Here is a 55,111-nt window from a genome sequence, read left to right as displayed (position 1 = left end):
GGCCGGTGGTGGTCGTGGCGGTCATACGTCGACCCTCTCCTTCTGGCCGGACGGGTCTCCGTGGTCGGTGGCGGGTCGGTCGGTGCCCGCCGCCTCGTCCGGGACGGTCAGGTCCGCGGTCGCGGTCGGCGAGCTGTGGCGGCCGAGCTTGTCCTTCCCGGCCTTGCGCGCCTCGCGGACGCTCTTGGCCGCGGCGGGCGCGAGGCGGAGCTTCGGGTTGACGATCTCGTCGATGGCGAAGTTGACCAGCGACAGGCCGGTGCCGAACAGGGCGATCATCAGGCCGGGCGGGACGAACCACCACCAGGCGCCGCGCGTGAGCGCGCCGCCGCCCTGGGCCTCGTTGAGCATCGTGCCCCAGGTGATCGACCCGTTGGGGCCCAGGCCCAGGTACGACAGACCCGCCTCGCCGAGGATGGCGAGCACGATGGCGAACAGGAACTGCGACGCCAGCAGGGGCAGCAGGTTGGGCAGCACCTCGACGAGGATGATGCGCGGCGTCTTCTCCCCCGCGACGCGGGCGGCCGACACGTAGTCGCGCACCCGCAGCGACCGGGCCTGGGACCGCAGCACGACGGCAGGCCCCGCGAAGGCCGTGACTCCGAGGATGAGCGCCACGACCCACAGGCTGCGCACCTGCAGGTAGCTCGCGACGACGATCATCAGGGGCAGGCCGGGGATGACGAGCATGATGCCGGTGACCAGCGAGAGGAACTCGTCGGTCCAGCCGCGCAGGTACCCGGCGACGACGCCGAACAGGAGCGCGAGGACGATGGCCACGAGCCCGGCCGAGACGCCGACGATCAGAGAGCCGCGAGCACCCTCGGCGAGCTGCGCCAGCACGTCGTAGCCGAGGCTCGTGGTCCCGAGCCAGTGGCCGGGCTGGGGCGGCAGCATCGCGTCGTTGCCGGAGCTGCGCGGGTCCTGGGTGACGAGGGGGCCCACGATCGCGAACAGCACGATCGCGCCGATGAGGATGAGGCCCGCGAGGAGCTTGCCCGACATGGAGGGCATCATCTGGCGGACGCCGGACCTCGTGACCGGCGGTACGGCGGGCTTGTCCGGCGTGGCCGGCGTGGTGGGTGCGGTGGTGTCGGTGTCAGTCATGGTGGCGCGTCCTCGGGTCCAGGAAGCCGTAGATGAGGTCCATGAGGAACAGCGCTGCAAGGACCGCGAGCGTGATGACGAGGAACACGCCCTGCATCAGCGCGTAGTCGTTGTTGCGCACCGCCGTGATCATGAGCTTGCCGACGCCGGGGTAGGTGAAGACCTGCTCCATGACGAGCGACCCGGCGACGACGAAGCCGAGGGAGACACCGAATCCGGCGAGCGACGGCAGCGCGGCGTTGCGCATCGCGTAGGTGGTGAACACGCGGCGCGGACGCAGGCCCTTCGCCTCGGCGGTCGTGACGTAGTCCTCCGACAGCGTGGAGACCATCATGTTGCGCATCCCCAGCAGCCAGCCGCCGACGGACGAGATAACGATCGTCACGGCCGGGAGGAACGCGTGGTAGAGCACCGAGCCGACGAAGGCCCAGCTCCACTCGGGTCCGTTGAAGTGGAAGACGTCGTAGGCGCCGATGATGGGGAACCACTGGAGGCTCACGGCGAACACGAAGATGAGCACGAGGGCCACCCAGAAGTAGGGCAGCGACTGCAGCATCGTGGTGCTGGGCACCAGGCTGTCCACCCAGGTGCCGCGCTTCCAGCCGGCGAGTGCGCCGAGCCCGATGCCGAGCACGAACGAGATGATCGTGGCGGTGCCGACGAGGCCGAGGGTCCAGGGCAGCGCGTCGCCGATGAGCTCGGTGACGGGGGTCGGGAAGTTCGTCACGGAGACGCCGAGGTTCCCGGTGAGGACGTTCTTCCAGTACGTGAGGTACTGCTCCCACAGGGTCTGGTCCTCCGCCGCCCCGAGGAGGAGCCGGATGCTGTTCTCCGTGCCCGCCGGGATGCCCCCGGCGCGCTGCAGCTTCGCCATGAGGATCGCGAACGGGTCGCCCGGCAGCATGCGCGGGATGAGGAAGTTCAGCGAGATCGCGGCCCACAGCGTCACCGCGTAGAAGGCGATCCGCCTGGCGTAGAACTTCATGGGGTCGGGCCGCCCTTCGGTGTCGCGGGCATGCGGCTCCTCCTCGCTTCGTGCGTCACAGCGTCGTGGTGCGGGTGTGCGGGTGACCGGCGGGCTGGCGAACCAGCCCGCCGGTCACGGTCGGGGGGCGCGTTACTGGGCGCCGCCGAGCTTGCCGAGGATCACGCCGGACGACGGGCCCTGCCACGACGGCGGGAACATGTACATGTCGTCCTCCGTGGGCCAGCCGGTGAACTTCGTCGTGTTGAAGAACGTCTGCGTGCCGTTCACGACGATCGGGATGTACGGCAGGTCCTCGACGATGTGCTCCTGGACCGTGGCGTAGGCCTCCTTCTTGGCGGCCTCGTCGTTGGTCTGGGACGCGGCGTCCACGGCGGCGTTGACCTCGTCGTTGTCGTACCGGGAGATGTTCCACTCCCCCGGCTCGAGGGCGGTCCCGACCTTCTGCGTGTAGTCGCCGGTGAACCACTCGCGGTAGATCTGGAACGGGTCGGCCAACGACGTGCCGACGACGCCGCCCATGATCAGCTCGAACTCGCCGGAGACGCGGGCGTCGGCGAACTCGTTCCAGGAGATCGTGGACGCGGTGACCTTGATGCCCGCGGCCTTGGCCTGCTCCTCGATGAGCTTGGCGGCGTTGTTGAAGTCCGACCAGCCGTCGACGGAGGTCAGCGTCAGGTCGATCGGCTTGCCGTCCTTGCCGTAGAAGCCGTCGGCGTCCTTGGTGTAGCCGGCGTCCTCGAGGATCTTGCCCGCGGCCGCGGCGTCGGCGGTCTGCGGCGACTCCTTCGGCATGCCGTCCGCGATCCACTTGTCGTCGCGACCGAGCAGCGCGAACGTCGGCGAGATCGGCTTGGCGAGCCCGACGAACGCCTTCTCGGTGATCGCGGAGCGGTCGATGGCGGCGTTGAGCGCCTGCCGGACGGCGACGTCGGTCTGGGCGCCCTCGCAGCCCAGGTCCGTGCTCGAGCACGTGTAGAGCACCACCGGGTCGACGGGAGTGTTGACGTAGCCGAAGCCGCCCGTGGAGGTGACGCGGTCGGGGTCGGGCACGAACATCGTGGTCCAGTCGATCTGGCCGGTGGTGAGGAGGTCCTCGGCCGACTGGTTCTGGTCGATGCCGACGTACCGCAGCGACGCGACCTTGGGCGCGCCGCCCCAGTAGTTCGGGTTGGCCTTCGCCGTGTAGGCCGCGTTGGACGCCGTGTCGAGCATGTACGGGCCGGTGCCGACCGGCGACTCCGCGTTGTCCCAGGCCACGAGCCCGGTGAGCGCGTTGCCCTCGGCGTCCTCGCCGGAGTCCTTCTCGTGCTCGGAGAAGACGTGCTTCGGCACGATGTAGGTGCCGCCGAGGATCGCGAACTCGTTGGCGTACGCGGGCTCGTCGAAGGAGAACACCACGGTGGACTCGTCCTGCGCCACGGCGTCCTTGAGGTACACGGGCTTGGCGGTGTCGTTCGTGAACGAGTAGACGACGTCGTCGGCGGTGAACGGCTTGCCGTCGTTCCACGTCACGCCCGCACGGATCTTCACCGTGAGCTCGGTGCCGTCCTCGTTCCACTCGAACGACTCGGCGAGCATCGGCGTGGGGTCCACGTCCTGGAGCTTGTTGAACGCGAACAGCGTCTCGTAGATGCCGCCGTTGGCGAGGTGGAGGACGCCGACGGCGTAGGGGTTGAAGTTGGGGGTGATCGGGGTCTGGGAGCCGGCCCAGATCACGAGCTCCTGGTCCGTGGCCACACCCTCGGCCGCGGGGGCGTTGGTGGCGTCGCCACCCTCGTCGCCCTCGCCGGAGCCGGAGCACCCGGCGGCCAGGAGGGTCACGCTCGTCAGCGCGGCAGCGGCTGCGAGCCACCGTCCACGGATCTTCCCTCGGATCATCGTTGGTCCTTCCAGTCGGCAGCGCACCCTCACGCCGCTGCGGTCTCGCACTGCTTAGGGAAGGGACCTTAACGAATAGCCACCCGGGTGGCGCTAGACCTTGAATCGTTATAAGGCAGGAGTGTTATCAAAACGTCACCTCGGGCGGCGTCGGCGGCGAGACGCCGACCGTCACGTCTGCGCGCCCGCCGTCGTCGGTCGGACGAGGCCGGGCTCTCCACCCGGCCGAACCTCGACCCCTCCCCGTACCCGCAGGAGCGACCATGGCCACGACCCACCCCCACGAGCCCGCGATCCGGGAGCTGCTGGGATCGCTCGTCGGCGCCCTGCGCGCCAAGGACCTCGACGCGGTGCGCGAGATCTACGCGCCCGACGTCGTCTCGTTCGACGTCGAGCCTCCCCTGCAGCACGTCGGCATCGAGGCGAAGCTCGCGAACTGGGTGAAGGTCTTCGACACCTTCGCCACCGTCGACTACGAGCTGCGCGACCTCGCCCTGACCGTCGACGAGCACGTCGCCTTCGGGCGCGCCTTCGGCCGGCTCCGCGGCACCCTCGCCGACGGCACGGCCGTACCCGGGACGTGGGTGCGCGGAACCTTCGGCCTGCGTCGCGACGGCGAGCGCTGGCTGGTCGCGCACGACCAGGTCTCCGTGCCCGTGGACGTGCGCACCGGTGCGGCGGCCACCGACCTCGAACCCTGACGCCGCCGTTCCGGGGCGCTCCGCCAGGCCCCTCCGCGAGGACGCCCGGGCGGGTCACCCCAGGGTGAAGAGCACCCGTCGGTCGGGGACGGACGCCTCGGCCAGCGTCGCCCGCACGCGCTCGCCCAGCGGCAGCTCGGCGCCCTCGATCCGCGCCCGGACGGCCGGCTCCCGGAGCATGACCTCACCGCGCTGCGGACCCCCCGCGTCGCCGTCGCCCCGCACGTCGACCACGACGCCGTCGAAGACCTGTCCCTCCCGGCCGGAGAGCAGCGCGGCCTCGACGACGTCCACGCAGCCGCGCTCGAACGCGCCGGCCGTGCGCGAGGCCGCCGCCATCGTCTCGGGCAGGCCGGGCAGCGCCTCGGTCACCCACGCGGGCGGCTCCTTGCCCGCGGCGTGCGCGAGGCACACCTCGGTCGCGTAGCGGTCGGCGAGCCGCCGCAGCGGCGCCGTCACGTGCGCGTACTCGGCCGCGATCGCCGCGTGCCGGGCGTCCGCGGGCAGCGCGACCGGGGGTCCGCCGTCGGGGCCCGGCACGCCGAACGCCAGGTAGCCCGCGCCGCGGAAGAGCGACGTCGCCTCGGCGAGGAAGGCCGCGTGCGCGGGACGCCGGGACTCCAGCGTCGGCACCAGCTGTGCGTACGAGACCTCGTCGGGCCAGTCGATGCCGAGGGCCGCGGCGGTGCGGCGCAGGCGCGCGACGTCACGGTCGTCCGCCGGGGGCAGGGTGCGCAGCAGGCCGACGCCCGCCTCCCGCATCATGGCCGCCGCGACGATGCCGGTGAGGAGGGAGATCTGCGCGTTCCAGCCCTCGACCGGGAGGGTGCGGCGCAGCTCGAGCGCGAACGACCCGTCGGGCCCGGGCACGATCTCCTGCTCGGGGACCTCCAGCGACACCCCGCCGCGGTCGCGCTCGCGCTCCTGGCGCAGGCGGCCCACGTCGGCCAGCAGGGCCAGGGAGTCCGACGCCGTCCCGGCGTCGAGCTGGCCCTGCACCTCGCCGTAGGTGAGGCGGGCGCGCGACCGCACGGTCGCGCGGGTCACGGAGCTGCTGGTGATCTCGCCGTCCGCGTCCAGCCCGATCGTCCACAGGACGGCGGGCCGGTCCTCGTCGGGCAGCAGGCTGGCGGCGCCCTCCGACAGCACCGGCGGGTGCAGCGGGGTGCGCACGTCCGGGCCGTAGACGGTGGTGCCGCGACGGTGCGTCTCGGCGTCGAGCGCGCCGCCCGGGCGCACGAACGCGGCGACGTCCGCGATGGCGTACCGGACGATGTAGCCGCGGCCCGACGACGCGACGTGCACCGCCTGGTCGAGGTCCATCGACCCGGGCGGGTCGATGGTCACGAGCTCGACGTCGCGACGGTCCTGGCGTCCCTTCCTCCCCTTGCCGCCGAGGGCGGACCCGCCGTCCGCGGCGGACTGCTCCGCCTCCTCGCGCACCGGGGTGGGGAACATGGCGGGCACGCCGATCTCGGCACGGAGCGCGGCGAGGGCGTCGGCGACCTCGGCCGGGCCCGCCTGGGCGAGATGGAGCTGACGCGTCGGCACGGCTCGACCGTAGCGGCGCGCGACCCGGGCCGCGCGGCGAGGGGTCCGAGCGTGAGGCACGGCACTGGACGGCGGGCGCCGGCGTTTTCGACAGGCTCCGCCGCGGCCAGATATCTTGATGTCAAACAATCTCTCGTCCACCACTGCCCTGCCTAGGGAGCATCGCCGCATGACCACCGAGTCCCGGCCCGAGGCCGCCACGATCATCTACACCCACACCGACGAGGCGCCGCTGCTCGCGACGTACTCGTTCCTCCCGATCGTCGAGGCGTACGCCGCCCAGGCCGGGGTCACGCTCGAGACGCGCGACATCTCCCTCGCGGGCCGCATCCTCGCCCAGTTCCCGGAGCGGCTCACCGACGACCAGCGCATCGGCGACGCGCTCGCCGAGCTGGGCGAGCTGGCCACCACCCCCGGCGCCAACATCATCAAACTGCCGAACATCTCGGCGTCCGTGCCGCAGCTCAAGGCCGCCGTCGCCGAGCTGCAGGCGCAGGGTTACGACGTCCCGAGCTACCCCGAGGACCCGCAGACCGACGCCGAGAAGGACGTGCGCGCCCGGTACGACAAGGTCAAGGGCTCGGCCGTGAACCCTGTGCTGCGCGAGGGCAACTCCGACCGCCGCGCCCCCGCCTCGGTGAAGAACTACGCCAAGGCGCACCCGCACCGCATGGGCGCCTGGTCGGCCGACTCGAAGACGAACGTCGCGACGATGGGCTCCGACGACTTCTTCTCCAACGAGAAGTCCGTCGTGATCCCCGCCGACGACACCCTGACGATCCGCCTCGTCACGCCCGCCGGCACCACCGTCCTCAAGGACGGCCTGAAGGTCGAGGCCGGCGAGGTCGTCGACGGCACCTTCATGTCCGTCGCCGCGCTCAACACCTTCCTCGCCGCGCAGGTCGCCCGCGCCAAGGAGGAGGGCGTCCTGTTCTCCGCGCACCTCAAGGCCACGATGATGAAGGTCTCCGACCCGATCATCTTCGGCCACGTCGTGCAGGCCTTCTTCCCGGCGCTGTTCGAGCAGTACGGCGACCAGCTCAAGGCCGCCGGCATCTCCCCCAACGACGGCCTCGGCGGTCTCCTCGCCGCCGTCGACACGCTGCCCGACGGCGCGGCGATCAAGGCCGCCGTCGAGCAGGGTCTGGCCGACGGCCCGGCCCTCGCGATGGTCGACTCCGACAAGGGGATCACCAACCTGCACGTGCCGTCCGACGTCATCATCGACGCCTCCATGCCCGCGATGATCCGCGGCGGCGGCCACATGTGGGGCCCGGACGGCAAGGAGCACGACACGCTCGCCGTCATCCCCGACTCGTCGTACGCCGGCGTCTACCAGACCGTCATCGACGACTGCCGCGCGAACGGCGCCCTCGACCCCGCCACGATGGGCTCCGTGCCCAACGTGGGCCTCATGGCCAAGAAGGCCGAGGAGTACGGCTCGCACGACAAGACGTTCGAGATCCCGGCCGACGGCACCGTCGAGGTCGTGAACGCGGCCGGCGACGTGCTGCTGAGCCACGACGTCCAGGCCGGCGACATCTGGCGTGCCTGCACCACCAAGGACGTCGCGATCCGCGACTGGGTCAAGCTGGCCGTCAACCGCGCCCGCGCCACCGGCTCCCCCGCCGTGTTCTGGCTCGACGCGCAGCGCGGCCACGACGCGCAGCTCATCGCCAAGGTCGAGGAGTACCTGGGCGACCACGACACCGACGGCCTCGACATCCACGTGATGGCGCCGGCCGAGGCGACGGCGTTCTCCCTCGCGCGCATCCGCCAGGGCCTCGACACCATCTCCGTGACGGGCAACGTGCTGCGCGACTACAACACGGACCTGTTCCCCATCCTCGAGCTGGGGACGTCGGCCAAGATGCTGTCGGTCGTGCCGCTGATGAACGGCGGCGGGCTCTTCGAGACCGGCGCCGGCGGCTCCGCCCCGAAGCACGTGCAGCAGCTCCTCGCGGAGAACTACCTGCGCTGGGACTCGCTCGGCGAGTTCTTCGCGCTGGCCGCGTCGTTCGAGCACCTGGCCACCGTCACCGGCAACGCGCGCGCCCAGGTGCTCGCGGACACCCTCGACCGCGCCACGGGCACCTTCCTCGACCAGGACAAGTCCCCGACGCGCCGCGTGGGCGGCATCGACAACCGCGGCTCGCACTTCTACCTCGCCCTGTACTGGGCGCAGGAGCTCGCGGCGCAGTCGGACGACGCCGAGCTGGCCGCCGCGTTCGGCCCGCTCGCGGCGTCGCTCGCCGAGCAGGAGCAGACGATCGTCGACGAGCTCGTCGGCGTGCAGGGCTCGCCGGCCGACATCGGCGGCTACTACCGGCCCGACGCCACCAAGGCCGCCGCGGTGATGCGCCCGTCCGCCACGTTCAACACGGCGCTCGAGGCCCTCTGACCTCAGGCCCGCACCACGACGCCGGCCACGCCCTCGGAACCTGCCGAGGGCGTGGCCGGCGTCGTCCTACCAGGACCAGCCGCGGGCGCTGAGCTCCAGCTCCTCGCGCAGCCGCTCGGCGGACTCGGCGCGCTCGTCGGCACGCATCGGCAGGTCGACGACGCTCAGCCCGGCGAGGCGGCACGCCTCGCGCAGCAGGGCGTCGTAGGCGCCCTGCGCGGCGCGGGCGTGGTGGGCGCGCGCGTAGACCTGCGGGTCGTCGTCGATGGCCCGCAGCTCGCGCGCCAGCTCCCCCAGGCGTACCTGGACGGTGAGCGTCAGGAGCGGGTCGGCGGCGGACGCGCGACGGCGGTGCGCCCGGCGGGCGACGGCGTCACGGTGGGCGTCGGACCGCAGCCACGACCGGGCGACGGCGGTCGCGACCAGCGCGAACGCCGCCGTCAGGAGCGCCAGCTGCCACGTCATCGGAGCACCACCTCTGCACCGATTTCAGCCTATGCCGGGCGCCGGCCGCACGCGACAATCGACGGCATGCCGGCGCACCGCCCGATCCTGGCGACCCTCGTCGCGCTGGTCACCCTGCTGCTGGCGGCGTGCGGCTCGGCCGAGCTGCCGCAGGCCGAGCGGCCCCTGGTGCTCGCCGCCGCCGAGCCCCTGCCGGCCGGGGCGGTCGGGGCGGTCGACGTCGACGGCCGGCCCGTCGAGGTGCACGTGCCTCCCGGGTACGACGCCGCGCGGCCGGCTCCCCTGCTCGTCGTCCTGCACGGCTTCGGCTCCGACGCCGCACGCGTGGACGCCCTGCTCGGCCTGCGCGACGAGGCCCTGGCGCGGGGCGTCCTCTACGCCCTCCCCGAGGGCACCGAGGGGCCCGACGGACGCCGCTTCTGGAACGCGACCGACGCGTGCTGCGGCGCCGACCGGGCCGACGTCGACGACTCCTCGTACCTCGCCCAGGCGATCCGGACCCTCGCGGCCACGTACGCCGTCGACCCCCAGCGGGTCGCGGTGGTCGGGTACTCCAACGGCGGGTTCATGGCCTACCGCACGGCCTGCGAGCATGCCGACCTCGTGTCCGTCGTGGTGTCGCTCGCGGGCGCGATGCCCGCCGACGACGGCGACTGCCGCCCGGCGCGCCCGGTGACCGTGGTGCAGGCGCACGGCGCCGACGACCCCGTGATCCGCGCCGGCGGCGGCCTCCGCGACGGGCACGCCTACCCGTCCGCGGCGGAGTCCGCGGCCGCGTGGGCCCACCACGACGGGTGCGCGACGTCCCCCACGACCGCACCGGCCCGGCGCGACCTCGACCGCGCGGTCCCCGGCGCCGAGACCACCGTGACGACGTGGACGGGGTGCGCCGGCGCCGCCGTCGTCGAGCTGTGGTCGATCGCGGGTGCGGACCACGCTCCTATGCTCGGCCCCACGTTCGCGACGACGGTGCTCGACCTCCTTGCCGGCACCGTCACCGGAGCACGCTGACGGCGACGAAGGCTCGCCTGTCCTTGCTGGCGGCGGCCGGGAAGGCTCCCTAACCTGGAATGGTTCAAGAGAGCGATCGTCACCGGAAGGAAGGTTCACCCATGACCACTCCCACGATGAAGCGCAGCACCCCCCGCGCCGAGGCGTCCGACAAGCTCCGTGCCCACCTGCAGCGCGTGCTCGTCGCGCTGGTCGACCTGCACGTCCAGGGCAAGCAGGCCCACTGGAACGTCACCGGCCGCGGCTTCCGCGACCTGCACCTCCAGCTCGACGAGCTCGTCGACGTCGCCCGCGAGCACAGCGACACCGTCGCCGAGCGGCTCCGCGCCCTCCAGGCCGTGCCCGACGGCCGCACCGAGACCGTCGCCACGACCACCGATCTGTCGCCCTACCCCGCCGGGCTGGTGTCGGTCGCGGACACCGTCGACGCGATCGTCGAGCGCGTCGCGCAGACCGTCGAGGTCGCCCGCGAGGTGCACGACGACGTCGACGCCGAGGACCCGACCACCGCCGACCTGCTGCACGAGATCATCACCGACCTCGAGAAGCAGGCCTGGATGATCTCGTCGGAGAACCACGAGGTCTGAGCCGGAGCGCCGCGGGGCGCAGGCTCGGACCGGCCACGGGAACCGAGGTCTGACCGCCCCGCTCACGACGACGGCGCGGTCCCCCGCTCGGGGGCCGCGCCGTCGTCGTGCGTGTGCCGGTCGGTCAGATGACGCCGAAGGCGATCATCGCGTCGGCGACCTTGGTGAAACCGGCGACGTTGGCACCGACGACGTAGTCGCCCGGCGCCTCGTACTCCTCGGCCGTGGCGAGGCAGTTGTCGTGGATGCCGGTCATGATCTCGGCGAGGCGGGACTCGGTGTAGTCGAAGCTCCACGAGTCGCGCGACGCGTTCTGCTGCATCTCCAGCGCCGACGTCGCCACGCCGCCCGCGTTCGCGGCCTTACCCGGCCCGAACAGCACGCCGGCGTCGCGCAGGAGCGCGACCGCCTCGGGGGTGGTCGGCATGTTGGCGCCCTCGGCGACGGCACGCACGCCGTTCGCGACGAGCTGCTTGGCGTCCGCCTCGGAGAGCTCGTTCTGGGTGGCGCAGGGCAGCGCGACGTCGGTCGGGACGTCCCAGATGCTGCCGTCGGACACCAGGCGGGCGCCGGGTCGCTGGTCGACGTAGTCGGACACGCGGCCGCGCCGGACCTCCTTGACCTCCTTGAGCAGGTCCAGGTCGATGCCCGCCTCGTCGACGACGTAGCCCGACGAGTCCGAGAACGTGATGACGCGGCCGCCGAGCTGCTGCGCCTTCTCGGCCGCGTAGATCGCCACGTTGCCCGAGCCGGACACGGAGACCCGACGGCCGTCGAGGCTCTCGTCCTTGGTGCCGAGCATGCTCTGCGCGAAGAGGACGGCGCCGTAGCCCGTGGCCTCCTTGCGCACGAGCGAGCCGCCCCACGTGAGGCCCTTGCCGGTGAGCACGCCGGACTCGTAGCGGTTCGTGATCCGCTTGTACTGGCCGAACAGGTAGCCGACCTCGCGGGCGCCCACGCCGATGTCGCCGGCCGGCACGTCCGTGTACTCGCCGATGTGGCGGTACAGCTCGGTCATGAACGACTGGCAGAACCGCATGACCTCGCCGTCGGACCGGCCGCGGGGGTCGAAGTCGGAGCCGCCCTTGCCGCCGCCGATCGGCAGGCCGGTGAGCGCGTTCTTGAAGATCTGCTCGAAGCCGAGGAACTTCACGATCCCCAGGTACACCGAGGGGTGGAAGCGCAGCCCGCCCTTGTACGGGCCGAGGGCGGAGTTGTACTCGACGCGGAAGCCGCGGTTGATCCGCACGCGGCCCGTGTCGTCGACCCAGGGCACGCGGAAGATGATCTGCCGCTCGGGCTCGCAGATGCGCTCGAGCACGGCGGCCTCGACGTACTGCGGGTTCTTGCGCAGCACCGGGCCCAGCGACTCGAAGACCTCGCGTACCGCCTGGTGGAACTCCACCTCGCCGGGGTTACGACGCAGCACCTCGGCGAACACAGGCTGCAGACGGTCTTCCATGGGGGCTCCTCCCGAGGATCTGGGGAGCGCGCCCGCGGGGCCCGGAGGGCGGCACGGCACACGCACGACCATCGCAGCCTAGACGTTCCCGAGACACCGTCTCATGGCGCGAGACGTCGTCCGGGAGGCGGGCCGTCGTCCGCGTGCGCCCCTCATCCGTTCGGATGACCGCGCCCGCCCCACCCGTCCGATGCCCGGCGCCCGCGCCGCACCGCACGCTGGACGCCAGAGCCGAGACGCGGCTCGTGCACGGATGCGGAAGTCAGGAGAGCTCGATGAACAAGCGACTCGTCGCCACGATCACCGCCGCCGCGGCCCTGGGCGGCCTCGGCCTGGCAGGGGCGCAGCCCGCACTCGCCCAGCAGGACGACGGGAGCGGGCACGGAAGGCCGGCGTCGTACGCGCTCACCGGCGACCCCGAGGGCAGCCGGTTCGAGGGCATCGGTGCCGACCAGCGCCGCGGCACCTTCTACGTGAGCGAGGTCACCGGGGGCGAGATCCACCGCGGCGACGTCCGCGACGGGCAGACGGAGGAGTGGCTCCCCGCCGGCGCCGACGGCCGGACCACCGCGCGCGGCATCACCGTGGACGGCGACGGGAACGTCTACGTCGCGGGGGGCCCGAACGGCCTCACGGGCGACCGTCCCGACCTGTGGGTGTACTCCCCCGAGGGCGAGCTGCTCGCCGCGCTCCGGGTGCCCGCCGACGAGGCGTTCCTCAACGACGTCGCGATCGGTCCCGACGGCGCCGCGTACTTCACCGACTCGAACGACCCGCGCGTCTACCGCGTCGCGCAGGGTGCGGACGGCTGGGAGGCCCAGGTCTGGGCCGACGCCACCGGCACGATCGAGCGCCGGGAGGGTTTCAACCTGGGCGGCATCGTGCTGTCCTCGGACCGCAGCGCGTTCGTCGTCGCGCAGGGCAACACCGGCGACCTGTGGCGCTTCGGGTTCGACGGCTCGGTCCGCGCGATCGACACCGGCGACGCGGACCTCGGGAACGCCGACGGCCTCGTGCGCCAGGGCAACCGCCTCACCGTCGTGCGCAACTTCGACCACGCGCTGGCCACGCTGCGACTGTCGGCCGACGGCTCGCGGGCCCGCTTCCTCGGCGAGGAGGACACCGACCCCACGAAGGTCTTCACCACGGCCAAGGAGCTGCGCGGCCGCATCCTCTTCGTCGAGAGCGAGTTCGGCGACGGCCCCGCCACCCCGCCGTACCAGGTGACCACGGACCCGTTCGCCCGCTCACAGCGTTCGGCGTGGTCAGCCGAAGATGCGCGGCAGGGTGCCCTCGTGGGCCTCGCGGGCCTCGTCAAGGGCGACCGTGAAGGTCTCGCCGTCGAACCCGCCGGCCACGACCAGCTCCTCGCCGCCGGTGCGGCCGAGGCGCAGCACCGGCACGCCGGCGGCCTCGGCCACCGCGACGAGCTCGGACTCCTGCTCCGGGTCCACGGCCACCAGGGCGCGCGCGGTGGACTCGCTGAACAGGGCGACGAACGGCGTCACGCCGTCGCGGCCGGTGACGCCGTCGAGGGCGACGTCGGCGCCGACGCCGTAGCGCAGCGACGACTCGAGCAGCGCCTGGGCGAGGCCGCCCTCGGACAGGTCGTGCGCGGCGGCGACGAGGCCCTGCTCGCGGGCGGCGACGAGGGCGGAGGCCAGCGCCTTCTCGGCGGCCAGGTCCACGCGCGGCGGCAGGCCGCCGAGGTGCCCGTGCTCGACGTCGGCCCACGCGGAGCCGTCGAGCTCGTCGGCGGTGCGGCCCAGCAGCAGGATCGACAGCCCCTCGGCGCGCCAGCCCGACGGCACCGCGGTGCGCACGTCGTCGATGACGCCGAGCACGCCGACGACCGGCGTCGGGTGGATCGACGAGTCGATCTGGCCGGGCTCGCCCGTGCCGTTGTAGAGCGACACGTTGCCGCCGGTGACCGGCACGCCGAGCTCCTGGCAGGCGTCCGCGAGGCCCTCGATCGCCTCGACGAGCTGCCACATCGAGTCCGGGTGCTCGGGCGAGCCGAAGTTGAGGCAGTCCGTCACGGCGAGGGGCTTGGCGCCCGCCGTCGCGACGTTCCGGTACGCCTCCGCGAGCGCGAGCTGGGCCCCCGTGCGCGGGTCGAGCTTGCCGTAGCGGCCGTTCGCGTCGGTCGCGAGGGCGACGCCGCGACCGGTCTCCTCGTCGACGCGGACCACGCCGCCGTCGTCGGGCTGCGCCAGGGCGGTGTTGCCCTGCACGAAGCGGTCGTACTGGTTCGTGACCCACGCCTTGGAGGCGAGGTTCGGCGAGGCGAGCAGGCGCAGCGCGGTGGCGCGCAGGTCGTCGGCCGACGTCGGACGGGCCAGGCCCGCGGCGACCGTCGTGTCGGCCTGCAGGCCGTCCTGCCAGGCCGGGCGGGCGTAGGGCCGCTCGTAGACCGGACCCTCGTGCGCGACCGTCCGCGGGTCGACGTCCACGATCCGCTGGCCGTGGTGGTCGATGGTGAGGCGGCCGGAGTCGTTGACCTCGCCGATGACGGCGGTCTCGACGTCCCACTTGCCAGTGATCGCGAGGAACTCGTCGAGCTTCTCGGGCGTGACCACCGCCATCATGCGCTCCTGCGACTCCGACATGAGGATCTCGCCGGCGTTGAGCGTGGGGTCGCGCAGCAGCACGTCGTCGAGCCAGACGTGCATACCGCCGTCGCCGTTGGACGCGAGCTCGCTCGTGGCGCAGGAGATGCCGGCGGCGCCGAGGTCCTGGATGCCCTCCACGACCTGCGCGGCGTACAGCTCGAGGCAGCACTCGATGAGCACCTTCTCCATGAAGGGGTCGCCCACCTGGACGCTCGGCCGCTTGGCCGGCACGCCGTCCTCGAACGTCTCGGAGGCGAGGATCGAGGCCCCGCCGATGCCGTCGCCGCCGGTGCGGGCGCCGAACAGGACCACCTTGTTGCCCACCCCAGAAGCGTTCGCGAGGTGGATGTCCTCGTGGCGCAGCACTCCGAGGCACAGCGCGTTGACGAGCGGGTTGCCCTGGTAGGACCCGTCGAAGACGAGCTCGCCGCCGATGTTCGGCAGCCCCAGGCTGTTGCCGTAGCCGCCGACGCCGGACACGACGCCGTGCACCACGCGCGCGGTGTCCGGGTGGTCGACGGCGCCGAAGCGCAGCTGGTCCATCACGGCCACGGGGCGCGCGCCCATCGAGATGATGTCGCGGACGATGCCGCCGACGCCGGTCGCGGCACCCTGGTACGGCTCCACGAACGACGGGTGGTTGTGCGACTCGACCTTGAAGGTCACCGCCCAGCCGTCGCCGACGTCGACGACGCCCGCATTCTCGCCGATGCCGACGAGCAGGTGCTCCTTCATCTCCTCGGTGACCCGGTCACCGAACTTCTTCAGGTGCACCTTGGACGACTTGTACGAGCAGTGCTCGGACCACATCACCGAGTACATGGCGAGCTCGGCGGCCGTGGGGCGGCGCCCGAGCAGGTCGCGGATGCGCTGGTACTCGTCCGGCTTGAGGCCGAGCTCGGCGTACGGCTGGACCTCGTCGGGCGTGGACGCCGCGTTCTCGACGGTGTCCAGCTGGGGGCGGGGGGCGGACACGGCTTCAGCACGGTCGGCAGCGGCGGTCATCAACTTCCCTCGGGTCGCGCGAGTACTGCAGAGCTCAGGGCTCGGACCGGGTGATCACCGCACCGCGGGGGTGCCGGCATCCGGCGTCGGTCCGCGCCGTCGATCATGAGTGCGGGAGCGCCTCGCGGCGCGCCGCCAGTCTACCGGCGCCGGACGGCGCCCCCGACGGCGGGGCAGGATGGGCGCATGCCGATCCTGCCCACCGAGCGCGATCCCCGTCTGGTCACCGTGCGCCGGGGAGGGACGCTCACCGACTCCCACCACCGCATGCTGGCCGAGTGGGCGGTGGCCTGCGCCGACCACGTGCTGCCGCTCTTCGCGCAGGAAGCGCCGGACGACGACCGGCCGCGGCACGCCCTCGACGTCGCGCGCGGGTGGATCCGGGGCGAGGTGCCGATGCGGGAGGCGCACCGCACCGCCTTCGTGGCGAACGCCGCCGGCAAGGGACGGCCCGACCCGGCACGGTTCGCGGCGCTCGCGGCGGGCCAGGCCGTCGCCGTCGCGCACGTCGCCGCCCACGACCTGGGCGCCGCCGCCTACGCGATCCGGGCCGCGAGCGCCGCCGCCCCGGAGGCCGGGCGCGAGGCCGCCCGGCTCGCCGAGCGGGACTGGCAGCGGGAGCAGGTGCCCGCCGAGCTGCTCGACCTGGTGCTCGACGACCAGCGGGCGCGGTCCGCCCTCTGCTGGGGCGTCTTCGACGACTGACGACGCCCACCGGGCCGCGACCGCCGGGTCAGCCTTTGACCGCCCCCGACGCGAGCCCGGCCACGTAGTACCGCTGCAGCGCGACGTAGAGCACGACGCACGGGATCATCGCCACCACCGACCCGGCGGCGAGGAGCCCGAAGTCCACCTGCCCGTACGCGCCCTGCTGCAGGTTCACCAGCGACACGGGCAGCGTGTACAGCGACGAGTCGGTGAGGAACGTCAGCGCGCCGAGGAACTCCGTCCAGGAGGCGAGGAACGCGTAGAGCGCGGCGGTCGCGGCGCCGGGCAGCACGAGGGGCCGCAGCACGGACACGATCATGCGCAGGGTCCCCGCGCCGTCGACGTGCGCCGAGTCCTCGATCTCGCCGGGCACCGACTCGAACGCGTTGCGCATGACGAACACGCAGAACGGCAGGTTCACGGTCGTGTAGAAGAGCACGAGGCCGAGCAGGCTGTCCGTGAGCCGCATGGCGTTCATCTGCAGGTAGAGCGGCGTGAGGATGGCCTGGAACGGCACCATGAGCGTCACGAGCACCAGTCCGAACAGCAGGCCACGGCCGCGAAAGCCGAACTTGGCGAACCCGTACCCGGCGAGCGTCGCGAGGACCGCGGTGAGCACCGCCGTCGACACGGACACGACCACCGAGTTCACGATGCCGCGCCAGATCTCCGGCTGGTCGAGGATCAGCCGGAAGTTGACCCACGACAGGTCGAGGAAGCGCCCGTCCGGCGCGGCCACGACGACGTCGCCCGGCTGCCCGGCGCGCACCAGCGCCAGCAGCAGCGGCACCACGAAGACCAGCGCGGCGAGAGTGCCGCCGACCGCGTAGAGCGTGCGGCGGACGCGGGTGTCGCGCTCGGGGCCCGACGGCGGGCGCGCGACGCCCGGTGACGACCCGCGCCCCGGGCTCGAGCCGCGGGCGATCCTGCCCGGCTCGCCGGCCTCGGCCGTGCCCGGCGCACGTGCGGTGACGGCCATGTCAGCTCCTCTCCCGCAGCAGCCAGAACTGCGCCGCGGTGACCAGTCCGGTGATGACGACCAGGACGAGCGACATCGCCGTCGCCGCCCCCAGCTGCAGCTGCACGAACGCCCGCCGGTAGATCGCCATCACCACGGTGGTGGTGTCCGAGCCGGGGCCGCCCTGGGTCAGGATGTAGAACTGCGTGAACGCGAGCAGCGACCCGATGACCGACAGGACGACGGTCATCGCGATGGTGCGCCGCAGCATGGGGATCGTGATCGAGCGTTCCCGGACCCACCAGGACGCGCCGTCGAGCTCGGCCGACTCGTAGACCTCGCGCGGGATGCCCTGCATCCCGGACATGAGGAGCACCATCGTGAGCCCGGACACCGCCCAGATCACCATGACGCACAGCAGCCCGGTGGCGAGCGGCCCGTCGACGAGCCACGCGGTCGAGCCGTCGGTGATCCCCAGGGCCCTGAGCACCACGTTCACCATGCCGCTGTTCGGCTGGGCCTCGAGCAGCATGAGGAAGCTGAGCGTGGTGAGCCCGATGACGTACGGCACGAAGAAGATCGTGCGCAGCACGGTGGCGCCTCGGCGGTTGGACCGCACGACCACCGCGAGCGCGTAGCCGAGCGCGAGGATCGGCAGCGTCACGATCGCGGTGTACAGCAGCGTGTACCCGACGGCGCGCCAGAACGTGGGGTCCGTGAGCACGGACGCGTAGTTCTCCAGGCCGACGAACCGCCACGAGCCGATGAGCGGCAGGTTCGTGAAGGAGATCCCCACGGCGGAGACCAGCGGCACCAGGACGAACACGACGACGAACGCGACCGCCGGCGCGACGAGCAGCAGGCCGGTGCGGGCAGGGTGCGTGAGGGTGCCGTGGCGTCGCGCGGGCCGGGCGACGGCGGGGGCGCTCATGCCGTTCCTCCTTCGCGCTCGCGCTGCGGTGCCTCGCTCCGGTGCACCTCGTGCCTCGGCGCCCCTGCGCGGGGGCTCCTCGCGCTCATGCCTGGGCCTGCCGCAGGATGCGGTCGTACGTGGTCTGGGCCTCGTCCATGGCGGCGTCGACCTCCCCGTCGAAGACGGCCCGGCGGAACATGCGCAGCCAGGGACCGTCCTGCTGGTTGTAGATGAGGTTGTAGGCGAGCGTGGTGGGGGCGTAGCCCGCGTCGAGCGACTTCAGGGTGGGTGTCACGAGCGGGTGCTCGGCCTCGAACGCGGGGGTCACGACGTCCGAGCGGATGGGCGAGTAGAAGCCGTCGGGCATCCGCGCCTGCTGCTCGAGCGCGACGGCGAACCGGATAAGCTCCGTGGCGGCCTCGGGGTTCTTCCCGCCCGCGGGCATGCACAGGTTGTCGCCGCCGTCGAAGAACGCGCGGCCTCCGTCCGGCCCGGGCAGCAGCACGACGCGGCTGCGCTCGAGCAGCTCCGGCGACGCGTTCGGCGCCACGACGCCGTACCCGGCCGGGAACATGCCGAGCCGCCCCGCGACGTAGTCCGCCGACCATCGCGACGCGTCGTCGGCGAAGCACGTGGGCGGCACCAGCTGCTCCTCCCAGAGCGTCCGCTCGAGGTCGAGCGTGCGGCGCAGGGCGTCGTTGCCGGCGACGTTGCCTCGCTGGTCCCCGACGTCTCCCGCGATGAGGTCCGTGCCCGTGGCCCACACGTGCGGTTGCACGGTGAAGCCCAGCGCCCCGGACGCGTTGCCGGGGAACGACCAGGCGTACGTGTCGTCGTCGAGCGCCGCGATGGCACGGGCGGCCTCGAGGATCCCGTCGAACGACGCGGTGTGCTCGTCGACGTCCAGCCCGGCGCGGTCGAACAGCTCGGTGTTGCAGAACAGCACCGAGAAGTCGCCCAGGAACGGCACCCCGTAGTGCTTCCCGTCCTTGGTGGCGAGGGCCAGGTGCCCGGGGCTCAGGGCGTCGCCGAGGGCGAGGTCGTCGACCAGCGGCGTGAGGTCGGTGAACACGTCGCGGAACGCGAACATCGTGGAGTAGATGTCGTCGATGTCGATGACGTCGGGCACCCGCCCCCCGCGGATCGCCGTGGCGACCTTCGTGACGTACTGCCCGTTCTGGATCGGCGTCAGCCGGACCCTGATCCTGTCCTGCGCCGCATGGAACGCGTCGACCACGGCCTGCACGCCGTTGACCGTGTCCGAGCGGCACCACATCTCGACCGTCCCCCGAGCGCCGTCCCCGAACCCCGCGGAACCGACGTCGACGGCGGCGACCGGACGTGCGCACCCGGCCAGCCCCGCACCGGCGGCGGTCGCGCCGCCCACGCCGAGCAGCGCGAGCAGCTGCCGTCTGGTGAGCTCCATCGCTCTCCTCCTCCGCGCCCCCGTCGGGCGCCATGTCCTCCAGGTCCAGCCCGCGGGCGGCGATGCCCGCGGGGATCGGGGCGCCCGGCGGCCGGGCGCCCCGCCCACGGTGCTGCCGGTCAGGCCACGGGGATCCACACCCGCATGGCCTGCGGACCACGGTTGGCCCACAGGTGGTACGGGACGGCACGCAGCGTCACGGTGCCGGTCGCGGCCGGGGCGGTCGTCGTCGCCGGCCGGTACGGGCCTGACCCGTCGGTCGCCCCGGGCCGGGGTCGCACCGTCCCCGCCGCGGTCACCACGACCGTCCCTCCGAGCAGGTCGGGCCGCTCCTCCTCGCCCAGCGGCCCGGCCACGTCGATCTGGACGTCGTCCACGACGGCGCCCGCGTCCTGGTCCACCTGCTCCAGCGCGTACACGAGCGGGCCGCGCTCGATCGCCACGCAGCCGCGCACGTCGTCGACCCGAGGGTCCGCGGCCGTGAGACGCGGGACCACGGGCAGGTCCAGCACGACGGCGTCACCCGCCGCGAGCGGCCGGCCGACCGTGGCGTACGCGCCCGCCGCGACCGGGGCGCCGTCGAGCGTGGCGCCCTGAGCCCAGCCCGGCACGCGCAGCGCGAGCCCTGCACCCGCCGGCGCCTCCTCGACGTGGAGCGACACGCGGCCGGTATACGGGTACCCCGTCTCGACCCGGACGCGCAGCGCGCCACCCTGCAGGTCGGCGACGATCTCGCCGGGTGCGTACTGGTGCACCTGGAGCGCGTCGTCGGTGACCGTGGCGAGGTAGCCCTCGAGGCTGGACAGCGTCCGCATGATGTTGGGCGGGCAGCAGGCGCACCCGAACCAGGGCTGCCGGCCGGCGGCGGGGTTGCGCTCCTCCTCCGCGTGCGCGCCGGTGCGCACCTGCAGGGGGTTGACGTAGAAGTACTCGGTGCCGCTCAGCGACAGGCCCGAGAGGAATCCGTTGAGGAGCATCCGCTCGATCTGGTCGGCGTACCGCACGTCGCCGGTCGCGAGCAGCAGACGCCACGCCCACTGCACCCCTCCGATGGCGGCGCAGGTCTCCGCGTAGGCCCGGTCGTTCGGCAGCTCGTGCGGGTCGCCGAACGACTCGCCGTCCCACCGGGAGCCGAGCCCGCCCGTGAGGTACTGCTTGCCGTCGACCATCGCCGCGTACTGGGCCTCGAGCGCCGCGAGGAGCTCGCGGTCGCCCGTCTCGACGGCGACGTCGGTGGCGCCCGCGCCCAGGTAGACGGCGCGCACGGCGTGTCCCTCGACGGTCGTGGCCTCGCGGACCCGCACGCGGTCGGAGAAATAGGTGGGCTGCTTGCCGTGGGCGGCGATGATCCCCGTGCCGCGCGCCTCGACGAACCACGACGCCAGGTCCAGGTACGCGCGCGTGCCGGTCTCGCGGTAGAGCTCGACGAGCGCGGTCTCGACCACGGGGTGACCGTCGACCTCGCGCAGCTGCCCGTCGCCGTCGCCGAACGTCTCGACGAGGTGGTCGGCCAGCCGGACGGCGACGTCGAGCAGGTCGCGCCGTCCCGTCGCCCGCACCTGCGCCACCGCCGCCTGCATCAGATGGCCCGCGCAGTAGTGCTCGTGGCTCCACGGCAGGTCGGAGTAGCGCTCCACCCCACGCAGCTGCGGCACGGAGTCGAGGTAGCCGTCGGGCGCCTGGGCGCCCGCGACGGCGCGCGTGACCTCGAGGATGTCGGCCAGCAGCGCGTCGTCGGGCGCACGTCCGTACTCCCAGGCCGCGGCCTCGAGCCACTTGTGCACGTCGGAGTCCGCGAAGATCGGCCCCCGCGCCTCGCCCTCGGCCAGCCCGGCGGCGATCTCGAGGTTGCGCAGGTTCCCGTACTCGCGCAGGTGACCCAGCCCCTCGGGCACGGACGCCTCGCGGTTGACCCGGACCCGGTGGCCCCACAGCCCGCCGTCGAGGGTGGTGCTGCCCGGCGGCAGCGGCCGCAGCGTGGTGATCGCCGAAGCGGTGGGCTCGGCGGGCCCGCGGACGGTCCGGAACGTCGTCGTCGTCATGCACCTCTCCCTCGAGGAAGGAAACTAGGAATCCGTTTTCCTCACCGTAGGGAGCGACTGCCGAATCGTCAACCACCATTTGCAGCGGCGATATCGCGTACCATCGGCAGCGCCGGCCGTCACCCCGCGGAACGGCAGGAAACTGGAGGAGGGCTCATGGCGGAGGCTCCGGGCGTCGTGCGGATCACCGACGTGGCCGCGCTGGCGGGGGTGTCCCCCAGCACCGTGTCGAAGGCGCTCAACGACACCGGCTCGCTGCGACCCGCCACCCGAGCCCGCGTCCGTGAGGCGGCGGAGCGACTGGGATTCGTGCCCGACGCGCAGGCCCGGTCGCTGTCGGCGCGGCGCAGCTTCACCGTCGGGCTGCTGAGCACGGACTCGGCGGGCCGGTTCTCGCTGCCGGTGGTGCTCGGCGCCGAGAACGCGCTCGTCGGCGGGCAGATCTCCGCCCTGCTGGCCACGGCCCGGCACGACCCGGTCCGCGAGCAGCACCACGTCCGGAGCCTGGTCGCGCGCCGGGTGGACGGCATCATCGTCACGGGACGCACCACCGACCCCCGGACGCCCATCCGTGTGCCGATGCCGGTGGTCTACGCGTTCGCGCCGTCGCAGGACCCGGGCGACGCGTCCGTCGTGCCCGACGACGCCGCGGGGATGGCCGCCGTCGCGGACCACCTGCTCTCCCTCGGCCGCACCCGGATCGCCTACGTCGGCGGCCGGGGTGACCAGGCGGCCTCCGTGCAACGGCACGCGGCCCTGGTCGCCGCGCTGGAGGCGCGCGGCGCCGCGCTCGTCGGAGAACCGCAGTTCGGCGAGTGGTCCGAGCGCTGGGGCCGGCTCGCGGTCGACCTCGTGCTCGGCGACCACCGGGCCGGCGACCCCCCGCCGGTCGACGCCCTGGTGTTCGCGTCCGACCAGCTCGCCCGCGGCGGCTGCGACCGGCTCCGCGACCGGGGCGTGCGCGTCCCGGAGGACGTGGCCGTCACCGGGTACGACGACTGGGACGTCATGGCGCTCGCCAGCCGGCCACCCCTGACCACCGTGGACCCCCAGCTCGACCGGCTGGGGCAGCGCGCCGCCGAGCTGCTGCTCGCCGCGATCGAGGGCCGCCCGGCGCAGGGCACGGAGCTCTCGCCACCGCGGCTCGTGGTGCGCGGCTCGACGGCCGGCGACTCCTGACCCGGCACACGGCGCCGTGGCGACTGGACGACAGACCGATGAGCGTCAGGCCGCGGGCGACTCGTCGCCGGTCCTGGCCGCGGCGGACGGGTCGAGCGCCGTGGCCGCAGCCGCGAGGACCCCGAGGATCAACCCGACCCGCGTGTGGGGCAGCCGCCGTCCCTGCGCGCGCCACCTCTCGCCGCGTCGGTAGGCAAGCTTCTCCGTCGCCACCGCGACGGCGACGCCGAGGGCTATCGCCCCGGCCGTCACCGAGCCGGCGACGACCGGGTCCGGGAGCGGGTCCGCACCGGCGAGCGCCACGTCGGCCGCCAGCACGTTGTCGTCGCGGTCGTCAGGCCCGTCGGCCGGCTCGGCGCCGCCGCGCCCCTCCTCCGCGGCCTCGCCGGCGGCGTGGCGCAGGTCGCGCACCTCCTCGCGCACCTCGCGCATCCCCTCGACGGCGGACCGGCCCTCGGCGGTGACGGCGAGGCCCAGCCCGAGCCCGCCGGCCAGCACCCCCGCCTTGGCCACGGCGCGCACCCAGCGCGGCCCGACGACGTCGGGCACCGCGTACCAGGCGAGCGTCGTGAGTCCGGTGATCGCGACGCTCGTGGCGTCGACACGCCTGCGCGCGGCGGGCGTCTCCATGGGTCCACCTCCGGGTCGGGGGCTCGTGCGGGTGGCGGCACCGAGGTCCTCCGGCCGCCCGTGAGACAACGGGCGGCAGCCGACCGGAGTTCCGATCCCGCGGCCCCGCGCGAGCCCCACCAGCACGGATGACCTGTTCTTGACCCTCGTCCCCAGATTCTTGACCGAGATGACGAACAGGTGACGATTCTCCGTGAGCGGCGCCACGCGCAGCCCCGCTGGAACAGGGGGTTTCGTCTTTTACCACAAGGTGGTTTGATGCGCACGTGGAACTGCTCAGAACCTTCGCTCCCGGCGCGTTCGCGTACGGGCTGGCGTCGTGGTCGTGGCTGGGGGTCCACGGCAAGACGCCCCGCTTCACGACGGTCTTCGGCGACGTCTTCCTCGAGTCCCTGGAGGGCTGGTGGTTCCTCGACACGATCGAGGGGTCGCTCGAGCTCCGCTGGTCCACCGCCGTCGAGATGTACACGGAGCTCGACTCGGCGGACGGGCGCGCGGACCTCCTCCTGGAGGACCTCTGCCGCGAGGTGCTCGACGCCGGCACGCGGCCCCGCCCGGACGAGGTGCTCGCCTTCTCCCCGCACCCCGCGATCGGCGGCCGGCTGCACGCGGACCACGTCGCACCGCTCCGCTTCGAGCTGGCGCTGCGCCTCACCGGGGAGATGCACCACCAGCTGCGCGCCACGCTGGACCCGACGCCCTCGCCCCTGCTGCTCGGGCACGTCGACCCGCCGGTGCCCGCGGCCGCCCTCTCCTGGGACCCCACGGAGCACGACCGGCGACCGTGACCCACCTGTGACCTGCACGGTCCGCCCAGCAGATGCACGACAGGCTGTCGTGTCGTCTCCTGGAAAGGCACGGATGAGGCGGACCGTGGGAGGTAGGCATGAGACGGGTGCTCGTCGTCGGGCTCGTCGTGGGGGTCGTGGACGGCGCGCTGCTGGGCGCGTCGGCGGCGCTGGGATGGACGTGGGTGGCGTGGGCCGCCCTCCTGGCCGGGCTGGGGGGTGCGGCCGCGGTGGCACTCGCCGTCCCGCCGCCGCGCGTCGCCCGACCGGCCACCGTCACGCTCGGCCTGCCGCTGCGTGACGAGCAGCCGGCCGAGGAAGCGGCTCCGGCGCCCGCCGAGGTGCCCGCCGGGGTGGGCGCCGCGACGCCGGGCACGGTCGAGAGCCCGCCCGCCGTCGTCGAGGACTACCCGCAGCCGGTGCGCGCGGCCCAGCCGACGCCCGCCGCCGCCTGACCCCGCGCACCACCCGCTCACGACGAAGGGGACGCACCGCAGCCCGTGCGGTCCGTCCCCTTCGCCTGTCGGCCACGCGTCGCGGGCAGTACGGGCAGGGGCCCGTCAGCGCTTCTGCTTCTTCAGCGCCTTCTCGCTGATCGGCGCGGTGCCGTCGGCGCGCTGCTGGGCGTAGTACGCCCGCGCCTCGTCCTGCCGCTCCGCCTCGATGCCGGACGCAATGACGGCCCGCAGGTGCTCGGGCCCGTAGCCCCACGCGTCGACGAGGTCGACGGCGTGCGGGCGGAGGCGGTCGAGCAGGCGGTCCACGTACGACGTCACGGTGCGCGCGCGCTGCGCGGACAGCCGCCCGTTGATGAGGTACCAGGCGAGGTTGCGCTCGATGAGCGTGAGGCCGAAGACGTCGCGCACCCACGTCATGACGCGGCGGGTGCCCGGGTCCTCGATCTGCTCGAGCGCGTCGGTGAAGGCCGACCAGCGCAGCAGGTCCGCGTGGGCCCGGGCGGCCTCGACGAGCTGCACCTGGTTCTCGTCGAAGATCCGCGCGGCCGTCACGGGGTCGGCCTTCTGCGCGGGTCGCAGGGCCATGGCGACGTCCTCGACGATCGTCGCGACGCGGTCGGCCAGCAGCTCGCGCTGCGTCTCGGCGTCGCGCAGGTGCCCGGCCGCGCGGCGCGGGTCGCCGACGTCGGCGAGGGCCTGGCCGGCCCGGCGCAGGCCGGTGCGGTGCAGCGCGGCGTCCGCGGCGCGGTCGACGACGAACCGCGCGATGCCCGCGGGGGTCGACGTCGCGCCCTTGAGCTCCTTGGCGTAGTCGCCCACGAGGCGCTTCGCCACGAGCTGCAGCAGCACCGTGTTGTCGCCCTCGAACGTGGCGTACACGTCCATGTCGTGGTGCAGGCTCGTGATGCGGTTCTCGGTGATGAAACCGGCGCCGCCGCAGGCGACCCGGGCCTCCTGCAGCGTCTCGAGCACGAACGTCGTCGACGTCGCCTTGAGCGCCGCCGCCATCGTCTCGAGGTCCTCGCGGTTCTCCGGGGTGTCCTTCTCGCCGGAGAAGACGTCGTCGAACAGGTCGAGCAGGCGGTCGTGCGCGAAGTGCGTCGCGTACGTCTCGGCGATGCGCGGGAACAGCCGGCGGCGGTGCGTCGCGTAGTCCAGCAGCACGGTCTCCTCGATCGGCGACGACGAGGTGAACTGGCGGCGCTCCGCGCCGTACTTCACGGCGATGGCCAGGCCCAGCTTGGACGCCGTCGACGCGGCGCCGTCCAGCGACACGCGCCCCTGCACCAGCGAGCCGAGCATGGTGAAGAAGCGGCGTCCGGGGCTGTCGATCGGCGACGAGTAGGTGCCGTCGGGGGCCACCGCGCCGTAGCGGGCGAGCAGGTCGGTGCGCGGGATGCGCACGTGGTCGAACGCGAAGCGCCCGTTGTCGACGCCGCGCAGGCCGCCCTTGAGGCCGTCGTCGTGCCCGCTGATGCCGGGCAGGAACTCCATGGTCTCCGGGTCGCGCACGGGCACGTAGAAGCAGTGCACGCCGTGGTTGACGCCGTTCGTGATCAGCTGCGCGAAGACCGTGGCCGCCGTGGCGTGCACGGCCGCGTTGCCGAGGAACTCCTTCCACGCCGCACGGAACGGCGTGTGGATCTCGAACTCCTCCGTCTCGGGGTCGTAGGTGGCCGTGGTGGCCACCGACGCGACGTCCGAGCCGTGCCCGATCTCCGTCATGGCGAAGGCGCCGGGGACGGTCAGGTCCATGGCCGCGGGCAGCAGGCGGTCCTGCTGCTCGGGCGTGCCCAGGTGCAGGATCGCCGAGGAGAACAGGCCCCACTGGACGCCCGCCTTGATCTGCAGCGACGGGTCCGCCACGACGAGCTCCTCGAAGCCCGCCAGGTTGGCGCCAGGCGAGTTCCCGCCACCGAGGCGCTCCGGGAACGCGAGCCACACCTGGTGCTTCTCGTCCTCGTTCGCGAGCAGGCGCATCTGGTCGAGCACGCGCTCGCGGTGCTCCGCCATCGAGAGCGACTCGTCCTTCCAGAAGGTCGGGTCGGTCGAGCGGGCGCGGGCGTGGCGGCGCCACTCCGGCCACCGGCCGAGCAGCTGCTCGGACAGGCCGGCGACGTCGACGCGCGGGGTCGCCTTGGGGGCGGGCGCAGCCTGCGTCGTCGCGGGACGGTCGGACGTCGTGGTCATCGGTTCTCCTGCGGTTGTGCGGGGTTGGAGGTCTCGAAGGGGTGGGAGGACCCGGCGCGGTCGAAAGGCGCCGCCTCCTCGTGGTGGAGGACGCCGACCGGGCCGGTCCACAGCCAGAGGGTCACCTTCTCGGTGAGCTCCTCCCGGGTGAGGCGGTCGTCGCCGTCCTGGTCGGTGCCGTGGCCGAGCCACCACTCGCCGGCACCGCGCACGAAGCCGACGGCGCCCGCGGCCCAGGCGGCGGCGAGCGCCGGGGGCACCTGGACGGCCTTGGCGAACGGCTCGGCCACCAGCTCGATCACGGAGTCGAGGTACGCACCCAGGGCCTCGACCTGCCCCGTCCCGGCGGCGCCGGGCGCAGGCTCGTTGCCGCCGATGGCGGTCCGGGTGACGAACCAGTAGACGTTGGGCGAGTGCTCGATCATCTCGAGGTACACCCGCACCATCGCGCGCAGGGCCGCGTGCGGGGTGGGCGCGGCCTCGGCGGCCTCGCGGAGGGCGTCGTGCATCGTCGCGACGACGTGCGAGGCCACGGCGAGGCGCAGCCCCGCCTTGTCCTCGAAGTAGCGGTAGACGATCGACTTGGACGTGCCCGCCTCCCCCGCGATCTCGTCCATCGAGACCCCGGGCCCGGCGCGGTGCACGGCCTTGCGCGCGGCGTTGACGAGCTGCGCCCGGCGCGCGGCACGATGGTCGTCCCACCGTGTAGAACGACCGTCGAGGGTCGAACGAGCGTCCGGGGTCGAACGGGCGTCGAGCTGTTCCGCGGCCCTCATCGGCCGCACCTTGTGACTCGTCTCACGGGACTGAGAGTATCAGGTACTGTGAGTCCTACCTGACCGACGGAGTGAAGGATCTATCGCTGTGGCTACACGCAAGCCGTCCGACGGCTCCCCCCGGAGCACGTCCCGGAGGAACACCCCCGCCTCGTCGCCGTCCGCCCCCGCGGGCGTGCGCGACGCCGTGATCGTGGGCGGCAACCGCATCCCGTTCTCGCGCGCGGGCAAGAAGTACGCCGACGCCTCCAACCAGGAGATGTTCACCGCCGCGCTCGAGGGCCTCGTCGCCCGCTTCGGCCTCCAGGGTGAGCGGATCGGCGAGGTCGTGGGTGGTGCCGTGCTCAAGCACTCCCGGGACTTCAACCTGGTCCGCGAGTCCGTGCTCGGTTCCTCGCTGTCCCCCCAGACGCCCGCGTTCGACCTCCAGCAGGCGTGCGCGACCGGCCTCGAGGCCGCGATCACCGTGGCGAACAAGATCCGGCTCGGCCAGATCGAGTCCGGCATCGCCGGCGGCACCGACACCATCTCCGACGCCCCCGTCGCCGTGAGCGAAGGGCTGCGCCGCGCGCTGCTCGACGCGTCGCACGCCAAGACCCTCCAGGCGCGCCTCAAGGCCTTCGCGAAGATCCGCCCGTCCGACCTCAAGCCGCTCACCCCGGCGACCGACGAGCCCCGCACCGGCCTGTCCATGGGCGAGCACCAGGCGATCACCACCGCCCGCTGGGGCATCTCCCGCGCCGCGCAGGACGAGGTCGCGCTCGCCAGCCACCAGCACCTCGCCGCCGCGTGGGACGCCGGGTTCTTCGACGACCTCGTCACGCCGTTCCGCGGCCTGACCCGCGACGACAACCTGCGCGCGGACACCTCGCTCGAGAAGCTCGCGAAGCTCAAGCCGGTGTTCGGCCGCGGCCTCGCCGAGCCCGCCGAGCCCACGATGACGGCCGGCAACTCCACGCCGCTGACCGACGGCGCCTCCGCCGTGCTGCTGTCCTCGGCCGCCTGGGCCGCCGAGCGCGACCTGCCGGTGCTCGCGCGTCTCGTCGACGCCGAGACCGCCGCCGTCGACTTCGTGCACGGCCACGACGGCCTCCTCATGGCCCCCGTGCACGCGGTGCCGCGCCTGCTGGCCCGCAACGGCCTGACGCTCGAGGACTTCGACTTCTTCGAGATCCACGAGGCGTTCGCGTCGACCGTCCTCACCACGCTCGCCGCCTGGGAGGACGCCGACTACTGCAAGACGGAGCTCGGCCTCGACGCCCCGCTCGGCAGCGTCGACCGGGAGAAGCTCAACGTCAACGGTTCGTCGCTCGCCGCCGGTCACCCGTTCGCCGCCACCGGCGGGCGCATCCTCGCCACGGCCGCCAAGCTCGTCGCCGCGAAGGCGGCCGAGACCGGCAAGCCGGCGCGCGCCCTCATCTCCATCTGCGCCGCGGGCGGCCTCGGCGCCACGGCCGTCGTCGAGTCCGTCTGAGAGAGGCACCCGTGACCGACTCCTACACCAAGGCCGTCAACTCCGGCTTCACCAAGACGCTCGCCAAGAAGCTGGGCCTGCCGCGCCCCGCGATCCTGCGCCGCTTCCGCGCGGGCGACCCGCTCACCGTCGGCCCGGTGCTCGTCGTCTCCGACGAGGCCTCCACGCGCGACGCGGACACGCTCGCCCAGGCTCTGCTCGGCTGGGGCCTCGACGTGCGGCGCCAGCCGACCGACGACGCCCGCTGGGGCGCCGTCCTGCTGGTGCTCACCGAGACGCAGCGCCCCACCGACGTCTCCGCGGCCGTCCTGGCCACGGGCTCGGTGCTGCGCCGGCTCGCCGCCAACGGGCGCGTCGTCACCGTCTCGCGCGCCGCCGCCGACGGTGACGCCCCGACCCTGGCCGCGGCCCGCAACGGCGTCGACGGCTTCCTGCGCTCCCTCGCCAAGGAGCTGCGCTCCGGCGCCACCGGCAACGGCATCGTGCTCACCGACGGCGCGGACGTCGGCTCGACCTCCGTGCTCGCGACGCTGCGGTTCTTCCTGTCCGCCCGCTCGGCGTACGTGGACGGCCAGCTGCTGCCGGTCGGCCCGGCCGACGCCGCGGCCCCCGCCGACTGGGACCGGCCGCTGGCCGGGAAGGTCGCGGTCGTCACCGGCGCGGCCCGGGGCATCGGCGCCGCGATCGCCAAGACCCTCGCGCGCGACGGCGCCACCGTCGTGTGCGTGGACGTCCCCGCCGCCGGCGAAGGCCTGGCCCGCACCGCCAACGCTGTGGGCGGCACCACCCTGCAGCTCGACGTGACGAGCGAGGACGCGGGCCGCCGCATCCTCGAGCACGCGCACACCCGGCACGGGGGCCTCGACATCGTCGTCCACAACGCCGGCATCCTGCGCGACAAGCTCCTGGCCAACATGAAGCCCGCCCAGTGGGACGCCGTCATCGCCGTCAACCTCGAGGCCCAGCTGCGGATCAACGACCAGCTGCTCGGGCTCGACGGCGGCGAGGGCGTCGACGGGCTGCGCATCGTCTCGCTCGCGTCGACTTCCGGCATCGCCGGCAACAAGGGCCAGACGAACTACGGCTACTCCAAGGCCGGCGTCATCGGGCACACCCGCGCCACGGCCCCGCTGGTCGCCGCGCGCGGCGGCACCGCGAACGCCGTCGCACCCGGCTTCATCGAGACCGACATGACGTCGTCGATCCCGTTCGCCACGCGTGAGGTGGCCCGCCGCCTCAACTCGCTGCAGCAGGGCGGCCAGCCGGTCGACGTCGCCGAGGCGATCGTCTTCCTCGCCTCGCCGGCGTCCGCCGGGGTCAACGGCCAGGTGCTGCGCGTGTGCGGCCAGAACCTGGTGGGGCGGTGACGGCGAGCGGGCCGGCCACCAGCGCCGGCGAACCGCTGCGCGTCGAGACCCTGCCCACCCTGCCGGGCCTCGGCGGCCTCTACGCGCGCGGGGCGGCCGCCTCCGGCCGCATCGCCGCCGGGCGCGCGATGCCCGGCCTGCCCGTCATCGGCCAGGGCCGGGCGGAGGGCGAGGGCGAGGCCGCTCCCCTGACCCTGCCCGACGTCGCGTACCGCGTCACGGGCGTGCCGACGGCGGAGCTCGCCCACCACCTGCACGACTACCAGCGCCTGCTGCACGAGCCGGTGACCGACGTGCTGCCCGCGGGCTACCTCCACGTGCTCGCGTTCCCCCTGGCGACGGCGGTCATGGTGCGCGGCGACTTCCCGCTGCCGCTGCTCGGCATGGTGCACCTCGCGAACGACGTCGAGCTCCGGGGCCCCGTCGTCCTGGGCGACGTGCTCGAGGTACGCGCCTGGGCCGAGCACCTGCGGCCGCACAAGCGCGGGGTGCAGGTGGACCTGGTCGCCGAGGTGCGGCGCCAGGCCGACCCGGACGGCGGGCCCGTGTGGCGGGGCGTGTCGACGTATCTCGCCAAGGGCTTCCACCTGCCGTGGTCGGCGCCCGACGCGGACGCCGGCGACGGGCACGACGGCGAGGACCGCGCCCCTGCGGGCACGTGGACCCCGCCGCTGCCCACCGGCCGGTGGGCGCTCGGGCCGGGCACCGGCCGCGCGTACGGCGCGGTCTCGGGCGACCGGAACCCGATCCACCTGTCGGCGCTGTCCGCCAAGGCGTTCGGCTTCCCGCGCGCCATCGCGCACGGCATGTACACGGCGGCGCGCGCGCTGGCCGACGTCGGGCACGCGCGCGGCGACGCCTACCGCTGGACGGTCGAGTTCGCGTCGCCCGTGCTGCTGCCCAGCACGGTCGACGTCGCGGTGACCCCGGACGACGACGACGGCTTCGCGTACGTCGGGTGGAACGGCGGCCGCGGCCGCCAGCACTTCCGCGGCACGGTCGCCCCGCTCTGACCGGGCTCCGCGCGGCCGCCGCACCGGCGGTGGACACCGTGATCGCTCTCTCGAGCGCGGTGTCCACCGCCGTTGGCGTCCTGGGCGAAAAAGCCGTGCGGGGACCGCGAGGCGGTTCGTAGGGTCGCCGGCATGTCGATCTTCATGGTGATCCGCCGTGCGCGCGTCCGGGCAGGCGCGCGCGTCACGACGCGACTGGGGATGGCACCCGCTCCGCGCTGACTGGGCCACCCGCGTCGTCGAGCAGGCTCCGGTGCGACCGGGCGACCTCGTGCTCGACCTGGGCGCCGGGGACGGCGCGCTGACCCGCCCGCTGCTGGACGCGGGCGCGCGGGTGCTCGCGGTGGAGCTGCACCCGGGCCGTGCGGCCGCGCTGCGCCGCCGGTTCGCGGACGACCCGGTGACCGTCGTGACGCACGACCTCGCCGACCTCCGCCTGCCGCGCCGGCCGTTCCGCGTCGTGTCGAGCCCGCCGTACCAGCTGTCCACCCGCCTCGTGCGGGTGCTGCTCGGCACCGATCGGCTGCTGTCCGCCGACGTCGTGCTGCAGCGCGCCACCGCGCGGAGGCTCGCCGACGCCCCGCCGGGCGCGCGCCACGCGCGCCGGTTCGTCCTCGACGTCGGGGCGCCCGTGCCGCGGCGCGCGTTCCGGCCGCCGCCGCGGGTGGACTCCGCCGTCCTGCGCGTCCGCCGCCGCTGATGCGGACTACCTCGCGCGCTCCCGAACCATCTCGCGCGGTCTCGGACTACCTCGGCGGGTGTCCCTGGGGCAGGATCGGCGCATGACGACCCTCGGCTGCATCCTCGCGCCCTACGGCAACCCGCCCTCGCGGTTCGTCCCGTTCGCCCGCACCGCCGAGGCCGCCGGCCTCGACGAGGTGTGGCTGTGGGAGGACTGCTTCCTCGAGTCGGGCCCGTCGGCGGCGGCCGCGATGCTCGGCGCCACGGAGCGCCTGCGGGTCGGGGTCGGCGTCATGCCGCTGCCGCTGCGCAACGTGGCCCTCACCGCGATGGAGACGGCGACGCTCGACGGCTTGTTCCCCGGTCGTTTCGTGCCGGGCGTCGGGCACGGCGTGCAGAGCTGGATGGGCCAGGTGGGCGCCCGGGTGGCGTCGCCGCTGACGCTCATGCGCGAGCAGGTCGGCGCGCTGCGCGCGCTGCTCGCCGGGGAGCGGGTCACGACGTCCGGCCGCTACGTGACGCTCGACGACGTCGTGCTCGACTGGCCGCCCGCCGTGGCGCCGCCCGTGGTGGCGGCGGCGAAGGGCCCGAAGACGATGCGGCTGGTCGGGGAGATCGCCGACGGGGTCGTCATCGACGGCGACTCGGGCGTCTCCGGGGCGCGCGAGGCGGTCGCCCTGCTCGACGAGGGGCGCGGGGCCGCCGGGCTGCCGCCCGTCGCGGAGTCCGGGCCGGGCAGCGCGCACCCCTTCCGGACGGTCGCGTTCGCGCAGGCCGCCACCGGGGCGGGCGCGGCCGACCGGCTGCGTGCGTCGCTCGCGCGGTGGGACGTCGACGCGTCGTCCGACGACGTGCTCTCCGACCACGCCAGCTGGGGCTCCGCGGAGGAGGTCGCCGACGGGCTGCGCCGGTACGTCGCGCTCGGCGTCACGACCGTCGTCGTGCAGCCCACCCTGGACGAGCCGGACCTCGACGGCTTCGCGGCGTTCCTCGGGCAGGAGGTCGCGCCCCTGCTGCGCTGACGCCTGCCGAACAGGCGGTTCAGGCGAGGCGGGCCTCGAGTCCGGCGCGGACGTCGGGCCACTCGTCGTCGACGATCGAGAAGTACGCGGTGTCGCCCACGGTGCCGTCGGCGGCGACGCGGTGCTTGCGCAGCACGCCCTCGGGCTTCGCGCCGAGGCGCTGGATGGCGGCGCACGACCGGGCGTTGCGGGAGTCCGCGCGCAGGGCCACGCGGCGCAGGCCCCACTCCTCGAACGCGTGCCGCAGCAGCAGGAGCTTGCACGCCGGGTTGGTGGTGCCGCCCCACCAGTCGCGCCCGTAGAAGGTGGCCCCGATCTCCACCCGGCCCGGCCCCGGGGCGAGGTCGTAGAAGCGGGTCGTGCCACGGACGGCGCCGTCGTCGCCCACGACGGCGAACGCCGTGGTTCCCGGCGTCGCGACGCCCGCGGCGACCCATGCCTCCAGGTCCGCGACCGACGCGGGGACGGGCGACGCCATGCCGAACCAGAGGCCGGCGTCGATCAGGGGGAACAGCGCCTCGGCGTGCTGCGGGCCGAGCGGCTCCAGGCGCACGCCGTGGCCGGCGAGGACGAGGTCGTGAGTCACGCGCCACATCCTCGCCGAACCGGTGGTCGACGTCGGAACGCGTCCAGATCTCTCGCGATCACGGCGTCGACCCCCGTTCGGCTGCCTGGGCAGAGGGGTGGGTAGCGTGCAGGTCATGGACGACGCCCTGCACGAGACGACCGCCGCCCGGCTGCGCGACCTGCTGCGCGCGGGCGAGCTCACGCCGACCGAGGTGGCCGACCACTTCCTGGCGCGGATCGGGCGCGCCAACCCCGACCTGGGAGCCTTCGTCAGCGTCACGCCCGAGGCGGCGCGCGAGCGTGCGGCGCGCCTCGAGCGGGACGGCGCGGACGGGGGTGGCGTGCTGTGGGGGCTGCCCGGGGGCGACAAGGACCTGTGGCTGCGGGCGGGCGTCCCGACCGGCCTCGGCTCGCGCGCGTTCGCCGGGGACGACGCGATCGTGCCGCCCGTGAGCGACGAGATCGTCGACGTCCTCGACGCCGCCGGCATGGTGAGCCTCGGCCGCACGACGGCGCCCGAGCTCGGCTTCCCCGCCTACACCGAGCCGCTGGCCGGGCCCGTGGCGCGCAACCCGTGGGACCCGACGCTCGGCGCCGGCGGATCGAGCGGCGGCGCCGCCGTCGCCGTCGCGGCGGGCCTGCTGCCGTGCGCGCCCGGGTCCGACGGCGGCGGCTCGGTGCGCATCCCGGCCGCCGCGTGCGGCGTCGTCGGCCTGAAGCCGAGCCGCGGCCTGCTGCCTGCCGGGTCCGGGCAGGAGTCGCTCGGCGGGCTGGTCGTCAACGGGCCGATCGCCCGGACCACCGAGGACACCGCGCTGCTGCTCGAGGGGATGCTCCCCCGGACGCCGGACGGGCGGGTGGCGCACCCGCTGACGCTGCGCGCGCCGTCCGCCCGCGCCGGGGAGTACCTGGCTGCTGCCCGCCGCGGCGAGGTGGCGGGCAGCGGCGGAGAGGACGTGCAGGGCCGCTTCCGGGTGGGCGTCACGACCGACTCCGCCTGGGACGACTTCTACGCGATCACGACGTCGGACGACGCGCGAGCCGCGCTCGACACCGGCGTGGCGACGCTCACCGGCCTCGGGCACGAGGTCGACGGGCTGTCGCTCGACCCCGACCCGGCGTACGGCCCCGCCTTCCGCACCCTGTGGATGGCGGGCGCGTCCGCGGTGCCGCTCGACGACCCGGAGCGCCTCGACCGCCTCGAGCCGCTCACCCGGTGGCTCATCGTCCGCGGGCGGCAGGTGCCGGCCCGCGGGCTCGCCGAGGCGCTGCGCGCCCTCACCGCCTTCGAGCGGCGGCTCGTCGCGCAGGTGTCACGGTTCGACGCCGTCGTCACGCCCGCGCTCGCGATGACGCCCCGCCCTCTCGGCTGGTTCGACCCCGAGGACGCGGAGCGCAACTTCGAGCAGCAGTGCCAGTACACGCCGTGGACGTCGATGCTCAACGTGGCCGGCCTGCCCGCGATCACCGTGCCCACGCGGTGGACCGACGGCGGTCTCCCGATGGGCGTGCAGCTGATCGGGCGGCCGGGCGGCGAGACGACGCTCCTCGCGCTCGCAGCCCAGCTCGAGGACCGGCTGCGCTGGACCGACCGACGCCCGCCGGTGTGGTGACCCGTGACCGGGAGCGTGCCGGGCGGATGAAAGGATGTTCGGGGCCGCGCAGCGAGGCGGAGTGCCCGCCCTGACCCCAGCACCAGAACGGACACCACCCGTGACCCACGTCGGACCGGTCCTGCACGCCACGATCCAGCAGTCGGAGGAGCTTCGCCGCCTGCACGCGTTCATCACCGAGCACGAGCTGCCGATCCCGCTGCGTGACGACTTCGTCGAGCAGTGCACGGTGGTCGAGCAGCACCTCGGCGGCGACGAGTTCACGGCGCTCTCGCGCCGCATCAAGCGCTACAACGCCCTGTCGGGCTGGATCGCCGCCCCGGTGCTGATCGCCGCGGTGCTGCTGTACGTCCTCGGGAAGTTCACGGACCTGTTGCCGGTGGACGACGTCCTGACCGTGTTCCTCCACCCCGTGGTGATCGCGGTCCTCGCCGTGATCCTCGTGTCGGTCGTCGGGATCTCGCTGTGGATGCGCGCCGCGAACCGCCGCCTGCTCGGACCGGTGTACGCCCGGCTGCTGGAGCGGCTCGCTGCCCGGGTGGGCGTCCACCGCCCCTGACGGCGCCCACCGACCACGACCTGAGACGTCGGGCTGCGAGCCCACGACGTCGCGCGTACGGTCGTTGCTCGAGGTCGTTCGTACGACGGAAGGAGCCCCGATGGGACTCGGAGACAAGGCCAAGCACCTCGCGGAAGAGGCGGAGGGCAAGGTCAAGGAGGCGACGGGCAAGCTCACCGACGACGAGAGCAAGGAGGCCGAGGGCAAGGCCCAGCAGGCCAGCGCGAACCTCAAGCAGGCGGGCGACGACGCCAAGGACGCGTTCAAGAAATGACCCGCTGACACGACGGGGCGCCACCGCACGGTGGCGCCCCGTCGTCATGCCCGCCCCGAGCGGGCGGGAGCGGTGCTCAGAGGTCGTCGGGCAGGCAGCCGAAGGCCTCGTCGGCGCCCAGCGCGGCGGTGGCGAGCAGCCCCTCGAGGCCGGAGCCCTCCGGAACGGGGCGCGGGTCGTCGACGACGACCCACAGCCCGTCCACGACGTCGTACTGCGCCTGCGGCCCCTCGGTCACGAGCGAGCGGACGGCGGCGACGAGCCGCTCGACCTCCTCGCCCGCGGTGCCGAGGCCGACCGACGCGCGCACGGCACCGGCGTCGAACCCGAGGCGGCCGAGCAGCGGGTGCGCGCAGAACCGGCCGTCGCGCACGCCGATCCCGTGCTCGGCGGACAGGTACGCGGCGACCAGGCCCGGGTCGTACCCGGTGACCGTGAACGTCACGACGCCCACCGGGTCGACGGCGTCGTCCCACACGTGCACGACCTCGACGCGGTCGATCTCGCCGAGCCCGTCCACGAGCCGCCGCCGCAGGGCGTCCTCGTGCTCGTGCGCGGCCCACGGGTCGAGGGCGGCGAGCTCGTCGCACGCCGCCGCGAGCGCCACCGCGCCCACGACGTTGGGCGAGCCGGCCTCGTGCCGGGCGGGGCCCTCGTGCCACTCGGTCGTGGTGGTGCGCACCCGCCGCACGGCGCCGCCGCCGGCCAGGTACGGGGTGCCGGCGTCGAGCCAGTCGCGGCGGCCGACCAGGGCGCCCGCCCCGAACGGCGCGTACGTCTTGTGGCCCGAGAACGCGACGTAGTCGACGCCGGTGTCGGCGAGCGAGAAGCGGCGGTGCGGCACCAGCTGGGCGCCGTCGAGCACGACGCGGGCGCCGGCGCCGTGCGCCGCGGCGACGACATCGGCCACGGGCAGCGCCTCGCCGGTCACGTTGGACGCGCCGGTGAGCGCCAGCAGGGCGTAGGGGCGGCCCGCGGCGGCGGCGGAGCTCAGCTCCTCCTCGATCTCCGCGAGGGTGGCCGACACGGACGGCCCGCCGGTGATGACGGTCGCGTCGGTGACGCGCTGCCACGGCAGCAGGTTCGCGTGGTGCTCGATGTCGAGCACGAGGACGCGGCCGGGCTCGCCGGTGACCGGGTCGGCGGGCACGCAGCCCGCGAGCAGGTTGAGCGAGTCCGTCGTGTTGCGGGTGACGATCGTGAGGTCGTCGTCGCGGGCGCCCACGAACGCGCCGATGGTGCGGCGGGCGGTCTCGTAGAGCGCCGTCGAGACCTGCGACAGGTAGCCGGCGCCGCGGTGCACGCTGGCGTACAGCGGCAGCACGCGCGCGACCCGGTCGGCCACGGCCTGCAGGGCGGGCGCCGACGCCGCGACGTCGAGGTTCGCGTAGGGCAGCAGGCGGCCGTCGACGAGCGGCACGAGCGTGTCGCCGCCGACGACGGGCAGCACGGGCGCGACGTCGTGCACGGCGGGCACCGCAGGCGCAGTGGTGAGCGTGGTCATGCGTGGTCCTCCTCGGTCGTGCCGGGGAGGTGGCTCCCCGCGCTTGCCCGCACGCCGGACGGCGCGGGGCCAGGTCGTCACCCGGGGCACCCCGCCGCGAGAGGAGGGTTGCCGGCCAGCGAGCCGGGGCTTCGCGCTGGCGCTCTTGACCTGCCGCCCATCGTGCGTGGGCCACGCGACAGGGTCAAGCGGAGCCCCCGCCCTTCTCACGATGCGGTCGCGTGAGACGCTGGACGCATGCCCGATCGCACCGTCCCGGCCTCCGGCGCGCCCCCGGGAGGCTCCTCCGAGAGCCCCGCCGACGGCTCTCCCGACAGCCCTGTGGAGCGCCCCGGCGAGCTGGTCGCGCGCGCCCTCGACGGCGGCGACCTCCACGCCGCCGGGCTCGCCGCCCGCGCAGCGCGCGGCGACGACGCCGCCGACGCCCTCGACGTCGTCGCCGGCCGGGCCGCCGCGGGCTCCGCACCCGCGACGGAGCTGCTGGTGGAGCTGCTGGACGCCTCCGGCGTCGTCCGGCGCTTCGTGCGCGGCGCCCTGCTCGACGAGGCCGCCGTCGACGACGTCTGCCAGGACGTGCTGGTGTCCGTGGCGACGTCGGTCCGGTTGTTCGCGGGCGGGTCCCGGGTCACGACGTGGGTGCACGGGATCGTGCGGCACCGGGTGGTCGACCACCTGCGCCGGCAGCGCGCCACCGCTCCCCTGCCCGACGACGACGTCGGCCCCGCGGAGCGGATGAGCTCCCTCATCGCCACGCGCGCCACCGTGCGCGACGCGCTCGCCGCCCTGCCCGACCTGTACCGGGAGCCCGTGACGCTGCGCGACATCGAGGGCCTGCCGTACGCGGACGTCGCCGAGCGGCTGGGCCGCAGCGTCGGCACGGTGAAGTCGCAGGTGTCCCGCGGCCGCGCGCTCGTGGCCGCCGCAATCGGGAGCCTGTCCTGATGGCCGCGCCGGGTGCGCCCGAGCCGCAGCTCGGCAGGTACCGGGTGGGCGACGTGATCGGCGTGGGGTCGTTCGCCACCGTGCACCGCGCCGTCGACGAGCGGCTGGACGACGTCGTCGTGGTGAAGGTGCTGGCCGAGAACCACAGCCTCAACCCGGAGATCCGCGAGCGGTTCATCGCGGAGGGCCGGGCGCTGCGCCGGGTCGCGAGCCCCCACGTCGTCGCCGTGCACGACATCGGCGAGAGCGACAGGCAGCAGCCGTACCTCGTGCTCGAGCACGCCGACCGGGGGACGCTCGCCGCCCGGGTCGCGACCCTCCGCGCCGACGGGTGGGCGGCGACACCGGCCGACGTGCTCGCCGTCGCGCGCGGCCTCGCCGCCGCGGTCGAGGCGGTGCACGCGGCACGCCTCGTGCACCGCGACCTCAGCCCCGGCAACGTGCTGCTGCGCACCAGCCCGGAGGGCGTCGTCGAGGGCGCGGGCGGCGCCGACGCCGCCGGGACCTCCGCCGTCGTCCGGCCCGACGAGCGCCTGGTCGTGGCCGACCTCGGCATGAGCAAGGACCTGGCCCGCAGCTCCGGCCTGACCGTCGCGGGCGGCACCGAGGGGTTCCGACCGCCGGAGCAGGACGCCCCCGGCACGGTGGACACCCGCGCCGACCTGTGGGCGATGTCCGCGCTGCTGACGTGGCTCGTCGAGGGCGCCGACCTCCCCCGCGCCCTCGACGCCGCGCTGCGCCGCAGCCTCGCCGGCTCCCCCGCCCGGCGGCACCCCGACGCGGCCGCCTGGCTGGCCGACGTCGAGCGGGCGCTCTCCCCCGGAACGACCCCGAGCCCGGACCGCACGCGCCGGCCCACCGCCGTCGTCGCCGCGGTCACCGCCGCCGTCCTCGGCCTCGGCGCGGGTGCCGGCTTCACCGCCTGGCTCGACCGCCCCCGCGCCGCCGCCGGCTCCGCGAGCGTCGCGATCTCCGGGCCGGCGACGGCGATCGTCGGCGAGCCGGTCACGCTCACCGCCGACGTCGCGGGCACCGAGCACTGGGTGTGGACCCTGCCCACCGGCGCCTACGTGACCGACGACGACACCGTCCGGCTCACGGCGAGCAGCCCGGGCGACGCGGAGGTCGTGCTGGAGGCGCGCGCCCCGGACGGGACCGCCCTCACGACCGTGCACCCACTGCAGGTCGACGCCGGGTCCTGACCCCGGAGAAGACATCTCGGTCCGCGTGCAACCTTTCCGGCGCCGCGGACGACTCACGGAAGTCAGCACCGATCGTGCTGGCTCCATCGACCAGGAGAGACCATGCGACACCTTCCCCGCCGACTGACGCCGATCGCCCTCGCGAGCCTCCTCGCGCTGAGCGCCTGCGCGTCCCCGACCCCCGACGCCGAGTTCGACGACCCGGGCACCTCGGCGTCCCAGCCCGCCGACGACGCGACCGCGGACGGGCAGCAGGGGGACGGGACCGAGACCCCCGCCGAGCCGGAGGAGTCCGCCGACGCCCCCGCGGCGAAGGACCCGTCGGCGTACACCGTCCGCTACTCGGACGGCTACAAGACCGTCATCACCCTCGACCGCACCCAGGTGGAGCAGCTCACCGGCACCGACCTGGCCGCCGGCACCGCCGACGCCGAGGCCGCGCTCGCGGAGCCCGGCACCTGGTCGGGTGCGGACACGAAGGAGCACGCCGAGGTCATCACCCAGGCCGCCGGTCGTGAGTCCGACCGCATCGACCGCGTGCTCACGCAGCAGGCCGACGGCCGCGACGTCGAGCTGCGGCTGTTCGTCAAGCACACCCAGCACGCGCACGTCGCCCACTTCGGCGAGGACGACGACTGACCCGTCGCGCGGGGACCGTGGATCAGACGCCGCCGTCGCGCCAGCCGAGCACGTTGTCCGCGCCCTGGGGGTACGGCGCCTCGTAGGGGCGCCCGCCCTCGGGGCGCGGCGGGGGCAGGTCGCGCGGGCGCTCGAGCGGCTCCTCCCGTTCGCGCCGGAACCAGCCCTTGATCGTGCTGAGGATCGACATGCCCCACCTCGCGGTCGACGTGATCTTGCCTGAGCCCTGACCGCGACTTTACCGTCCGCCGAGCCGGACACGCCGGGGAGGCGCGACGTTCGCCTCCCGAGACGGGGTGACCAGCAGGCGGACGGCTGTCGTACGATCGCCAGGACCATCCCGAGCGGCCGAGTGACGTGGCACGTCGACGCCGCAGCAACCCGCGGGCCGGTCGCCGGCGACGGCGGCCGTACCGGACGAGGGTGCTACCGCCACGACCGATGGGAGGACTGCGATGAGCACCCAGATCGATCCCCGCCCCGCCGAGGGCTACGCCGGCGACCTCACCCCGCAGCAGGCGTGGGACCTGCTCGCCGGCGACCCGGACGCCGTCCTGGTGGACGTGCGCACCGAGGGCGAGTGGCGCGCCATCGGCGTGCCGGACACCACGACCGCCGGCAAGGAGCCGCTCTTCGTCGAGTGGGTGCAGGCGGGCGGGCGCCCGAACGCCGGCTTCCTCGCCGAGCTCGCCGCCGCGGGCGTCACCGCGGACCGACCGCTCGTCTTCCTCTGTCGCTCCGGCCAGCGCTCCATCGGCGCGGCTCGGCTCGCGACGTCGTCGGGCCTGGGCCCGGCGTACAACGTGCTCGAGGGCTTCGAGGGCGGTCCCGGCTTCGACGGCGTGCGCGACCGCGAGGGCTGGAAGGTGCGCGGCCTGCCCTGGGGCACGTACGACGCCGCCGCGACGCAGCAGGCCGCGGAGCAGACGCGATGAGCGACGTGCAGGTCCCGACCGGTCCCGGCGCCGACCCCACGACCTTCGGCGGCTCGCGCCCGCTGCCCGCCACGGTGCGGCCGGCGACGCTCGCCGTGCGCGGCGGTCACCGCCGCTCGGACTTCCAGGAGATGTCCGAGGGCCTGTTCCTCACCCAGGGGTACACGTACGGCTCGGCGGCGGACGCCGAGGCCGCGTTCGCCGGCGAGCGGTCGCAGTTCCTGTACTCGCGGTACGGCAACCCGACGGTGCACACGTTCGAGGAGCGGCTGCGCCTCATCGAGGGCGCCGAGGCCTGCTACGCCACGGCGTCGGGCATGTCGGCGGTGTTCAACACCCTCGCCGCACTGGTCTCCAGCGGGTCGCGCATCGTCTCGGCGCGGGCCCTGTTCGGGTCCACCAACGTCATCTACGACGAGATCCTCGCCAAGTGGGGGGTGCGCGTCGACCTGGTCGACGGGCACGTGACCTCGCAGTGGGAGGAGGCGCTCGCGACCCCGGCCGACGTCGTGTTCTTCGAGTCGCCGTCCAACCCGATGCAGGACCTCGTGGACGTGCGGCGGGTGGCGGAGCTCGCGCACGCCGCCGGTGCGGTCGTCGTCGTGGACAACGTGTTCGCGACGCCGGTGCTGCAGAAGCCGCTCGAGCTCGGGGCCGACGTCGTCGTGTACTCGGCCACCAAGCACATCGACGGCCAGGGCCGCGTGCTCGGCGGCGCGATCCTCGGCTCGGAGGAGTTCCTCACCGGTCCCGTGCAGACGTTCGTGCGCAACACGGGCCCGTCGCTGAGCCCGTTCAACGCGTGGGTGCTGCTCAAGGGCCTGGAGACGCTCGACGTGCGCGTGCGCGCCCAGAACGCGGCAGCGTTGCAGGTCGCCACCGCGCTCGAGCAGCTCGACGGCATCACCGGGGTGCGCTACCCGTTCCTGCCCTCGCACCCGCAGCACGAGCTCGCCAAGGCGCAGCAGTCCGGCGGCGGCACGGTCGTGACGTTCGACCTCGCCGTGCCGGAGGGCACCGAGCCGGCCGAGGCCAAGAAGCGCACGTTCGCGTTCCTCGACGCCCTCCAGGTCGTCGACATCTCCAACAACCTGGGCGACGCGAAGTCGATCATCACGCACCCCGCCACGACGACGCATCGCAAGCTCGGCCCCGAGGGCCGCGCCAAGGTGGGCATCGCCGAGACCACGGTGCGGCTGTCGATCGGCCTCGAGGACCCGCGCGACATCATCGAGGACGTGGAGCAGGCCCTGCGCGCCTGACACCTGGTCACTGCGCCGTGCGGACGACCATCTTCCCGGTGTTGGCGCCGGCCATCATGTCGAGGAACGCCTGCGGCGCGTTCTCGATGCCGTCGACGACGGTCTCGTCGTAGGCGATCTTCCCGTCGGCGAACCAGCCGGTCATGAGCTCGCGGAACTCGGCCCCGTGGTGGAGGTAGCCGCCCAGCGTGAAGCCCTTGAGCATGAGGCCGCGAGTGATGAGGTTCGCCATGTTGTCCGGCCCGGGCAGGCGGTCGGTGGCGTTGTAGCCGGCGATGGCGCCGCACAGCGCGACCCGGCCACCGTCGTTCATGACGTCGAGCGCCGCGGTGAGGTGGTCGCCGCCGACGTTGTCGAAGAAGACGTCGACGCCGCCCGGCACCAGCGTGGGAAGCTGCTCGCGCACCGGCGCGTCCTTGTAGTTCAGGGCGGCGTCGTAGCCGTACTTCGCGGTGAGCAGCTCGACCTTCGCGGCCGACCCTGCCGACCCGACGACCCGCTCGGCGCCGAGCAGGCGCGCGATCTGACCGGCCGCGGTGCCGACGGCGCCCGCGGCGCCCGAGACGAACACCGTGTCGCCCGGCTTCATGCCCGCGATCGCGGTCAGGCCGACGTAGGCCGTGAGGCCCGTCATGCCGAGCATGCCGAGGTACAGCGACGACGGCAGGCCCGGCAGCTCGGGCACGACGCTGAAGCCGCGCGCGTCCTCCTGCGCGACGTCGCGCCAGCCGTACTGGTGCGACACGAGGGCGCCCACGGGGACGTCGTCGGACGCCGACTCGACGACGCGACCGACCGCGCCGCCCGTCATGGTCTCCCCCAGCGCGAACGGCGGGGTGTAGCTCTTCACGTCGTTCATCCGCCCGCGCATGTACGGGTCGACGGAGACGAACTCGTTGGCCACGCGGACCTGGCCCGGCTCGAGGTCGCCGTACGTGACCTGGACGGTGCGGAAGTCGTCCAGGCTGGGCCACCCGGTGGGGCGGGCGGCGAGCTGGACCTGGGTGCTGACGATCGAGGACATGCGGGGTGGCGCCTTCTTCCGGGTGGTGCGGGTGCGGTGGCGGTCGCGGCTCAGAGCGCGAGGCCGACGACGAGCGCGAGGACGGCGAGCAGCGGCACGGTGCCCTGCTTCACGGCGGCGCCGCGCTTGCCGGGGGACGACAGGAACAGGACGACGGCCGCGGCGAGCATGCTGCCTGTGCCGGCCAGCACGAGGGCCACGCCGGCGCCCGTGGCGCCGGCCGCGCCCCCGAGCGCGACGAGCACGATGCCGACCGCCGTCACCACGGCGAGGAACAGGTTGTAGAAGCCCTGGTTGAAGGCCAGCTCGCGCGTCGCGGCGGCCTCCTGCTCGGTGGTGCCGAACGTGGCGCGCGCCCGGGGCGTGGTCCACGCGACCGACTCGAGCCAGAAGATGACCACGTGGAGCGCGGCCGCGATCCCTGCCAGGACGAGCCCTGCGACGACCATCGGTTCCCCCTGCTGCCCTGCCCGGCGCGATGGCCGGGTCGATTCTGTAACGGTCGGTCCACTGTATATACTGCAACGAGCGTTACACAACTTGGAGGCACGATGGGCAGGGCGCAGGGGTTCGAGACCGAGCAGGCGGTCCGGGCGGCGCGCGAGGTGTTCTGGCGCGAGGGCTACGCGGAGGCGTCCGTCCCCGCGCTGGAGCGCGCCACCGGGCTGAACCGGTCGAGCATCTACCACGCCTTCGGCTCCAAGCGCGGGCTCTTCGACGCCGCCGTGCAGAGCTACCTCGACGAGGTCGTGCGGCCGCGCCTGCGCCCGCTCGTGGCCGACGATGTCGCCCCGCGCGCGCTCGTCGAGTACCTCACCGGGCTGCGCGTCGCGCTCGCCCGCGCGGACGAGGTCCAGGGCACCTCCGGCTGCCTGCTCGTCAACACGTCGGGCTCCCCCATCGCGGCCGACGAGGCCGTGCGTCGCACCGTCGCCGACTACCGGGCCGAGCTGCGCGCCGCCCTGCGGCGCGGGGTGGTCGCGGGGCGTCCGGACACGACGCCCGCCGACGCCGACCGGCTCGCCGACGTCTGCACCGCGCTCGTCATCAGCGCCTTCACGCTGGTGCGCGTGGACCCGCCGAGTGCGCTGCACTGCCTGGACACCGCCGTCGAGGTCCTCGAGCACTGACCGCGGGCGCTCGACGGGCGGGCGGCCGCGGCCGCCCGCCCGTCGTCCCGCGACCCGTCAGCCGTCGGCACCCGCCGGCAGCAGCGCGACAGCGCCGTGGGCGGGGACGCTCGCGGTGAAGGTTCCGTCCGCCGCGACGGTGTACGTCTCGGCCGCGTCGTCGCCGGCGGCGACGTTCGCGTACTCGCCCGCGGGCAGCGAGGTCTGGAAGGTGTGCTCGGCCTCGCCGTCGCCGTCGTTGAGGGCGACGAAGCCGGCGTCGCCGCGGCCGAAGGCGATCTGGCTGCCGCCGTCGTCCCACCAGTCGGTGAGCTCGCTGCCCTCGACGGCGTGGTGGAACCTCACCATCCCGGCGACCGCGGGGTCGCGCTGGATGCAGCTCCAGGCGCCGTTGTCGCAGTCGGCGTCGTCCACACCGGTGGCGGTGGCGCCGGGGGCGCCGGCGTCCTTGTCGTCGAACGTGTACCCCGAGTACAGCGAGGGCGAGCCGTACGGGAAGGCGAGCATGAACAGGCTGGCGAGCCGGTAGGCGTCGCCGTCCTTGTACGTGAGGGTCTCGCCGTTGCGCTCGGTGTCGTGGTTGGTGACGAAGACGCCGGCCTGGTCGGACGACAGCTTGCCGTCGGCGATGCCCCGCAGGCTGGCCAGGTTTCCGCCGAAGGCGTTCTTGAGCTGGCGGGCGTAGTCGAACTCGTGCACGTCGCCGTTGCCGACGTACTCGGACGGCTGGATCGGCTCGCCGCCCGCGCCGATGACCTCCTGGACCCAGTAGACGTCCGGGTCGCTCAGCCTCGCCTTGATCGCGGCCAGGTCCTCGGCGGGCATGTGCTTCGCGGCGTCGATGCGGAAGCCCCCCACGCCCAGGTCGAGCAGGTCGTTCAGGTAGCCGGCGATCTTGTCCTGCACCTCCGGGGAGCCGGTGCGCAGGTCCTGCAGCGACACGAGGCGGCAGTTCTGCACCTCGTCCCGGTCGCCGTAGTTCGCGATGTTCGTGCGGCAGTCGTTGAAGTCGCCCGGGCCGTAGGGGACGCCGGGGAAGTCGTCGACGGCGAACGACGTGCCCGCGACGCCGGTCCCCGCGCCCTGGTCGGCGCCGGTGGTGTGGTTGATGACCGCGTCCGCGACGACGCCGACCCCGGCCTCGCCGCAGGCGTCGACCATGGCCTTGAACTCCTCGCGCGTGCCGAGCTTCGACTCGATCTTGTAGCTCACCGGCTGGTACGAGGTCCACCACTCGGTGCCCTGGATGTGCTCCTGCGGCGGCGACACCTGGACGGCGTCGATCCCGGCCGGGCCGATCGTGCTCGTGCACTCCTCGGCCACCGAGGTCCACGTCCACTGGAACAGGTTGAGGATGACGTCGCCGTGCGCGACATCGGCGCCGACGAGGGCGGCGCTCCCGGGCTCGGCGGGGGTCGCGAGCGGGCTCGCGGAGCTCGTCGTCGCGGCGAGGCCGGTCGCGAGGAGCCCGGTCACCGCGGCCGCGGCGACGCCGCGGCCGGCTGCTCGTCCGGCGCGGCGGTGCGTGGTGCGTGCGTGCGTCATTGCTGCTCTCCTTCGGGTCGGACGGACCCTCGTGAGGGCCCGCCGGCTCTCCCCCGGCGGCGATGCCGGGGTGTCGTGCACGGCGGGTGGCCGCGTCGGCGACGGGCGGAGTAGGCCTTGTCGCCTTGCAGCAACATTGCAGAAACCGAGGCAACTGTCTACCCGGGCGATCTCAGCGCGCCGGGCTCGGGCTTCGACGCGAGGATGCTGCTCAGCGGCACGACGGCGTGCCGCCAGCACCACGACCGACCCACCACCGGAGGTTCACGTGCGTCATCGCTCCCCTCGATCCCGACGGCTCCTCGCCACGCTCGCGGCGGGCGCCACCGTCGCCGGCCTCGCCGCGACGTCGGCCGCCGCGGCACCCGTGCGGACCGCCCCGCCCTCCCCCGACGAGCAGGGCACCTGCAAGACCTTCGACGACCCGCAGTTCACCGGCTGGACCAACCACGCCGAGCTGAAGCGCGAGCTCGCGCAGCTCGAGCAGACCTCGGGCGGACGAGTCCAGGTCGACGTCGTCGGCCACACCCACCAGGGCCGCGAGCTGTACACGGCGCGGGTCGGCACGGGCGACCGCGTGCTCCTGGTGCAGAGCGCCATCCACGGCAACGAGCGCACCGGCACCGAGGCCCTGCTGGGCATCCTCAAGAAGCTGGGCAGCGGCAACGACCCGGCGACCCGCCGAGCCCTGGAGAACGTCACGCTGGTCGCGATGCCCATGGTCAACCCGGACGGCGGCGAGCTGAACCGCCGCATGAACGTGGTCCCGTGGGACGACGTCGTCGCCGACTTCCCGCAGCTCGCCGGGGCGCCGCGCGCCTGGTACCACTCCCTGTCGGGCGACGGCATCGCCCAGCCCGGCTTCGACCTCAACCGCGACTTCAACCCCGACCTGGGCTACGTGCCACGGCCGGAGGACCTGCCGGGCGAGCAGAAGGACGCCGGGTTCTTCCTTTCCCCGGAGTCGCAGACCATCCGCGACGTCTACGTCGGCCTGCAGGAGGAGTTCGGGGCCGTCGACGCCGTCGTCGACCTGCACCACATGGGTCCCTGCGACGACCTGACCGGCGGGCCGCAGGACGGCAAGCCGATCTCCGTGTCCCTCGACTACCCGCCCCTCGGAGTGGACGACGGCGCCGCGTACCTGGCGGACTGGCCCCTGCTCGACCAGGACCGGTCCCGCCGGTACGCGCTGGCCGTGGCGAACGGCATCCAGGAGCAGTACGGCACGCAGTCGCCGCTGGCGGCCGTGGGGCGGTACTTCCACCCCGACGAGCGCGAGTACGCCGGGCAGGGCCGGTCGGCGTTCGCCCTCAACGGATCGGCGACCGTGCTGTTCGAGGTCCGCGGCCAGCAGGACGACCTCGGCCAGAAGCTGCACGGCATGCTCGTGCAGAGCGTGCGGACCGGCGTCGAGTCCCTCATCGACGCCATGGCCACCGGCGAGGTCGACACGCTCGACGGCGACGACTTCTTCGAGCTGCCCGACTACGGCTGGGAAGACGCCGACTGACCAGCTCCCCTGAGGACGACGAGCCCGGCCCGCGCCACCCGGCGCGCGTCGGGCTCGTCCGTCGTCGGCGTCGCCCGGCCGGCCCGGGAGCGGTACTGTCCGGCCATGGTGGTCGGCGCCGAGCCCGCACGGCACCCGGGACGACGTCGCACCCGGCGGTGGGTGGCGCTCGCCGTCATCGCCGTCGTCGGGGCCGGGGCGACCGCCGGTGCCGCGGCACTCGCACCTCCGCGCCAGACCGCGGACGTGCCCGTGCCACCGGCGGACGCCTCCCCGGAGCAGGTCGTCCGGGCCTACCTGGAGGCCGTGAGCGCGCACGACTGCGAGACGGCGGCGGCGCTGTCCGCTGCGGGGGACGCAGGGGACCACCTCTGCGGTGCCACGCGGAGCCTCGAGATCATCGAGGTGGTCCCGGCGCCCCAGCTCTCCGACCCGACCACAGCAGCGGTGAACACCGACTTCGAGGTGGCGTGGCGACCGTTCGCCGAGGGTGGCGACGTCCCCGAGGAAGGGTGGGGCTGGACCTACTACCTCGCGCTCGGCCCGGAGGGCTGGCGCATCGTCGACGCCGGGGCCGGCTGACGGACCGCTCAGGCTCCGGGGACGACCAGCCCGGAGTCGTACGCCCACACGACGAGCTGCACGCGGTCGCGGGCGCCCGTCTTGGTCATGATCCGGCTGAGGTGCGACTTCACCGTGCTGGGCTCGAGGAACAGCGCCGCGGCGATCTCCGCGTTGGACGACCCCCGGCACAGCAGCGCGACGATCTCCTGCTCGCGCGCGGTGAGCAGCCCGGTCGCGGCCGGGTCGGCGACGACGAGGCCGCGGCGGCGCGCGAACTCGTCGATGACGCGGCGCGTGAGGGCCTGGTCCACCAGCCCGTCCCCGGCGGCGACGCGACGCACGGCGTCGACGAGCACCTCCGGCTCGGCGTCCTTGAGCAGGAAGCCGGACGCGCCGGCCTCGAGGGCGCCGAACACGTAGTCGTCGAGGTCGAAGGTGCTCACCACGAGCACGGGCACCGGGTCGGCCACCCCTGGCCCCGCGAGCTCGCGCGTCGCGGTGATGCCGTCGCCGCCGGGCATCCGCACGTCCATGCACACGACGTCGGGCCGCTCACGACGCGCCACGCGCACGGCGTCGGCGCCGTTCGACGCCTCCCCCACGACCTCGAGCCCCTCGCTCTGCAGGATCACGGTGAACCCGGCGCGCACCACCGCCTGGTCGTCCACCAGCACGACGCGCGTCATCGGGCGCCCTGCCCGGCGCGCACCGGTCGCTCCTCGGCGCCCGCGGGCCGCGGCACGACGAGCCGCACCAGCCAGCCGCCGCCCGACGTCCGCCGCGCGGTGAGCCGGCCGCCCACGAGCTCCGCGCGCTCGGTCATGCCGATGACGCCGTGCCCGGGCCCCGCCTCCTCCGGCGCCGCGGTGGACGCCGACCGGTCGGCGGGACCGTTGCGGACGGTGACCGCCACCTCGTCCTCGTCGTACAGGGTCTCGACGTCGACGGCGCTGCCCGGCGCGTGCCGGCGGGCGTTGGCGAGCGACTCCTGCAGCACCCGGTACACCGTGAGCTGCACCGTGGGCGGCAGGTCGTAGGGCTCGCCCCGTCGCGTCTCCTGCACGCGCGTGCCCGTGCTGCGGGCCAGGTCGAGCAGCGCCGGCACGTCGGCGAGCGTCGGCTGCGGGGCGGACGGCGCGTCGTCGCCCTCACCGGTGTCGCGGAGGATCCCGACGACGAGGCGCAGGTTCTCGAGCGTCTCCCGCCCCTGCCCACGGATCCAGCGCAGCGACTCCTTCGCCCGCTCGGGGTCGCCGGTGACGAGGCGCTCGGCGGCGGCGGCCTGCACGACGATCCCGGACAGGTGGTGCGCCGCGACGTCGTGCAGCTCGCGGGCCATGCGGCCACGCTCCGCGAGGACGGCCTGGGCCGCGAGCGCCTCGCGCTCCCGCTCGGCCTGCGCGACGCGCGCCCGGAGCTGCGCCAGCAGCTCGCGGCGGGTGCCGACGTACGCGCCGACGAGCACGGCGCCGACGTAGACGACGAGCGCGGACACGAGCCCGCCCCACAGCTGGGTGCCGACGGGCACGCCGAGCTCGGCCGCCGTCGCCGGCCCGCCCAGCACGTACCCGAGCAGCACCTGCACGACGGCGGCGCCCGCCGCGGCGCCGACGGCCGGCCGACGTGGGGCGTGCACGCCCACCGAGTAGGCGGCGACCAGGGTGGCCGGCGCCTGGAAGCTCACGTACGGGGGCAGCAGCGGTGCCAGCGCGAGCTGGCCGAGGAGCACGAGCGCGAGGCAGAGCATCGGGTACCGGCGCCGCAGCGTGAGCGCCATCGCCTGCCCGACGAGGACGACGCACGCCGACACCAGCGCCCCGGTGCTCATCGGTTCGACGGACGCCTGGGCGCCGAACGACTCGCCGAGGCTCGACGACACGACCTGCAGCAGCGCGAGGAGCAGCGCCACCGACAGCACCGCGACCACGCCGCCGAGCAGCGCGTCGCGGCCCGTGGGAGTCCGGACGCCGAGGGCGTCGAGCCGCCGGCGCAGCGCGTCGAGCACAGGTCCTCCGTCGAAGTCGGGACAGCTGTCGGGGATGTCGTCTTGGATGACTGTCCGGGTGGATCTCGGGACGACTGTCGAGCCCGGTCCACGGTACGCCGTCCGAGGCCGGGCCCGACACGTCGTCGCAGGTCAGGCGGGTATCGATCTGATATCAGGCGAGGTCACGACGGCGGAAGACGGCGCCCGCGGTGACGAGCAGCACGGCCGCCCAGGCGAGCAGCCCCGCCAGCGCCGCGGCGGCCCCGAGCGCCGGGCCGGCGTCCGTCGTCGCCCCGAAGAGCTGGGCGGCGCCCTGGCCCGCCGACGCGAGGGAGCCGAGGGTGATCGGCAGCCACGACGTCGCCGTCGTCGCGCCGCCCGTGAGGACGAGCGCGGCGGCCTGGATCATCGGTTCCACGAGGGCGAGCGCCACGACCACGACGATCGCCGCGACCTGCCCCCGCACGAGCGTACCGACGGCGAGGCCCAGCCACGAGAGCAGGACCATGACCGCGAGGCCCCGCGCCCAGACACCGAGCGCCTCGCCGGGCCCGAGCGCCAGGCTCGCGTCCGGCGTCGTCGCGACCGCGAGGACCAGCCCGACGGCCGTGACCAGCGCGAGCGCCACGCCGATCGCGAGCGCCGCCGTCGCCGTCGCGCCCGCCTTGCCGGCGAGGATCCGCAACCGGTCCGGGACGGCGAGCGCCGTGGGCACGATGCCGCCGGTGCGGAAGTCGGTCGTGGCCGCGAGGGCGCCGAGCAGCAGCACGCACAGGGCGGTGACGCCGCTCGAGCCCGAGCCGGCAGGGCCGTTCCCCATGAGGTCCAGCAGCGACCGCTGGGCCGCGGCGGACCCGAGGTCGGTCGCGGCGGCGAGCCCGGACAGGAGCTCGCTGGTGTCCGCGGGGGACAGCTGCGCCCCGACGTGGAACCCCGCGTCAGCGCCGTTCAGCGCCTCCAGGGTGCGCAGGGTGCGCGGCAGCACGAGCGTGAGCACCTGCGCGAGGACCATGCCCGCGACGGCGGCGGCCCCGACGACCCAGGGCGTCCGGGTGCTGCGCAGCTTGAGCAGCTCGGCCCTGAACACGGCAGACATCAGCGGACTCCTTCGGTGGCGGCGGTGAGGTCGAGGTACACGTCCTCGAGGCTCCGGTCCGTGGTGACGAGCTCGTCGAGGGTGCCCGCGGCGACGACGCGGCCCTGGCCGACGACGACCAGGTCGTCCGCGACCTGCGCCACCTCGCCCAGCACGTGGCTGGCCAGCAGCACGGTGCCGCCGTCGTCGACGAACGCGCGCAGCAGCTCGCGCAGCCAGCGCATCCCGGCCGGGTCGAGGCCGTTGGCGGGCTCGTCGAGCACCAGCACCTCGGGGCGGCCGAGCAGCGCGGTGGCGATGCCGAGGCGCTGCTTCATGCCGAGCGAATAGGTGCGCACGCGGCGGTCCGCCGCGGGGATCATGCCGACGGCGGCGAGCACCTCGTCGACCCGGCGGGCCGGGACGCGCGACGCCGCAGCGAGGACCCGCAGGTGGTCCCGGCCGGTGCGCCCGGGGTGCAGCCCGCCCGCGTCCAGCAGCGCCCCGACCACCTGCGCCGGGTGCTCCAGGTCGGCGTAGGGCCGGCCGTCGAACGTCGCCGTGCCGGCGTCCGCGCGGGCGAGCCCGAGCAGCACATGCAGCGTCGTGCTCTTGCCCGCGCCGTTCGGGCCCAGCAGGCCCACGACCCGCCCCGGCTCCGCGGTGAAGCCGACGTCGTGCACGGCCTCGAAGCCGCCGTAGGACTTGTGCAGCCCCTCGATCCGGATGGTGGTCATCCGTCCCCTCCCTCGTCGTCCGGCGGCTGTCGGTCGCCGTGCCGGTACCCCGAGCCTCCCTGCGGGCAGGGGTCCGGGTCTTGAGGCGGAGGGGGGAACCCGGGTTGCGCCTTTCGGGGGAGGTGGTGCGGGTCAGGCCCCGTCGAAGAGGCGGTCCAGGTGCTGGTCGACCGCGGCCAGCGCGGCCTGCGGCCCGACGACGCCGAGCTCGAGCAGGGTGGAGAACCCCGTGAGCGCCAGGAGGAGGTCGGTCTCGACGTCGGGGTCCCGGTCCGGAGAGATCCGGCCCTGCGCGATCGCCTCGCGGACGAGGCGCTCGACCAGGGCGCGACCGTCGCGGAGCCCCAGGCCCGCCCGCTCGCGCAGCGCCGGGTCGTGCAGCGCCTCGAGGACGTACGCGGCGCTCATGCGGGACGACGCGCGGGCGTCGGGGTGCAGGGGGAGCATCTCGGTGAGCACCACGCGCAGCACGTCCCGGGGGTGCGGCGGCTGGTCGAGGGCGGCCAGACCCCGGGCGACCCGGTCGGAGGTCTGCTCGGCGGCGTGCTCCATCGCGAAGGCCAGCATCGCCGTGCGGGACGCGAAGTAGTGCTGCAGCTGCCCCAGCGAGACCCCCGCCTCGCGGGCGACCTCGCGCAGGGACGCGCCCGCCCAGCCCTGCCCGTCGACGACGCGCCACAGCGCGTGGGCGATCGCCTCCCGTCGTTCCCGGTGGTCCACCAGCTTCGGCACCCCGACTCCTTCCCGCGTGTCCTACGCTGGTCACAATACGCTTGACCGAAAACCCGCGACGACCGAGCGCACCCGGAGGGGCGATGACCGACGAGCACCTGCCGCCCGCGTTCTTCAACCCGTACGCCGTCGCCATCGACGACGAGGTGGCGATCGCGCTGCTCGCCGAGATGCACCTCCGCAAGGCGATCGAGCGCGGCGACTTCGACGACCTGCCCGGCAGCGGCAAGCCGCTCGACCTGCAGGACCTCCACGACCCCGACTGGTGGCTGAAGGCCTTCATGCGCCGCGAGAAGCTCGTGGTGCTGCCGCCCTCGATCCAGCTCCGCAAGGACGACGCCGCGCTGGACGGGCGCCTCGACGAGCTGTGGACCGAGGACGACGTCCGGGAGGAGGTCGAGGAGTTCAACCGGAGCGTCCTGCGCGCCCGCTACCAGCCGGCGGCCGGGCCGCCGCTGGTCACCATGCCGCGCGACGTCGAGGCGACCGTCGCCGCGTGGGCGGGGCGTCGTGCCGAGCGCGCCGCGCAGGCACGCGAGCGGGCGCGGACCGAAGCGGCGGCCGAGGAGGACCGCCGTCGACGCCGTCGGCGGGCGCGCCGACGGCGAGCCCGCTGACGACGGCGCCCGTCCCGGCAGCCGCCGGCGGCGTGCCCGGGTCGGTGGTGGTGCCTTGTGGAAGAACCGCGGCCCGTGTCGGCGCGGACCCGTAACCTGGCCGACGTGCTGCACGTCCACCGGTCCGAGCGCTCCGACACGCTGGTCGCTCCCCTCGCCGACGTGCTCGCCGTGCCGCCGGACGACCCGTTCACGCCCGACGTCGTCGCGGTGCCCACGCGCGGCATCGAGCGATGGCTGGCGCAGCGGCTGTCGCACCGGCTCGGGGTGGCCGAGGGCTCGGGCGCGGGCGTGTGCGCCAACGTGGACTTCTCGTCACCGTCGCGGCTGGTCGCGTCGGCGGTCACGGCCGTGACCGGCGTCGAGCCCGACGACGACCCGTGGCGCCGTGCCCGGCTCGTGTGGCCGGTGCTGGAGACGATCGACGCGTCCCTCGGCGAGGGCTGGGCGGCGCCGCTCGCGCGGTACGTCGGGGAGGACGACGACGGCGTGCGACGCTCGCGCCGGGTCGCGCTCGCGCAGCGCGTGGCGGAGCTGTTCGCCGCGTACGCGCAGCAACGGCCGACCCTGCTCGCCGCGTGGCTGGAGGGTCGGGACGACGACGGCGCGGGCGCGCCCGTCCCCGACGACCTGGCGTGGCAGCCGCGGCTGTGGCGGCGGGTGCGGGAGCGCGTGGACGCCCCCGGCCCGGCGGAGGTGCTGGCGGAGGCGGTTACCGCGCTGCGCGCCGAGCCCGGCGGCGTCGACCTCCCCGCACGGCTGTCCGTCTTCGGACCCACCCGGCTGCCGGAGGACCAGCGGCAGGTGCTGGCCGCCCTCGCCCTGCACCGCGACGTCCACCTGTGGCTGCCGCACCCCTCCCCCGCGCTGTGGCGGTCGGTCGACGCGCTGGTCGACGGGGGCGCCGTCGGCGGGGCGCGTCGTGACGACCTGCCCCCGGCCGCCCGCCACCCCTTGCTGGCCTCCACCGCGCGCGACTCCGTCGAGCTGCAGCTGCGGCTCTCGGGGGCCCTCGACTCCCCCGCCGCCGGCGCCCCCGAGGTCCGCGTCTCCTCCCACCCCGCGCCGCCTCCCCCGGGCACGCTGCTGGGCGCCCTCCAGTCGGCGCTGCGGGCCGACGACCCCGACGTCGCTCCCGTGCCGGTCGCCGCCGACGACCGCAGCGTGCAGGTGCACGCCTGTCACGGCCGCGCGCGCCAGGTCGAGGTGCTGCGCGAGGTGCTCACCGGGCTGTTCGCCGCCGACCCGACGCTGGAGCCGCGCGACGTCATCGTCATGTGCCCGGACGTCGAGTCGT

At 74.2% G+C, this 55,111-nt stretch carries 52 protein-coding genes, 1 pseudogene and 1 riboswitch (2 of these 54 running past the window's edge); of the genes and pseudogenes, 27 read left to right on the top strand and 26 right to left on the bottom strand.

All coding sequences use genetic code 11. The features are described 5' to 3' along the window. The 4 genes from ACQP60_RS18700 to ACQP60_RS18685 form a co-directional block, all read right to left on the bottom strand. Positions 1 to 25: the beginning of an ABC transporter ATP-binding protein gene (locus ACQP60_RS18700; RefSeq protein WP_429735691.1), read on the bottom strand. 899 nt of this gene lie to the left of the window's left edge; the window shows 25 of its 924 coding nt (coding positions 1-25); its start codon is at positions 23 to 25; the stop codon falls past the left edge of the window. Then, positions 22 to 1,107 carry an ABC transporter permease gene (locus ACQP60_RS18695; protein WP_429735689.1) on the bottom strand — a complete coding sequence of 362 codons (1,086 nt, stop codon included), beginning with the start codon at positions 1,105 to 1,107 and terminating at the stop codon, positions 22 to 24. The genes ACQP60_RS18700 and ACQP60_RS18695 overlap by 4 nt, the downstream gene beginning before the upstream one ends. Beyond that, entirely contained in the window at positions 1,100 to 2,092 is a 993-nt protein-coding gene (locus tag ACQP60_RS18690) for an ABC transporter permease (RefSeq protein ID WP_429735687.1), read from the bottom strand. Before ACQP60_RS18690 ends, ACQP60_RS18695 begins: the two co-directional genes overlap by 8 nt. Before the next feature lie 132 nt (positions 2,093 to 2,224). Next, on the bottom strand, positions 2,225 to 3,973 hold the full coding sequence (locus ACQP60_RS18685) for an ABC transporter substrate-binding protein (protein WP_429735685.1): 1,749 nt from the start codon (positions 3,971 to 3,973) through the stop codon (positions 2,225 to 2,227). Positions 3,974 to 4,236: 263 nt separating this feature from the next. Between ACQP60_RS18685 and ACQP60_RS18680 the strand changes: the two genes are divergently transcribed. Beyond that, a complete protein-coding gene (locus ACQP60_RS18680) occupies positions 4,237 to 4,674 on the top strand; it encodes a YybH family protein (RefSeq protein WP_429735683.1) in 438 nt (145 codons plus the stop codon). 54 nt (positions 4,675 to 4,728) lie between these two features. Here ACQP60_RS18680 and ACQP60_RS18675 read toward each other — a convergent pair whose 3' ends face one another. After that, a complete protein-coding gene (locus ACQP60_RS18675; protein WP_429735680.1) occupies positions 4,729 to 6,225 on the bottom strand; it encodes an RNB domain-containing ribonuclease in 1,497 nt (498 codons plus the stop codon). 169 nt (positions 6,226 to 6,394) lie between these two features. On the opposite strand from ACQP60_RS18675, the gene ACQP60_RS18670 reads away from it, so the two are divergent. Next, complete coding sequence (locus ACQP60_RS18670) at positions 6,395 to 8,626, top strand: NADP-dependent isocitrate dehydrogenase (protein ID WP_429735677.1); 2,232 nt, start codon at positions 6,395 to 6,397, stop codon at positions 8,624 to 8,626. A 66-nt stretch (positions 8,627 to 8,692) separates the two neighbouring features. Here ACQP60_RS18670 and ACQP60_RS18665 read toward each other — a convergent pair whose 3' ends face one another. Then, complete coding sequence (locus ACQP60_RS18665; protein WP_429735675.1) at positions 8,693 to 9,091, bottom strand: hypothetical protein; 399 nt, start codon at positions 9,089 to 9,091, stop codon at positions 8,693 to 8,695. 66 nt (positions 9,092 to 9,157) lie between these two features. On the opposite strand from ACQP60_RS18665, the gene ACQP60_RS18660 reads away from it, so the two are divergent. Continuing rightward, on the top strand, positions 9,158 to 10,102 hold the full coding sequence (locus tag ACQP60_RS18660; RefSeq protein ID WP_429735673.1) for a CE1 family esterase: 945 nt from the start codon (positions 9,158 to 9,160) through the stop codon (positions 10,100 to 10,102). A 101-nt stretch (positions 10,103 to 10,203) separates the two neighbouring features. Further along, on the top strand, positions 10,204 to 10,689 hold the full coding sequence (locus ACQP60_RS18655; RefSeq protein WP_429735671.1) for a Dps family protein: 486 nt from the start codon (positions 10,204 to 10,206) through the stop codon (positions 10,687 to 10,689). 124 nt (positions 10,690 to 10,813) lie between these two features. On the opposite strand, the gene gdhA is transcribed toward ACQP60_RS18655, so the two are convergent. Next, a complete protein-coding gene (gene gdhA / locus ACQP60_RS18650; RefSeq protein ID WP_429735670.1) occupies positions 10,814 to 12,151 on the bottom strand; it encodes an NADP-specific glutamate dehydrogenase in 1,338 nt (445 codons plus the stop codon). 164 nt (positions 12,152 to 12,315) lie between these two features. Between gdhA and ACQP60_RS20980 the strand changes: the two are divergent. Further along, positions 12,316 to 13,056: pseudogene (locus ACQP60_RS20980) on the top strand (SMP-30/gluconolactonase/LRE family protein); the annotation flags it as partial. 360 nt (positions 13,057 to 13,416) lie between these two features. Here ACQP60_RS20980 and purL read toward each other — a convergent pair. Beyond that, positions 13,417 to 15,768, bottom strand: a complete 2,352-nt coding sequence (gene purL, locus ACQP60_RS18640; protein WP_429735668.1) for a phosphoribosylformylglycinamidine synthase subunit PurL — start codon at positions 15,766 to 15,768, stop codon at positions 13,417 to 13,419. 186 nt (positions 15,769 to 15,954) lie between these two features. On the opposite strand from purL, the gene ACQP60_RS18635 reads away from it, so the two are divergent. Further along, a complete protein-coding gene (locus tag ACQP60_RS18635) occupies positions 15,955 to 16,473 on the top strand; it encodes a putative immunity protein (RefSeq protein WP_429735666.1) in 519 nt (172 codons plus the stop codon). A gap of 28 nt (positions 16,474 to 16,501) precedes the next feature. Here ACQP60_RS18635 and ACQP60_RS18630 read toward each other — a convergent pair whose 3' ends face one another. From ACQP60_RS18630 to ACQP60_RS18615, 4 genes are all read right to left on the bottom strand, one after another. Further along, positions 16,502 to 17,455, bottom strand: coding sequence for a carbohydrate ABC transporter permease (locus ACQP60_RS18630; RefSeq protein ID WP_429735664.1), 954 nt, complete (start codon positions 17,453 to 17,455; stop codon positions 16,502 to 16,504). Position 17,456: 1 nt separating this feature from the next. Continuing rightward, on the bottom strand, positions 17,457 to 18,365 hold the full coding sequence (locus ACQP60_RS18625; protein WP_429735662.1) for a carbohydrate ABC transporter permease: 909 nt from the start codon (positions 18,363 to 18,365) through the stop codon (positions 17,457 to 17,459). A gap of 85 nt (positions 18,366 to 18,450) precedes the next feature. Further along, positions 18,451 to 19,773, bottom strand: coding sequence for an ABC transporter substrate-binding protein (locus ACQP60_RS18620; protein WP_429735660.1), 1,323 nt, complete (start codon positions 19,771 to 19,773; stop codon positions 18,451 to 18,453). A gap of 119 nt (positions 19,774 to 19,892) precedes the next feature. Continuing rightward, entirely contained in the window at positions 19,893 to 21,815 is a 1,923-nt protein-coding gene (locus tag ACQP60_RS18615; RefSeq protein ID WP_429735658.1) for a glycoside hydrolase family 127 protein, read from the bottom strand. A gap of 156 nt (positions 21,816 to 21,971) precedes the next feature. Between ACQP60_RS18615 and ACQP60_RS18610 the strand changes: the two genes are divergently transcribed. Beyond that, positions 21,972 to 22,994: a LacI family DNA-binding transcriptional regulator gene (locus tag ACQP60_RS18610; protein ID WP_429735656.1), complete on the top strand. Its 1,023-nt coding sequence runs from the start codon at positions 21,972 to 21,974 to the stop codon at positions 22,992 to 22,994. A 45-nt stretch (positions 22,995 to 23,039) separates the two neighbouring features. Here ACQP60_RS18610 and ACQP60_RS18605 read toward each other — a convergent pair whose 3' ends face one another. Next, the gene (locus ACQP60_RS18605) at positions 23,040 to 23,624 is read right to left on the bottom strand and encodes a hypothetical protein (protein ID WP_429735654.1); all 585 of its coding nucleotides are present in this window, start codon (positions 23,622 to 23,624) and stop codon (positions 23,040 to 23,042) included. Between the two features lie 266 nt (positions 23,625 to 23,890). Here ACQP60_RS18605 and ACQP60_RS18600 point away from each other — a divergent pair, with 266 nt between their 5' ends. Next, positions 23,891 to 24,412 (top strand): hypothetical protein, encoded by a 522-nt coding sequence (locus ACQP60_RS18600; RefSeq protein ID WP_429735652.1) that lies wholly within the window; start codon positions 23,891 to 23,893, stop codon positions 24,410 to 24,412. Between the two features lie 98 nt (positions 24,413 to 24,510). Further along, the gene (locus ACQP60_RS18595; protein ID WP_429735650.1) at positions 24,511 to 24,867 is read left to right on the top strand and encodes a hypothetical protein; all 357 of its coding nucleotides are present in this window, start codon (positions 24,511 to 24,513) and stop codon (positions 24,865 to 24,867) included. A 105-nt stretch (positions 24,868 to 24,972) separates the two neighbouring features. Here ACQP60_RS18595 and ACQP60_RS18590 read toward each other — a convergent pair whose 3' ends face one another. Continuing rightward, positions 24,973 to 27,060 carry an acyl-CoA dehydrogenase family protein gene (locus ACQP60_RS18590; protein ID WP_429735648.1) on the bottom strand — a complete coding sequence of 696 codons (2,088 nt, stop codon included), beginning with the start codon at positions 27,058 to 27,060 and terminating at the stop codon, positions 24,973 to 24,975. Beyond that, positions 27,057 to 27,836 (bottom strand): TetR/AcrR family transcriptional regulator, encoded by a 780-nt coding sequence (locus ACQP60_RS18585; RefSeq protein ID WP_429735646.1) that lies wholly within the window; start codon positions 27,834 to 27,836, stop codon positions 27,057 to 27,059. The genes ACQP60_RS18590 and ACQP60_RS18585 overlap by 4 nt, the downstream gene beginning before the upstream one ends. A gap of 175 nt (positions 27,837 to 28,011) precedes the next feature. Here ACQP60_RS18585 and ACQP60_RS18580 point away from each other — a divergent pair, with 175 nt between their 5' ends. From ACQP60_RS18580 to ACQP60_RS18560, 5 genes are all read left to right on the top strand, one after another. Beyond that, entirely contained in the window at positions 28,012 to 29,310 is a 1,299-nt protein-coding gene (locus ACQP60_RS18580) for an acetyl-CoA C-acetyltransferase (RefSeq protein ID WP_429735844.1), read from the top strand. 11 nt (positions 29,311 to 29,321) lie between these two features. Beyond that, a complete protein-coding gene (locus tag ACQP60_RS18575; RefSeq protein ID WP_429735644.1) occupies positions 29,322 to 30,677 on the top strand; it encodes a 3-oxoacyl-ACP reductase in 1,356 nt (451 codons plus the stop codon). Then, a complete protein-coding gene (locus ACQP60_RS18570; RefSeq protein ID WP_429735642.1) occupies positions 30,674 to 31,690 on the top strand; it encodes a MaoC family dehydratase in 1,017 nt (338 codons plus the stop codon). Before ACQP60_RS18575 ends, ACQP60_RS18570 begins: the two co-directional genes overlap by 4 nt. A 157-nt stretch (positions 31,691 to 31,847) precedes the next feature. Then, positions 31,848 to 32,390, top strand: a complete 543-nt coding sequence (locus ACQP60_RS18565; RefSeq protein ID WP_429735640.1) for an rRNA adenine N-6-methyltransferase family protein — start codon at positions 31,848 to 31,850, stop codon at positions 32,388 to 32,390. A gap of 82 nt (positions 32,391 to 32,472) precedes the next feature. Continuing rightward, positions 32,473 to 33,393, top strand: a complete 921-nt coding sequence (locus tag ACQP60_RS18560) for an LLM class flavin-dependent oxidoreductase (RefSeq protein ID WP_429735638.1) — start codon at positions 32,473 to 32,475, stop codon at positions 33,391 to 33,393. Positions 33,394 to 33,412: 19 nt separating this feature from the next. Here ACQP60_RS18560 and ACQP60_RS18555 read toward each other — a convergent pair whose 3' ends face one another. After that, the gene (locus ACQP60_RS18555; RefSeq protein ID WP_429735636.1) at positions 33,413 to 33,979 is read right to left on the bottom strand and encodes a GNAT family N-acetyltransferase; all 567 of its coding nucleotides are present in this window, start codon (positions 33,977 to 33,979) and stop codon (positions 33,413 to 33,415) included. 115 nt (positions 33,980 to 34,094) lie between these two features. On the opposite strand from ACQP60_RS18555, the gene ACQP60_RS18550 reads away from it, so the two are divergent. From ACQP60_RS18550 to ACQP60_RS18540, 3 genes are all read left to right on the top strand, one after another. Then, positions 34,095 to 35,573 (top strand): amidase, encoded by a 1,479-nt coding sequence (locus tag ACQP60_RS18550; RefSeq protein ID WP_429735634.1) that lies wholly within the window; start codon positions 34,095 to 34,097, stop codon positions 35,571 to 35,573. 100 nt (positions 35,574 to 35,673) lie between these two features. Further along, the gene (locus ACQP60_RS18545; protein WP_429735631.1) at positions 35,674 to 36,132 is read left to right on the top strand and encodes a DUF6097 family protein; all 459 of its coding nucleotides are present in this window, start codon (positions 35,674 to 35,676) and stop codon (positions 36,130 to 36,132) included. A 100-nt stretch (positions 36,133 to 36,232) separates the two neighbouring features. Then, positions 36,233 to 36,406 (top strand): CsbD family protein, encoded by a 174-nt coding sequence (locus ACQP60_RS18540; protein WP_429735629.1) that lies wholly within the window; start codon positions 36,233 to 36,235, stop codon positions 36,404 to 36,406. 76 nt (positions 36,407 to 36,482) lie between these two features. Here ACQP60_RS18540 and ACQP60_RS18535 read toward each other — a convergent pair whose 3' ends face one another. Then, on the bottom strand, positions 36,483 to 37,910 hold the full coding sequence (locus ACQP60_RS18535) for an aminotransferase class V-fold PLP-dependent enzyme (protein WP_429735627.1): 1,428 nt from the start codon (positions 37,908 to 37,910) through the stop codon (positions 36,483 to 36,485). Between the two features lie 34 nt (positions 37,911 to 37,944). After that, positions 37,945 to 38,061, bottom strand: a riboswitch (SAM riboswitch). Between the two features lie 86 nt (positions 38,062 to 38,147). On the opposite strand from ACQP60_RS18535, the gene ACQP60_RS18530 reads away from it, so the two are divergent. The 3 genes from ACQP60_RS18530 (at position 38,148) to ACQP60_RS18520 (ending at position 40,693) form a co-directional block, all read left to right on the top strand. Then, entirely contained in the window at positions 38,148 to 38,852 is a 705-nt protein-coding gene (locus ACQP60_RS18530; protein WP_429735625.1) for an RNA polymerase sigma factor, read from the top strand. Next, positions 38,852 to 40,054, top strand: a complete 1,203-nt coding sequence (locus tag ACQP60_RS18525) for a serine/threonine-protein kinase (protein ID WP_429735623.1) — start codon at positions 38,852 to 38,854, stop codon at positions 40,052 to 40,054. Before ACQP60_RS18530 ends, ACQP60_RS18525 begins: the two co-directional genes overlap by 1 nt. A gap of 102 nt (positions 40,055 to 40,156) precedes the next feature. Next, a complete protein-coding gene (locus ACQP60_RS18520) occupies positions 40,157 to 40,693 on the top strand; it encodes a hypothetical protein (protein WP_429735621.1) in 537 nt (178 codons plus the stop codon). Between the two features lie 22 nt (positions 40,694 to 40,715). Here the strand turns inward: ACQP60_RS18520 and ACQP60_RS18515 are convergent, their stop codons facing one another. After that, a complete protein-coding gene (locus tag ACQP60_RS18515; RefSeq protein WP_429735619.1) occupies positions 40,716 to 40,883 on the bottom strand; it encodes a hypothetical protein in 168 nt (55 codons plus the stop codon). Positions 40,884 to 41,148: 265 nt separating this feature from the next. Between ACQP60_RS18515 and ACQP60_RS18510 the strand changes: the two genes are divergently transcribed. After that, entirely contained in the window at positions 41,149 to 41,628 is a 480-nt protein-coding gene (locus ACQP60_RS18510) for a rhodanese-like domain-containing protein (protein WP_429735617.1), read from the top strand. Next, the gene (locus ACQP60_RS18505) at positions 41,625 to 42,890 is read left to right on the top strand and encodes an O-succinylhomoserine sulfhydrylase (protein WP_429735615.1); all 1,266 of its coding nucleotides are present in this window, start codon (positions 41,625 to 41,627) and stop codon (positions 42,888 to 42,890) included. The genes ACQP60_RS18510 and ACQP60_RS18505 overlap by 4 nt, the downstream gene beginning before the upstream one ends. Before the next feature lie 7 nt (positions 42,891 to 42,897). Here ACQP60_RS18505 and ACQP60_RS18500 read toward each other — a convergent pair whose 3' ends face one another. Continuing rightward, a complete protein-coding gene (locus ACQP60_RS18500) occupies positions 42,898 to 43,914 on the bottom strand; it encodes an NADP-dependent oxidoreductase (RefSeq protein WP_429735613.1) in 1,017 nt (338 codons plus the stop codon). Between the two features lie 50 nt (positions 43,915 to 43,964). Next, positions 43,965 to 44,363, bottom strand: a complete 399-nt coding sequence (locus tag ACQP60_RS18495; RefSeq protein ID WP_429735611.1) for a DUF1304 domain-containing protein — start codon at positions 44,361 to 44,363, stop codon at positions 43,965 to 43,967. A gap of 102 nt (positions 44,364 to 44,465) precedes the next feature. On the opposite strand from ACQP60_RS18495, the gene ACQP60_RS18490 reads away from it, so the two are divergent. Further along, positions 44,466 to 45,044, top strand: a complete 579-nt coding sequence (locus tag ACQP60_RS18490) for a TetR/AcrR family transcriptional regulator (protein ID WP_429735609.1) — start codon at positions 44,466 to 44,468, stop codon at positions 45,042 to 45,044. A 57-nt stretch (positions 45,045 to 45,101) separates the two neighbouring features. Here ACQP60_RS18490 and ACQP60_RS18485 read toward each other — a convergent pair whose 3' ends face one another. Continuing rightward, positions 45,102 to 46,589 (bottom strand): alpha-amylase, encoded by a 1,488-nt coding sequence (locus ACQP60_RS18485; RefSeq protein WP_429735607.1) that lies wholly within the window; start codon positions 46,587 to 46,589, stop codon positions 45,102 to 45,104. Between the two features lie 268 nt (positions 46,590 to 46,857). On the opposite strand from ACQP60_RS18485, the gene ACQP60_RS18480 reads away from it, so the two are divergent. Both ACQP60_RS18480 and ACQP60_RS18475 read left to right on the top strand, forming a co-directional pair. Beyond that, entirely contained in the window at positions 46,858 to 48,102 is a 1,245-nt protein-coding gene (locus tag ACQP60_RS18480; RefSeq protein WP_429735605.1) for a M14 family zinc carboxypeptidase, read from the top strand. Positions 48,103 to 48,207: 105 nt separating this feature from the next. Beyond that, positions 48,208 to 48,684 carry a hypothetical protein gene (locus ACQP60_RS18475; protein ID WP_429735603.1) on the top strand — a complete coding sequence of 159 codons (477 nt, stop codon included), beginning with the start codon at positions 48,208 to 48,210 and terminating at the stop codon, positions 48,682 to 48,684. A gap of 8 nt (positions 48,685 to 48,692) precedes the next feature. Here the strand turns inward: ACQP60_RS18475 and ACQP60_RS18470 are convergent, their stop codons facing one another. The 5 genes from ACQP60_RS18470 to ACQP60_RS18450 form a co-directional block, all read right to left on the bottom strand. Further along, positions 48,693 to 49,352: a response regulator transcription factor gene (locus tag ACQP60_RS18470; RefSeq protein ID WP_429735601.1), complete on the bottom strand. Its 660-nt coding sequence runs from the start codon at positions 49,350 to 49,352 to the stop codon at positions 48,693 to 48,695. Beyond that, a complete protein-coding gene (locus ACQP60_RS18465) occupies positions 49,349 to 50,671 on the bottom strand; it encodes a sensor histidine kinase (RefSeq protein WP_429735599.1) in 1,323 nt (440 codons plus the stop codon). Before ACQP60_RS18465 ends, ACQP60_RS18470 begins: the two co-directional genes overlap by 4 nt. A 154-nt stretch (positions 50,672 to 50,825) precedes the next feature. Next, positions 50,826 to 51,749, bottom strand: a complete 924-nt coding sequence (locus ACQP60_RS18460; protein WP_429735597.1) for a hypothetical protein — start codon at positions 51,747 to 51,749, stop codon at positions 50,826 to 50,828. After that, complete coding sequence (locus ACQP60_RS18455) at positions 51,749 to 52,465, bottom strand: ABC transporter ATP-binding protein (RefSeq protein WP_429735595.1); 717 nt, start codon at positions 52,463 to 52,465, stop codon at positions 51,749 to 51,751. Before ACQP60_RS18455 ends, ACQP60_RS18460 begins: the two co-directional genes overlap by 1 nt. Before the next feature lie 132 nt (positions 52,466 to 52,597). Continuing rightward, positions 52,598 to 53,197, bottom strand: a complete 600-nt coding sequence (locus ACQP60_RS18450; protein WP_429735593.1) for a TetR/AcrR family transcriptional regulator — start codon at positions 53,195 to 53,197, stop codon at positions 52,598 to 52,600. Positions 53,198 to 53,280: 83 nt separating this feature from the next. Between ACQP60_RS18450 and ACQP60_RS18445 the strand changes: the two genes are divergently transcribed. Together ACQP60_RS18445 and recC are read left to right on the top strand one after the other, a co-directional pair. Further along, positions 53,281 to 53,814 (top strand): DnaJ family domain-containing protein, encoded by a 534-nt coding sequence (locus ACQP60_RS18445; protein ID WP_429735591.1) that lies wholly within the window; start codon positions 53,281 to 53,283, stop codon positions 53,812 to 53,814. A gap of 105 nt (positions 53,815 to 53,919) precedes the next feature. After that, positions 53,920 to 55,111, top strand: the beginning of a protein-coding gene (gene recC, locus ACQP60_RS18440; protein ID WP_429735589.1) for an exodeoxyribonuclease V subunit gamma. It continues 2,252 nt past the right edge of the window; the window shows 1,192 of its 3,444 coding nt (coding positions 1-1,192); the start codon lies at positions 53,920 to 53,922; the stop codon falls past the right edge of the window.

Origin of the sequence: Isoptericola variabilis (genome assembly GCF_050311655.1) — a bacterium.
GTDB lineage: Bacteria > Actinomycetota > Actinomycetes > Actinomycetales > Cellulomonadaceae > Isoptericola > Isoptericola variabilis.
The sequence above is the reverse complement of the archived record's forward strand: the minus strand, read 5'-3'. Positions and strand labels throughout refer to the sequence as shown.

Excerpts from the sequence above, each read along its gene's own strand:
- ACQP60_RS18695 (WP_429735689.1), bottom strand. The coding sequence starts at position 1,107 with ATGACTGACACCGACACCACCGCACCCACCACGCCGGCCACGCCGGAC.
- ACQP60_RS18690 (WP_429735687.1), bottom strand. The coding sequence starts at position 2,092 with ATGAAGTTCTACGCCAGGCGGATCGCCTTCTACGCGGTGACGCTGTGG.
- ACQP60_RS18685 (WP_429735685.1), bottom strand. The coding sequence starts at position 3,973 with ATGATCCGAGGGAAGATCCGTGGACGGTGGCTCGCAGCCGCTGCCGCG.
- ACQP60_RS18680 (WP_429735683.1), top strand. The coding sequence starts at position 4,237 with ATGGCCACGACCCACCCCCACGAGCCCGCGATCCGGGAGCTGCTGGGA.
- ACQP60_RS18670 (WP_429735677.1), top strand. The coding sequence starts at position 6,395 with ATGACCACCGAGTCCCGGCCCGAGGCCGCCACGATCATCTACACCCAC.
- ACQP60_RS18665 (WP_429735675.1), bottom strand. The coding sequence starts at position 9,091 with ATGACGTGGCAGCTGGCGCTCCTGACGGCGGCGTTCGCGCTGGTCGCG.
- ACQP60_RS18660 (WP_429735673.1), top strand. The coding sequence starts at position 9,158 with ATGCCGGCGCACCGCCCGATCCTGGCGACCCTCGTCGCGCTGGTCACC.
- ACQP60_RS18655 (WP_429735671.1), top strand. The coding sequence starts at position 10,204 with ATGACCACTCCCACGATGAAGCGCAGCACCCCCCGCGCCGAGGCGTCC.
- gdhA (WP_429735670.1), bottom strand. The coding sequence starts at position 12,151 with ATGGAAGACCGTCTGCAGCCTGTGTTCGCCGAGGTGCTGCGTCGTAAC.
- purL (WP_429735668.1), bottom strand. The coding sequence starts at position 15,768 with ATGACCGCCGCTGCCGACCGTGCTGAAGCCGTGTCCGCCCCCCGCCCC.
- ACQP60_RS18635 (WP_429735666.1), top strand. The coding sequence starts at position 15,955 with ATGCCGATCCTGCCCACCGAGCGCGATCCCCGTCTGGTCACCGTGCGC.
- ACQP60_RS18630 (WP_429735664.1), bottom strand. The coding sequence starts at position 17,455 with ATGGCCGTCACCGCACGTGCGCCGGGCACGGCCGAGGCCGGCGAGCCG.
- ACQP60_RS18625 (WP_429735662.1), bottom strand. The coding sequence starts at position 18,365 with ATGAGCGCCCCCGCCGTCGCCCGGCCCGCGCGACGCCACGGCACCCTC.
- ACQP60_RS18620 (WP_429735660.1), bottom strand. The coding sequence starts at position 19,773 with ATGGAGCTCACCAGACGGCAGCTGCTCGCGCTGCTCGGCGTGGGCGGC.
- ACQP60_RS18615 (WP_429735658.1), bottom strand. The coding sequence starts at position 21,815 with ATGACGACGACGACGTTCCGGACCGTCCGCGGGCCCGCCGAGCCCACC.
- ACQP60_RS18610 (WP_429735656.1), top strand. The coding sequence starts at position 21,972 with ATGGCGGAGGCTCCGGGCGTCGTGCGGATCACCGACGTGGCCGCGCTG.
- ACQP60_RS18605 (WP_429735654.1), bottom strand. The coding sequence starts at position 23,624 with ATGGAGACGCCCGCCGCGCGCAGGCGTGTCGACGCCACGAGCGTCGCG.
- ACQP60_RS18595 (WP_429735650.1), top strand. The coding sequence starts at position 24,511 with ATGAGACGGGTGCTCGTCGTCGGGCTCGTCGTGGGGGTCGTGGACGGC.
- ACQP60_RS18590 (WP_429735648.1), bottom strand. The coding sequence starts at position 27,060 with ATGACCACGACGTCCGACCGTCCCGCGACGACGCAGGCTGCGCCCGCC.
- ACQP60_RS18585 (WP_429735646.1), bottom strand. The coding sequence starts at position 27,836 with ATGAGGGCCGCGGAACAGCTCGACGCCCGTTCGACCCCGGACGCTCGT.
- ACQP60_RS18560 (WP_429735638.1), top strand. The coding sequence starts at position 32,473 with ATGACGACCCTCGGCTGCATCCTCGCGCCCTACGGCAACCCGCCCTCG.
- ACQP60_RS18550 (WP_429735634.1), top strand. The coding sequence starts at position 34,095 with ATGGACGACGCCCTGCACGAGACGACCGCCGCCCGGCTGCGCGACCTG.
- ACQP60_RS18540 (WP_429735629.1), top strand. The coding sequence starts at position 36,233 with ATGGGACTCGGAGACAAGGCCAAGCACCTCGCGGAAGAGGCGGAGGGC.
- ACQP60_RS18535 (WP_429735627.1), bottom strand. The coding sequence starts at position 37,910 with ATGACCACGCTCACCACTGCGCCTGCGGTGCCCGCCGTGCACGACGTC.
- ACQP60_RS18530 (WP_429735625.1), top strand. The coding sequence starts at position 38,148 with ATGCCCGATCGCACCGTCCCGGCCTCCGGCGCGCCCCCGGGAGGCTCC.
- ACQP60_RS18525 (WP_429735623.1), top strand. The coding sequence starts at position 38,852 with ATGGCCGCGCCGGGTGCGCCCGAGCCGCAGCTCGGCAGGTACCGGGTG.
- ACQP60_RS18520 (WP_429735621.1), top strand. The coding sequence starts at position 40,157 with ATGCGACACCTTCCCCGCCGACTGACGCCGATCGCCCTCGCGAGCCTC.
- ACQP60_RS18515 (WP_429735619.1), bottom strand. The coding sequence starts at position 40,883 with ATGTCGATCCTCAGCACGATCAAGGGCTGGTTCCGGCGCGAACGGGAG.
- ACQP60_RS18510 (WP_429735617.1), top strand. The coding sequence starts at position 41,149 with ATGAGCACCCAGATCGATCCCCGCCCCGCCGAGGGCTACGCCGGCGAC.
- ACQP60_RS18505 (WP_429735615.1), top strand. The coding sequence starts at position 41,625 with ATGAGCGACGTGCAGGTCCCGACCGGTCCCGGCGCCGACCCCACGACC.
- ACQP60_RS18500 (WP_429735613.1), bottom strand. The coding sequence starts at position 43,914 with ATGTCCTCGATCGTCAGCACCCAGGTCCAGCTCGCCGCCCGCCCCACC.
- ACQP60_RS18495 (WP_429735611.1), bottom strand. The coding sequence starts at position 44,363 with ATGGTCGTCGCAGGGCTCGTCCTGGCAGGGATCGCGGCCGCGCTCCAC.
- ACQP60_RS18490 (WP_429735609.1), top strand. The coding sequence starts at position 44,466 with ATGGGCAGGGCGCAGGGGTTCGAGACCGAGCAGGCGGTCCGGGCGGCG.
- ACQP60_RS18485 (WP_429735607.1), bottom strand. The coding sequence starts at position 46,589 with ATGACGCACGCACGCACCACGCACCGCCGCGCCGGACGAGCAGCCGGC.
- ACQP60_RS18475 (WP_429735603.1), top strand. The coding sequence starts at position 48,208 with ATGGTGGTCGGCGCCGAGCCCGCACGGCACCCGGGACGACGTCGCACC.
- ACQP60_RS18470 (WP_429735601.1), bottom strand. The coding sequence starts at position 49,352 with ATGACGCGCGTCGTGCTGGTGGACGACCAGGCGGTGGTGCGCGCCGGG.
- ACQP60_RS18460 (WP_429735597.1), bottom strand. The coding sequence starts at position 51,749 with ATGTCTGCCGTGTTCAGGGCCGAGCTGCTCAAGCTGCGCAGCACCCGG.
- ACQP60_RS18455 (WP_429735595.1), bottom strand. The coding sequence starts at position 52,465 with ATGACCACCATCCGGATCGAGGGGCTGCACAAGTCCTACGGCGGCTTC.
- ACQP60_RS18445 (WP_429735591.1), top strand. The coding sequence starts at position 53,281 with ATGACCGACGAGCACCTGCCGCCCGCGTTCTTCAACCCGTACGCCGTC.